General features: G+C 64.2%; 52 protein-coding genes, 1 tRNA gene and 1 riboswitch (2 of these 54 only partly in view). Of the genes, 28 read left to right on the forward strand and 25 right to left on the reverse strand.

All coding sequences use genetic code 11. From position 1 onward, the window contains the following. The 4 genes from AB4136_RS08220 to AB4136_RS08235 form a co-directional block, all read right to left on the reverse strand. On the reverse strand, positions 1-60 hold the 5' end (the start) of the coding sequence (locus AB4136_RS08220) for a response regulator (protein ID WP_024924608.1). 618 nt of this gene lie to the left of the window's left edge; only the first 60 of its 678 coding nucleotides appear in the window; its start codon is at positions 58-60; the stop codon falls past the left edge of the window. Between the two features lie 586 nt (positions 61-646). Continuing rightward, positions 647-937: a hypothetical protein gene (locus AB4136_RS08225; protein ID WP_441931028.1), complete on the reverse strand. Its 291-nt coding sequence runs from the start codon at positions 935-937 to the stop codon at positions 647-649. Between the two features lie 365 nt (positions 938-1302). Next, positions 1303-1512, reverse strand: coding sequence for a hypothetical protein (locus tag AB4136_RS08230; protein WP_137900533.1), 210 nt, complete (start codon positions 1510-1512; stop codon positions 1303-1305). A 4-nt stretch (positions 1513-1516) separates the two neighbouring features. Further along, positions 1517-1675 (reverse strand): hypothetical protein, encoded by a 159-nt coding sequence (locus tag AB4136_RS08235; protein WP_441931030.1) that lies wholly within the window; start codon positions 1673-1675, stop codon positions 1517-1519. On the opposite strand from AB4136_RS08235, the gene AB4136_RS08240 reads away from it, so the two are divergent. The 7 genes from AB4136_RS08240 (at position 1664) to AB4136_RS08270 (ending at position 6530) form a co-directional block, all read left to right on the forward strand. Beyond that, entirely contained in the window at positions 1664-1813 is a 150-nt protein-coding gene (locus AB4136_RS08240) for a hypothetical protein (RefSeq protein WP_441931032.1), read from the forward strand. The genes AB4136_RS08235 and AB4136_RS08240 overlap by 12 nt on opposite strands. 262 nt (positions 1814-2075) lie before the next feature. Further along, on the forward strand, positions 2076-2294 hold the full coding sequence (locus AB4136_RS08245; protein WP_137900534.1) for a hypothetical protein: 219 nt from the start codon (positions 2076-2078) through the stop codon (positions 2292-2294). Continuing rightward, complete coding sequence (locus AB4136_RS08250; protein ID WP_137900535.1) at positions 2291-3739, forward strand: TolC family protein; 1449 nt, start codon at positions 2291-2293, stop codon at positions 3737-3739. The genes AB4136_RS08245 and AB4136_RS08250 overlap by 4 nt, the downstream gene beginning before the upstream one ends. Positions 3740-3758: 19 nt before the next feature. Further along, positions 3759-5168 (forward strand): copper oxidase, encoded by a 1410-nt coding sequence (locus AB4136_RS08255; RefSeq protein WP_137900536.1) that lies wholly within the window; start codon positions 3759-3761, stop codon positions 5166-5168. 13 nt (positions 5169-5181) lie between these two features. Further along, the gene (locus tag AB4136_RS08260; protein ID WP_024924613.1) at positions 5182-5646 is read left to right on the forward strand and encodes a cupredoxin domain-containing protein; all 465 of its coding nucleotides are present in this window, start codon (positions 5182-5184) and stop codon (positions 5644-5646) included. Positions 5647-5691: 45 nt separating this feature from the next. Continuing rightward, positions 5692-5973 (forward strand): copper-binding protein, encoded by a 282-nt coding sequence (locus tag AB4136_RS08265; RefSeq protein WP_024924614.1) that lies wholly within the window; start codon positions 5692-5694, stop codon positions 5971-5973. Positions 5974-6089: 116 nt separating this feature from the next. After that, entirely contained in the window at positions 6090-6530 is a 441-nt protein-coding gene (locus AB4136_RS08270) for a DUF411 domain-containing protein (RefSeq protein ID WP_137900537.1), read from the forward strand. 67 nt (positions 6531-6597) lie between these two features. Here the strand turns inward: AB4136_RS08270 and AB4136_RS08275 are convergent, their stop codons facing one another. Then, positions 6598-7446 carry a hypothetical protein gene (locus AB4136_RS08275; protein ID WP_161773041.1) on the reverse strand — a complete coding sequence of 283 codons (849 nt, stop codon included), beginning with the start codon at positions 7444-7446 and terminating at the stop codon, positions 6598-6600. Positions 7447-7582: 136 nt separating this feature from the next. Here AB4136_RS08275 and AB4136_RS08280 point away from each other — a divergent pair, with 136 nt between their 5' ends. Genes AB4136_RS08280 through AB4136_RS08290 form a run of 3 tightly spaced genes read left to right on the forward strand, consistent with a single transcriptional unit; the run spans position 7583 to position 12593 of the window. Then, positions 7583-7990, forward strand: a complete 408-nt coding sequence (locus AB4136_RS08280; protein ID WP_024924616.1) for a FixH family protein — start codon at positions 7583-7585, stop codon at positions 7988-7990. Beyond that, complete coding sequence (locus AB4136_RS08285; RefSeq protein ID WP_024924617.1) at positions 7987-9426, forward strand: efflux RND transporter periplasmic adaptor subunit; 1440 nt, start codon at positions 7987-7989, stop codon at positions 9424-9426. The genes AB4136_RS08280 and AB4136_RS08285 overlap by 4 nt, the downstream gene beginning before the upstream one ends. Continuing rightward, on the forward strand, positions 9423-12593 hold the full coding sequence (locus AB4136_RS08290) for an efflux RND transporter permease subunit (protein ID WP_024924618.1): 3171 nt from the start codon (positions 9423-9425) through the stop codon (positions 12591-12593). The genes AB4136_RS08285 and AB4136_RS08290 overlap by 4 nt, the downstream gene beginning before the upstream one ends. Before the next feature lie 379 nt (positions 12594-12972). On the opposite strand, the gene AB4136_RS08295 is transcribed toward AB4136_RS08290, so the two are convergent. The 3 genes from AB4136_RS08295 to phaC all read right to left on the reverse strand — a co-directional run bounded on the left by AB4136_RS08295 (position 12973) and on the right by phaC (position 16881). After that, a tRNA-Glu gene (locus tag AB4136_RS08295) sits at positions 12973-13047 on the reverse strand. A gap of 492 nt (positions 13048-13539) precedes the next feature. Next, positions 13540-14826, reverse strand: a complete 1287-nt coding sequence (locus AB4136_RS08300) for a D-Ala-D-Ala carboxypeptidase family metallohydrolase (protein WP_036255055.1) — start codon at positions 14824-14826, stop codon at positions 13540-13542. 222 nt (positions 14827-15048) lie between these two features. Continuing rightward, on the reverse strand, positions 15049-16881 hold the full coding sequence (gene phaC / locus AB4136_RS08305; RefSeq protein WP_137900538.1) for a class I poly(R)-hydroxyalkanoic acid synthase: 1833 nt from the start codon (positions 16879-16881) through the stop codon (positions 15049-15051). 129 nt (positions 16882-17010) lie between these two features. On the opposite strand from phaC, the gene AB4136_RS08310 reads away from it, so the two are divergent. From AB4136_RS08310 to AB4136_RS08320, 3 genes are read left to right on the forward strand one after another with little or no spacing between them, the layout of a single operon-like run. Then, on the forward strand, positions 17011-17409 hold the full coding sequence (locus AB4136_RS08310; RefSeq protein WP_137900539.1) for a hypothetical protein: 399 nt from the start codon (positions 17011-17013) through the stop codon (positions 17407-17409). 46 nt (positions 17410-17455) lie between these two features. Further along, positions 17456-18673 (forward strand): LL-diaminopimelate aminotransferase, encoded by a 1218-nt coding sequence (locus AB4136_RS08315; RefSeq protein WP_137900540.1) that lies wholly within the window; start codon positions 17456-17458, stop codon positions 18671-18673. A 51-nt stretch (positions 18674-18724) separates the two neighbouring features. Further along, positions 18725-20038, forward strand: coding sequence for a homoserine dehydrogenase (locus AB4136_RS08320; protein WP_137900541.1), 1314 nt, complete (start codon positions 18725-18727; stop codon positions 20036-20038). 181 nt (positions 20039-20219) lie between these two features. On the opposite strand, the gene AB4136_RS08325 is transcribed toward AB4136_RS08320, so the two are convergent. After that, positions 20220-20693: a methyltransferase family protein gene (locus AB4136_RS08325; RefSeq protein WP_137900542.1), complete on the reverse strand. Its 474-nt coding sequence runs from the start codon at positions 20691-20693 to the stop codon at positions 20220-20222. Beyond that, positions 20690-21676, reverse strand: coding sequence for a DUF1624 domain-containing protein (locus AB4136_RS08330; RefSeq protein ID WP_137900543.1), 987 nt, complete (start codon positions 21674-21676; stop codon positions 20690-20692). The genes AB4136_RS08325 and AB4136_RS08330 overlap by 4 nt, the downstream gene beginning before the upstream one ends. 291 nt (positions 21677-21967) lie before the next feature. On the opposite strand from AB4136_RS08330, the gene AB4136_RS08335 reads away from it, so the two are divergent. The 5 genes from AB4136_RS08335 (at position 21968) to cobO (ending at position 25607) form a co-directional block, all read left to right on the forward strand. Continuing rightward, positions 21968-23167: an MFS transporter gene (locus AB4136_RS08335; protein WP_024924627.1), complete on the forward strand. Its 1200-nt coding sequence runs from the start codon at positions 21968-21970 to the stop codon at positions 23165-23167. A 114-nt stretch (positions 23168-23281) separates the two neighbouring features. Beyond that, a riboswitch (cobalamin riboswitch) is annotated at positions 23282-23479 on the forward strand. Between the two features lie 34 nt (positions 23480-23513). Continuing rightward, the gene (locus AB4136_RS08340) at positions 23514-23693 is read left to right on the forward strand and encodes a CbtB domain-containing protein (RefSeq protein WP_024924628.1); all 180 of its coding nucleotides are present in this window, start codon (positions 23514-23516) and stop codon (positions 23691-23693) included. A gap of 16 nt (positions 23694-23709) precedes the next feature. Then, positions 23710-24483 (forward strand): CbtA family protein, encoded by a 774-nt coding sequence (locus AB4136_RS08345; protein WP_024924629.1) that lies wholly within the window; start codon positions 23710-23712, stop codon positions 24481-24483. Further along, positions 24476-24991, forward strand: coding sequence for a bifunctional adenosylcobinamide kinase/adenosylcobinamide-phosphate guanylyltransferase (gene cobU / locus AB4136_RS08350; protein ID WP_065998066.1), 516 nt, complete (start codon positions 24476-24478; stop codon positions 24989-24991). Before AB4136_RS08345 ends, cobU begins: the two co-directional genes overlap by 8 nt. Position 24992: 1 nt before the next feature. Continuing rightward, positions 24993-25607 (forward strand): cob(I)yrinic acid a,c-diamide adenosyltransferase, encoded by a 615-nt coding sequence (cobO, locus tag AB4136_RS08355; RefSeq protein ID WP_024927117.1) that lies wholly within the window; start codon positions 24993-24995, stop codon positions 25605-25607. Between the two features lie 219 nt (positions 25608-25826). Here cobO and cbiB read toward each other — a convergent pair whose 3' ends face one another. Then, entirely contained in the window at positions 25827-26789 is a 963-nt protein-coding gene (cbiB, locus tag AB4136_RS08360; RefSeq protein WP_137900544.1) for an adenosylcobinamide-phosphate synthase CbiB, read from the reverse strand. On the opposite strand from cbiB, the gene cobD reads away from it, so the two are divergent. Both cobD and AB4136_RS08370 read left to right on the forward strand, forming a co-directional pair. Further along, a complete protein-coding gene (gene cobD / locus AB4136_RS08365; RefSeq protein ID WP_024927115.1) occupies positions 26788-27843 on the forward strand; it encodes a threonine-phosphate decarboxylase CobD in 1056 nt (351 codons plus the stop codon). The two genes, cbiB and cobD, sit on opposite strands and share 2 nt — an antisense overlap. Then, positions 27840-28349 (forward strand): tyrosine phosphatase family protein, encoded by a 510-nt coding sequence (locus AB4136_RS08370; RefSeq protein WP_137900545.1) that lies wholly within the window; start codon positions 27840-27842, stop codon positions 28347-28349. Before cobD ends, AB4136_RS08370 begins: the two co-directional genes overlap by 4 nt. Positions 28350-28463: 114 nt before the next feature. Here the strand turns inward: AB4136_RS08370 and AB4136_RS08375 are convergent, their stop codons facing one another. The 3 genes from AB4136_RS08375 to AB4136_RS08385 all read right to left on the reverse strand — a co-directional run bounded on the left by AB4136_RS08375 (position 28464) and on the right by AB4136_RS08385 (position 30371). Beyond that, entirely contained in the window at positions 28464-28817 is a 354-nt protein-coding gene (locus AB4136_RS08375) for an endonuclease domain-containing protein (protein ID WP_024927229.1), read from the reverse strand. A 116-nt stretch (positions 28818-28933) separates the two neighbouring features. Continuing rightward, entirely contained in the window at positions 28934-29731 is a 798-nt protein-coding gene (locus AB4136_RS08380; RefSeq protein WP_024926780.1) for a creatininase family protein, read from the reverse strand. 256 nt (positions 29732-29987) lie between these two features. Next, complete coding sequence (locus tag AB4136_RS08385; protein WP_024926781.1) at positions 29988-30371, reverse strand: RidA family protein; 384 nt, start codon at positions 30369-30371, stop codon at positions 29988-29990. 335 nt (positions 30372-30706) lie between these two features. Here AB4136_RS08385 and AB4136_RS08390 point away from each other — a divergent pair, with 335 nt between their 5' ends. The 6 genes from AB4136_RS08390 to AB4136_RS08415 all read left to right on the forward strand — a co-directional run bounded on the left by AB4136_RS08390 (position 30707) and on the right by AB4136_RS08415 (position 37117). Further along, positions 30707-31714 (forward strand): ABC transporter substrate-binding protein, encoded by a 1008-nt coding sequence (locus AB4136_RS08390; RefSeq protein WP_024926782.1) that lies wholly within the window; start codon positions 30707-30709, stop codon positions 31712-31714. Positions 31715-31951: 237 nt separating this feature from the next. Continuing rightward, positions 31952-32761 carry an ABC transporter ATP-binding protein gene (locus AB4136_RS08395; RefSeq protein WP_024926783.1) on the forward strand — a complete coding sequence of 270 codons (810 nt, stop codon included), beginning with the start codon at positions 31952-31954 and terminating at the stop codon, positions 32759-32761. Continuing rightward, the gene (locus tag AB4136_RS08400) at positions 32758-33609 is read left to right on the forward strand and encodes an ABC transporter permease (protein WP_024926784.1); all 852 of its coding nucleotides are present in this window, start codon (positions 32758-32760) and stop codon (positions 33607-33609) included. The genes AB4136_RS08395 and AB4136_RS08400 overlap by 4 nt, the downstream gene beginning before the upstream one ends. Positions 33610-33819: 210 nt before the next feature. Beyond that, positions 33820-35130, forward strand: coding sequence for a cytosine deaminase (locus AB4136_RS08405; protein WP_036254704.1), 1311 nt, complete (start codon positions 33820-33822; stop codon positions 35128-35130). Beyond that, complete coding sequence (locus AB4136_RS08410; protein ID WP_024926786.1) at positions 35130-36530, forward strand: FAD-binding oxidoreductase; 1401 nt, start codon at positions 35130-35132, stop codon at positions 36528-36530. The genes AB4136_RS08405 and AB4136_RS08410 overlap by 1 nt, the downstream gene beginning before the upstream one ends. 2 nt (positions 36531-36532) lie before the next feature. After that, on the forward strand, positions 36533-37117 hold the full coding sequence (locus tag AB4136_RS08415) for an NAD(P)H-dependent oxidoreductase (protein ID WP_024926787.1): 585 nt from the start codon (positions 36533-36535) through the stop codon (positions 37115-37117). Positions 37118-37261: 144 nt separating this feature from the next. On the opposite strand, the gene AB4136_RS08420 is transcribed toward AB4136_RS08415, so the two are convergent. The 5 genes from AB4136_RS08420 to AB4136_RS08440 form a co-directional block, all read right to left on the reverse strand. Continuing rightward, positions 37262-39706 (reverse strand): GcvT family protein, encoded by a 2445-nt coding sequence (locus AB4136_RS08420; protein WP_024926788.1) that lies wholly within the window; start codon positions 39704-39706, stop codon positions 37262-37264. Next, entirely contained in the window at positions 39703-40884 is a 1182-nt protein-coding gene (locus AB4136_RS08425) for a pyridoxal phosphate-dependent aminotransferase (RefSeq protein ID WP_024926789.1), read from the reverse strand. The genes AB4136_RS08420 and AB4136_RS08425 overlap by 4 nt, the downstream gene beginning before the upstream one ends. 1 nt (position 40885) lies before the next feature. After that, positions 40886-41581, reverse strand: coding sequence for an HAD-IA family hydrolase (locus tag AB4136_RS08430; protein WP_024926790.1), 696 nt, complete (start codon positions 41579-41581; stop codon positions 40886-40888). Continuing rightward, the gene (locus AB4136_RS08435; protein WP_137900547.1) at positions 41578-44031 is read right to left on the reverse strand and encodes an FAD-dependent oxidoreductase; all 2454 of its coding nucleotides are present in this window, start codon (positions 44029-44031) and stop codon (positions 41578-41580) included. Before AB4136_RS08435 ends, AB4136_RS08430 begins: the two co-directional genes overlap by 4 nt. A 126-nt stretch (positions 44032-44157) precedes the next feature. Beyond that, positions 44158-44745 (reverse strand): helix-turn-helix domain-containing protein, encoded by a 588-nt coding sequence (locus tag AB4136_RS08440; protein WP_051504891.1) that lies wholly within the window; start codon positions 44743-44745, stop codon positions 44158-44160. A 188-nt stretch (positions 44746-44933) separates the two neighbouring features. Between AB4136_RS08440 and AB4136_RS08445 the strand changes: the two genes are divergently transcribed. Beyond that, on the forward strand, positions 44934-45644 hold the full coding sequence (locus tag AB4136_RS08445) for a nitroreductase (protein WP_024926793.1): 711 nt from the start codon (positions 44934-44936) through the stop codon (positions 45642-45644). A gap of 103 nt (positions 45645-45747) precedes the next feature. On the opposite strand, the gene AB4136_RS08450 is transcribed toward AB4136_RS08445, so the two are convergent. The 6 genes from AB4136_RS08450 to AB4136_RS08475 form a co-directional block, all read right to left on the reverse strand. Further along, complete coding sequence (locus tag AB4136_RS08450; protein ID WP_024926794.1) at positions 45748-47190, reverse strand: MFS transporter; 1443 nt, start codon at positions 47188-47190, stop codon at positions 45748-45750. Positions 47191-47349: 159 nt separating this feature from the next. Then, positions 47350-47736 carry a RidA family protein gene (locus AB4136_RS08455; protein ID WP_024926795.1) on the reverse strand — a complete coding sequence of 129 codons (387 nt, stop codon included), beginning with the start codon at positions 47734-47736 and terminating at the stop codon, positions 47350-47352. Positions 47737-47762: 26 nt separating this feature from the next. Next, positions 47763-48350, reverse strand: coding sequence for a sarcosine oxidase subunit gamma family protein (gene soxG / locus AB4136_RS08460; RefSeq protein ID WP_024926796.1), 588 nt, complete (start codon positions 48348-48350; stop codon positions 47763-47765). Next, positions 48343-51336 carry a sarcosine oxidase subunit alpha family protein gene (locus AB4136_RS08465; RefSeq protein WP_137900548.1) on the reverse strand — a complete coding sequence of 998 codons (2994 nt, stop codon included), beginning with the start codon at positions 51334-51336 and terminating at the stop codon, positions 48343-48345. Before AB4136_RS08465 ends, soxG begins: the two co-directional genes overlap by 8 nt. Then, positions 51333-51635 carry a sarcosine oxidase subunit delta family protein gene (locus AB4136_RS08470; protein ID WP_024926798.1) on the reverse strand — a complete coding sequence of 101 codons (303 nt, stop codon included), beginning with the start codon at positions 51633-51635 and terminating at the stop codon, positions 51333-51335. The genes AB4136_RS08465 and AB4136_RS08470 overlap by 4 nt, the downstream gene beginning before the upstream one ends. Before the next feature lie 18 nt (positions 51636-51653). Beyond that, the gene (locus AB4136_RS08475) at positions 51654-52913 is read right to left on the reverse strand and encodes a sarcosine oxidase subunit beta family protein (RefSeq protein WP_024926799.1); all 1260 of its coding nucleotides are present in this window, start codon (positions 52911-52913) and stop codon (positions 51654-51656) included. 213 nt (positions 52914-53126) lie between these two features. On the opposite strand from AB4136_RS08475, the gene AB4136_RS08480 reads away from it, so the two are divergent. Next, on the forward strand, positions 53127-55699 hold the 5' portion of the coding sequence (locus tag AB4136_RS08480; protein ID WP_024926800.1) for a mechanosensitive ion channel family protein. 97 nt of this gene lie beyond the right edge of the window; the window shows 2573 of its 2670 coding nt (coding positions 1-2573); the start codon lies at positions 53127-53129; its stop codon lies off the right edge, out of view.

Raw genomic sequence — 55699 nt, forward strand, 5'->3', positions numbered from 1 at the left:
TAGGCCATTTTCAATATACTGGCTGATCTGCTCATCATCTTCGACTAGGAGAATTCTCATTGCAAAGGCTCTCATCTGGCCTGGGTTACCCGGGCGTGGATGACCTCGAAATTAGGTGGGCTGCCGGCGGAGCCAGAACAGCCCTGTCTCAATGAAACCTTGGACCGGCGGGTGTTCCCGCTCGACGCCGTCTGCGGTGGCGCTGCCGTGCCGGCGTTGGCGCCGGGGCTGTATTCCCGGCTAGAAACGCCGAGAACCAACGGCACGAACTTTCGCCGAGTGTTCGGAGACGGATTTCGTCATGTTCTGCATTTCCTACGCATCTGCCACATTTGCGTCATCGCGGGTCTTCGCCCGGGAGGCGATTCCGATGACGGCCCCCGGCTTCCGGGATAACTGTGTTCAATCTGGGTCGCCAGATTGGCGGATTCTGGTTTGCGATCACGGATTGGTGACGGCCGTTTGATGTGGCCTGCATCAGCGGGCGACCTCCGGTGGAGGGTGATATCAACAGGAACGTCGCGGGCATTCCGCGATTTCCAATGAACGACATTCGGGAGCAATCCGCCGGCTGGCCGCCTGCGGATTGCTCCCATGCGTTGGAACGGCGCCGTGGGAGGATACGGGCCGAATGTCACGGCGACCGTTATCGGCCCGCCCAACTGTCGCGCTGGCGCGGGCTCATGCCGAGCCACCAGGACGGCTTGGTGATCTCGACACGATTGTACCGGCTGTTGGCCTTTTCGATGTCGCCATTGGCGAGAACCCTGTAGGAAACATCGGGATTGGAGGTCGACTTCGCCGTGTCGCCGCTCGATCCATGACCTTGCAGTATCTTGTCGACGCCATTGCTTGTGGGGTTCGATCCGCTGTTGGCAAGCGCGCTCGAGGTCATCGCAGCCGCGATAAGCAGCGCATATACGACGGTGGTTTTCATGGTCAGTCCTCTTTTCGAAGGCGGGCGTCTTGGGAGCCCGACGATCAGAGGCTAGGCGTGCGACCTCACAGTCCCTTTCCGCCCGACTTACAATTTTGTGATTCTCGTTTCGGCGAATTGCCGGAGTTTGTTTGGCGTCATTCCTGACGGGCAGTCTTGCGCTTGACGCGCCGACGGATCGTCTCCAAAAGTCGCGCCATATCCGGCTTGACTGCGATTCGTGCGAGACCCGCACGTATGGAAAACCAGCGGATGATTTCTGCCAGCATGAGACCTATACAAAAATGTATAAAGAAACTTGTTGGCCCGCACCGGACCAGGCCTGTACTTTTTGTTCCGCGGCCTTGTACGCCGATGTCCGTACCTCAGTGTTGAGGTGAGAAGTCGGGATCGCTGGAACCACGCCTGATGACAGTTCGCCAAGCCATTGTGAGCGTCTCGCGTTGCCTTTTTCCCTTGATGGCAAGGGCGGGCAGGGCGTTGGCGATTGCGCTCATGGTGGTGGCGGTTGCCGTGACCAGCACGGGCTGGAGTGCCGCCGCCGGGCTGCCGACGACTGGCGGGATAGCAGCCACGCAATCATCCGCTGGTGATCACCACGCAGCAGGTGCGCATGATCATGGCGCTGGCCAACAGGCCGCTGACCGCGATGCCTGCCAGGACGGTGCGCAAGGCTGTGGCGGTTCGCATCACCAGCCGCAGGATCTGGCGCAGACCTGCTGTGCCATGGCCTGTCATACCGCGATCCTTTCCTTTGCATGCGTCGAGCCGGTCAGTTTTGCGACCTGGCAGGTCGAGCATCGCCAGCCGACCGACGAGCTGGAAGGTGCCGCCACCGTGCGGCTCGAACGCCCACCCCGGCTGGCCCGCGCCTGAGGCGTCGGCGCAGAACCGGGTCATCGCGCACTAGGCGGACATTTCCCCGCATCTAGAGCCATTCCCTGATTTCTCATCGACCTTGACGAGCGTCCCAACGACGCTCGCGCAGGATCGCGCGCCGATTTGCTGCGGCCTGTTCGGTGTTCTCACGGCACCGGACCCGTTGCAGCGCCTCCTGTCGATCGGTGCATGGCCACGTCGGACTTCTGGTCCGCGGGGCCGGCGCGAACCCATTCATCTTCGTTGTTGAGGAAAATTCATGAGGTCTCTCTTCATGATGGCGCCTGCCATCATCCTGTCAGCCTGCACGGCCTTGCCCGAGGTCGGCGCTGGAGCGTCGCCTGCTGACGCCGGCGTCCCCGTGCCGCCCGTGCGCTATACGCCGGTGCTTGCCGGCACCACCGACTACCGGCCGGTCTCCCCGAAATCCTGGGCCGGCAGCAACCGACAGGTCGCCCCCAAGGAGAAAGGCAAATGACCGTGCCCATCTCCCTTGTCGCTTCCAATCCGCCCGCAGGCCAACGTATTTCGTGGCAATTCGCCAGGCTGGGCGGTATCAGCCTGCTTGCTCTGACACTCGCTGGCTGCGCTTCCTTCACCAAGGATGGTGGCATGTCGCCGGTCGGCGCGCAGGTGTCGTCGGCACTCGGCGCCAACGCAGTGAAGATCGCTTCGAAGGCCGACGCCCAGGCGGCCAACGCTCGCGTCAAGGCACTTCTGGCCAAGCCGTTGTCAGCCGACAGCGCCGTCCAGGTGGCTCTGCTCGGCAACAGAAACCTGCAAGCCGAATACAATACGCTCGGCATATCCGAAGCGGCCTTCGTCGAAGCCAGCCTGCCGCCCAATCCGAGCATTTCGCTCGGTGGCACGCTGCGGGAAGGATCGCTCGAAATCGAACGGCGCGTTGTCGGCTCGCTGCTGTCCTTGCTCACCCTGCCGGCGCGCAAGGCGATCGCCGAGAAGGAATTCGAGGCGGCGCGTTACCGCGCGGTCGAAGCGACGTTCCGCCAGGCCGCCAATGCCCGCAAGGCTTACTACAAGGCCGTCGCCGCCCGACATCGCGTTGCCTATCTCGAGCGCGCGCGCGCTTCAGCCGATGCGGCGGCGGACCTCACCCGCAAACTGGGCGAGACCGGTGCCGCCACCAAGCTCGACCAGGCGCGGGCAGGGGCCTTCAACGCGGAGACGTCGAGCCAGCTTGCTACGGCCAGGCTGGAAGCAGGCGTCACGCGCGAAGCGCTGACGCGTGAACTCGGCCTGTGGGGCGCCGATGCGGCCTACAAGATCCCGGACAGGCTACCTGGCCTGCCGAAGAAACTGCAGACATCCGATCAGGCCGAGACGGAGGCGATCCGCAAGCGTGTCGATCTGATCGCGGCGCGGTTGGAGCTGGATGCGCTGGCCCGCCAGCTGAAACTCGACAACGCGACGCGATACGTCTCGGCCTTCCAGCTCGCCGGCTTCGCCAATTTCGAGCGCACGAAGAACGATCACGGCGAGGTCGAGAAGGATTATCCGAAGGGTGGGGTGCTCGACCTCGAACTGGAGATCCCGATCTTCGATCTGGGCGAGACCACCAGGCGGCGCAATGCCGAGACCTACATGCAAGCGGTCAACCGCTTCGCGGCAAAGGCCGTGAACATCCGGTCCGAGGCGCGCGCGGCACTTCTTGCCTATCGCGCCGCCAACGATATCGCCCGCCAATACCGCGGCAGCATCATTCCGCTGCGCAAGGTGATCTCGGAAGAGGCCCAGCTTCAATACAACGGCATGCTGATCGACGTGTTCGAGCTTTTGACGACCACGCGCGAGGGCATCGAGACCAATGTCGCGGCCATCGAGGCGCAACGCGACGCCTTGCTCGCCGGCGTCGACTACCAGAGCGCCATCATCGGCGGCGGTTCGGGAGGCGGCGATGAGTGACCCCAAGGAGAAAAGAGACATGACGGTGTCCCGTCGCAACTTCCTCGGCGCCACCGGTGCCATGACCCTGCTTGGCGCCGGCGCTGTCTCGGGGCGTACTGCTTTCGCCTCGGTGCCCGAAGCGCCGACCATGACGGAGGCCGTCATGCAGCCGCCGCTCGTGCCGAAAACCGGGCCGGACTACAACCCCGTCGTCACTCTGAACGGCTGGACGTTGCCCTGGCGCATGAACGGCGATTGGAAGGAGTTCCATCTCGTCGCCGAGCCGGTGGTGCGTGAGTTTTCGCCCGGTATGGTCGGTCATCTGTGGGGCTACAACGGCCAGTCGCCGGGACCGACCATTGAGGCGGTCGAAGGCGACAAGGTGCGCATCTTCGTCACCAACAAACTGCCGGAACACACCACCATCCATTGGCACGGCCAGTTGCTGCCCAGCGGCATGGATGGCGTCGGCGGTCTCACCCAGCCGCACATCCCGGTCGGCAAGACCTTCGTCTACGAGTTCCAGCTGCAGAAGAGCGGTACCTTCATGTACCACCCGCATGCCGACGAGATGGTGCAGATGGCGATGGGCATGATGGGCTTCTTCGTCGTGCATCCGAAGGACCCGGCCTTCCGCCGCGTCGACCGCGACTTCGTCTTCCTGATGTCGTCCTATGACATCGAGCCGGGCGCCTATGTGCCGCGCGTGGCGGAGATGACCGACTTCAACATGTGGACCTGGAACAGCCGTGTCTTTCCGGGCATCGACCCGCTCGTGGTCGGCAAGGGTGACAAGGTGCGCGTGCGCTTCGGCAATCTCACCATGACCAACCATCCGATCCACATGCACGGCTACGATTTCAAGGTCTCGTGCACGGATGGCGGCTGGGTGCCGGAAGCGGCGGCCTGGCCGGAAGTGACCATCGACTGCGCGGTCGGCCAGATGCGGGCCTTCGACTTCGTGGCTGACAACCCGGGCGACTGGGCCATTCATTGCCACAAGTCGCACCACACCATGAACGCCATGGGGCATGAGCTCGCCACCTTCATCGGTGTCGACAAGAAGGAGGTGGCCAAGAAGATCAAGCGCCTGGTGCCCGACTATATGCCGATGGGCACCGCCGGCATGGCCGACATGGGCGAAATGGAAATGCCGCTGCCCGAAAACACGCTGCCGATGATGACCGGTTTCGGTCCGTTCGGCCCGATCGAGATGGGTGGCATGTTCTCGGTGGTCAAGGTTCGCGAAGGGCTGGCCGCCGGGGATTACAAGGACCCCGGCTGGTATCAGCACCCGTCGGGTACGGTCTCCTATGAGTGGACCGGACAGACCCAACAGGCGGCGCGTCAGGAAACGCCCGCCTTCGACAGGTCAAAAACCGCCGAAGTCACCGTGGTGAAGCCCGGCGGGCAATCCTCCCCCAAGAACGCCCACAACAATCGCTAAGGATAGACACGACATGAAATCCCGAACCCTCATTGCCGTCCTGGCTATGTTGGCGTGGCCTGCGGCCGCCATCGCGGACCCCGGCCACGACGGCGAACGCGCCTATGGCGAGCCCGGTAACCCGAAGAAGCCGGCGCGCGTGGTGCAGGTCGTCATGCGCGAAGCTGACGGCAAGATGGAATTCCTGCCCAACCGCGTCGAGATCAAGAAGGGCGAGCAGGTGAAGTTCATGCTGCGCAACAATGGCGAGCTCGACCACGAGCTGGTGCTCGGCACGCTTGCCGAAAACCTCAAGCATGGCGAGCAGATGCAGAAGAACCCCGACATGGAACATGACGATCCGAACGCCAAGCGTCTGGCGCCGAAGAAAAGCGGCGAGATCGTCTGGAAGTTCACCAAGGCGGGTGAGTTCGACTTCTCCTGCCTCATCCCCGGCCACCGCGAAGCCGGCATGACCGGCACCATCGTCGTCAAGTGAAGACGACACAATCCGACTACCCAACGCAACTGAAGGAGAAACCCAATGCGTAAGATCGTAACCACCGCGGCTTTTGTTCTGGCCCTCGCCACTTCCGCTTTCGCCGCGCCCGTGGACGGCCAGATAACCAAGATCGACACGGCCCAGAACAAGGTCACGCTGAAGCATGGCCCGATCACCAATCTGGAGATGGATGCCATGACGATGGTGTTCGTGGTCGCTGATCCGGCCGCGCTCAAGGCCGTCAAGGTCGGCGACAAGGTCAAGTTCGAGGCCGATCGCGTCAACGGCCGCCTGACCGTGACCAAGATCGAAAAAGCCAAGTAAGCTATACTGAAAACTGAAAAGCCTTCGCGGGGCTCGCTTGCTGAGCCCCGCGAAGGCGACTGAATTTTTGGGCCGGCCCGATGCAGGCAGCCTGCGAAAAGGCACAGGAGACGACGATGAACCGCAGACTATTTCTTTTCGCGACGACTGCGATGCTGGCTGCCTCACAGGCAAGGGCGACCACGCGGCCTTTGGTCACCGTCCATAAGGATCCTTCCTGCGGATGCTGCGGAGCCTGGGCCGACCACATCCGCAAGGCCGGCTTCCCGGTCAAGATCGTGGAGGACACCGCCCTTGAAAAGCTCAAGACGCAGATGGGAATCCCCGAAGCGCTGCAATCCTGCCACACCGCGCTTGTCGACGGCTATGTGCTCGAAGGCCATGTTCCAGCCGAAGCACTGCGCCGATTGCTCACCGAGCGGCCCGCTATCAAGGGCCTTGCCGTCGCCGGCATGCCAGCCGGTTCTCCGGGCATGGAGATGCCGGGCGTGCAGCCTGAACCTTTCGAGGTGATGACGTTTGGAGCAACGAGTTCCGTCTTCATGAAGTTTGGTTGACGAGGCCGGAGCTGACCTTCGGTTTTTCGTGCGACGGAACTGCCCGGCGAACGTAAGCTCGCGTCGCCTAGGGCGAAATGTCGCTGGCAACCATGAGGCCAAGTCCGATGGCGATGGCCGCTGTTCCCAGGGCGCGCCGGTAAGAGGAGGCTTTTTCCCGAAGTACAAGGCGCGAGAGCGCGTAGACCAAAACCTGGGTCAGTGCCATCGAAGAGAAAACGATGCTTACATCGTGGTGTCGCAAAAGATACATGTATATCGAAATGGAAACTGCGAAACACAAGGCGGCGACGAAAAGTAAACTTAAATCTATGTTCGTATTTAATGTAAGAATTTTGTATGAATTTTTGTATTTACTTGAAACTGATTTTTTAAGTAATAGCTGAGACGCGGCGTTGGCGCAGCTTGCCGCGACGATGAGGGATCCGAAAATGAAGAGGGACACCATAAGTCTTTCTGTTCGAACAGCGCGTCGCCATTCGAGCAAGGGACCCTCAACCTGCGTTGTCGCGGAGCTTACTTTTCCGACAATCGCCGCCGGCATGACCGGATTTGCGAACGAAGACCTTTTTTCACGCCGAGCGAAGTGAAAGAATGGCCAAGTGCAGTTCTTGAACACCTTCTCCCGCCTGCTTTGGGTTTTCGCTGTCGTCGGCCTCATCCTTGCGCCGATGGCGAGCCCGTCGGCGGCGATGGGTGGGATGGCGGAAATGTCAGGCATGTCCGACGGCATGCCGTGCTGCCCCGACCAGAAAGCGCCGGTTCCCGATTGCCAGAAGTCGTGCCCGCTGGCGGCAATTTGCGTGGCCAAGTGTTTTGCCAATGCATCCTTACTGACTGATTTCGGCGGCACCCGTCTGGAAATGGTGGATCTGCTTGTTCGATGGGATGACGCCGCTTTGGCGGTGACGGCCATTTCGCCACCCCATCCACCACCCCGATCCTGACGTTCGCCATCGGCTCTTCTAAGGCCGAGTTTCGCGGGCCGTGATTGCCTCACGGCGCGCGTCGCCGCGCATTTGCGCGTTCAACGAACGTTATGAGATATCCAAATGACAACTTCAGTGAACAAATACATCGCTGCCGCGATGACGATCGGCCTTGTCTGGACGCAGTCGACGACAGCGGCCCATGCCGCCGTCACCGACTACGAATTCCAGCTCATCCAGAAAAGCGTGAAACAGGGGCAAAAGGTCGAGGTCGCGGTCCGGCTGGTCGACAAACGAAACGGCTCGCCTGTTCCGGATGCCGTGGTCTTCGCGCAGCGGATCGACATGGCGCCCGACGGCATGGAGATGATGGCGGCGCCCATCAAGCCGCTGCCATCGGCCGAGCCTGGAACCTACAAGTTCGAGGCGGCCCTGAGCATGGAAGGCAGATGGCGTCTGTCACTCGTCGCGAAAGTGCAGGGCGAGACCGGCACGCTTGAAAACAAGCTCGTCGTCGAGGTCCTGCCATGAAGCGGGCACTCGCGATGAGCCTCGTCCCGGCTGCCGTTCTGGCGGCCGGGATCGGTGGTTATGAAGCAGGCCGTCGCGATCTCGCGCTGCCTGGCTGGGCCCGGTTGGTTTCCGAGATGGAGCCAGCCAATGCATCGCCGGAAGCAGGCGGTGCAGCAAAGACCGGACGCGTGATCTACTACCGTGATCCGGACGGGCGGCCATTCTATTCGGCCGCTCCACGCAAGACAGCCGACGGCCGCGAATTTCTCGCGGTCTATGCCGGCGAGGACGTCAGCCTCGACACCGGCGCTCCAGTGAAGGAGGCAGCTTCGGCAACTCCCGGCGCGGACAAAGGCCGCGTCCTTTACTACCGCAACCCCATGGGGCTGCCGGACACGTCGCCCACCCCGAAGAAGGATTCGATGGGGATGGACTACATCCCTGTCTATGAGAGCGAGGGGGCGGGCGGCTCGTCGATCAAGGTCGCCGTGGGTAGGCTCCAGCAGACGGGCGTGCGCACCGCGACAGCGGTCGACAAGGCCATTGTCGCCAGCGTGCGCGTGCCGGGGACCATCCAGCTCGACGAGCGGCGCGTTACCGTTGTCAGCACGCGTGCGGACGCCTTCGTCAACAAGGTCGCCGAGGTCACGACCGGCGATCGGGTCACCAAGGGGCAGGCGCTGCTCCAGCTCTATGCGCCCGAAATCGCGGCGGCTGGTGCGCAGTTCCTCAACGATCTCGGCGCCGCCACGCACAACAGCACTTTGGGCGGTGCGCGCCAGCGGCTTGAAAATCTCGGCGTTCCGCCCGATGCGATCGCCGAAATCGAGCAGACGCGAAAAGTACCGCTCTCCATCACCTGGCGGGCTTCGCGCGACGGTATCGTGCTTCAACGAAACGCCGTCGAGGGCATGAAGGCAGCGTCGGGCGACGTGCTGTTCCGCATCGCGGACATTTCGACGATCTGGATTGTCGCCGATGTTCCCGAATATCAGCTCGGCGCCGTCAAGGTCGGGGCCGCGGCCACGGTGCGGCTGCGCAGCCTGCCTGGCCGGACATTCGGCGGCCGCGTCACCTTGATCTATCCGCAGGTCGCGACAGCGACCCGCACGACCAAGGTGCGGATCGAGCTCGCCAATCCCGATGGCGTGCTGTTGCCGGACATGTATGCCGATGTCGAGATCGCCAGCGGTTCCGACGACCGCGTCGTTGCCGTTCCCGACAGCGCCGTGATCAGCACGGGAACCCGGCAGGTCGTCATCGTCGACAAGGGCGAGGGGCGCTTCGAACCGCGCGCGGTGGAGGTTGGCCGGCAAGGCGGCGGCTTCACCGAAATCCGCGCCGGCGTTGCATCCGGCGACAAGGTGGTGGTTGCCGCGAATTTCCTGATCGACGCCGAAAGCAATCTGAAAGCCGCGTTGAGTGGCATGACCGGCGAGGAGGTCAAGCCATGATCGCCAAGCTTATCGCATGGTCGGCCCGCAATCTCGTCCTGATCTTCGTCGGCACCCTGTTTGCGGTCGCCGCCGGGTTCTATGCGCTGAAGACGCTGCCTCTCGACGCTATTCCCGATCTCTCCGATGTTCAGGTCATCGTCTATACGGACTACGCCGGCCAGGCACCGCAGGTCGTCGAGGATCAGGTCACCTATCCGCTCACCACGGCCATGCTCACCGTTCCGAAGTCCAAGGTGGTGCGCGGCTTTTCCTTCTTCGGCGTCTCCTTCGTCTATGTGATCTTCGAGGACGGCACCGATCCCTATTGGGCGCGCAGCCGGGTGCTTGAATATCTGAATGCCGCTGCCCAGCGTTTGCCCCCGGGTGTCACGCCCAGCCTGGGGCCGGATGCCACCGGGGTCGGCTGGGTCTATCAATACGCCGTCGTCGCCAAGGAAATGACGCTCGCCGAACTGCGCGCGCTGCAGGATTGGAGCGTGCGTTATGTCGCTTCGAAGGCTGAAGGCGTTGCCGAGGTCGCCAGTGTCGGTGGTTTCGTCAAGCAGTACAACATTGTCGTCGATCCGCTGCGGTTGCGCGCCCAGGGGCTCTCGCTGGCGGCGGTGCGCGATGCCGTTCGCGCCAGCAATCGTGACGTCGGCGGACGCACGCTCGAACTTTCCGAATTCGAGTTCATGGTGCGCGGGCGCGGCTACATAAAGTCGCCGGCCGATATCGAGGATATCGTCCTGAAGACCGATCAGGGCGTGCCGCTGCGCTTGCGCGACGTCGCCCGCGTCGAGATCGGCCCGGACGAACGGCGCGGCATTACCGAACTGAATGGGGAAGGGGAGGTCGCCTCCGGCATCGTCATGCAGCGCTTCGGCGCCAATGCGCTGAACGTCATCGAGAACGTCAAGCAGCGCCTCGCCGATGCGGCATCAAGCCTGCCCAAGGGCGTCGAGATCATCCCCGTCTATGATCGCTCGCACCTTATCGAGGCAGCGATCGAGACGCTGAAGGGGACGCTGATCGAGGAAAGCATCATCGTTGCGCTGGTCTGCGTGGTCTTCCTGCTTCACCTGAGAAGCGCGCTCGTGGCCATCCTGATGCTTCCGGTCGGCATCCTCATCGCCTTCGCCGGCATGAAGGCCATTGGGCTTGGCTCCAACATCATGAGCCTCGGCGGTATAGCCATCGCCGTGGGCGCCATGATCGATGCCGCCATCGTCATGATCGAGAATGCCCACAAGCATCTGGAGCGGGCCGAACCTGGCAAGCCGCGCGTGCAGGTCCTGATCGATGCCGCAAGCGAGGTCGGGCCGGCACTGTTCTTCAGTCTGCTCATCATCACCGTCTCCTTCCTGCCGATCTTCACGCTGGAATCGCAGGAAGGCCGGCTCTTCGGTCCGCTCGCCTTCACCAAGACGTTTGCCATGGCTGCGGCAGCGCTGCTGTCGGTCACGCTGGTGCCGGCCTTGATGGTGGTTTTCGTGCGCGGCCGCATCATTCCCGAGCACAGGAACCCCATCAACCGCCTGCTGATCTGGCTTTACCGGCCGGTGATCCGTCTTGTCCTGCGCGCGAAATTGCCGACCATCCTGCTCGCCCTGTTGGTGCTCGCCGTCTCGGTTTGGCCGGCGCGCCAGCTCGGTTCCGAATTCATGCCGAGCCTTGATGAAGGCACGCTGATGTACATGCCGACGACGCTGCCCGGTCTGTCGGTGACCAAGGCGGCCGAGCTCCTGCAGATGCAGAACCGCATCATCAAATCCTTCCCGGAGGTGGACACGGTCTACGGCAAGGCCGGGCGGGCTGCGACCGCGACCGACCCGGCGCCGACGGAGATGTTCGAGACCATCATCAATCTCAAACCCAAGGATCAGTGGCGCGCCGGTGTGACGATCGACAGCCTGAAAGCCGAGATGGACGCTGCGTTGCAGTTCCCCGGCGTGTCCAACGCCTGGACCATGCCGATCCGCGCCCGTATCGACATGCTTTCCACGGGCATCCGCACGCCGGTCGGCGTCAAGGTGTTCGGTCCCGATCTTGCCGGGATGGAAAAGGTTGCGCGCGAGATCGAACGCGTCCTGAAAGCTGTTGCGGGCACGTCGAGCGCCTATGCCGAGCGCGTCGTCGGCGGTTATTATCTCGACATCGTCCCGGACCGGCAGGTGCTCGGCCGTTACGGGCTGTCGGTCGGCGACGTGCAGGATGTGATCGCGACGGCGCTCGGTGGCGAAACCGTGACCACCACGGTGGAAGGTCGCGAGCGCTACGGTGTCAACATCCGCTATCCGCGGGACATGAGGTCGAACCCGGTCGCGATCGAGACCGACGTGCAGGTGCCGCTGCCGGGTGGTGGCGCCGTGCCGCTTGGTGAGGTGGCGAAGGTGGAGCTCAAGCGCGGAGCCACGTCGATCCGCACCGAGAACGGCCAGCTCGCCACCTACATCTTCGTCGACATCATCGGACGAGACCTTGGCGGCTATGTCGCCGATGCGCAGAAGGCGGTCGCGGCCGAGGTGCGGCTGCCACCCGGCTACAGCATCGGCTGGAGCGGTCAGTTCGAATATCTGGAGCGCGCCGAGGCACGCATGAAGATCGTCGTTCCGGTAACGCTGCTGATCATCTTCCTGCTGCTCTACATCAACTTCCAGGCGTTGACGGAGACGCTGATCGTCATGGCCTCGTTGCCATTCGCGCTCGTCGGCGGGGTCTGGCTGATGTGGTGGCTGGGCTTCAACATGTCGGTGGCGGTCGCCGTCGGCTTCATCGCGCTTGCCGGTGTCGCCGCCGAGACCGGCGTGGTCATGCTCATTTATCTGGAACAGGCCGTGACCGAGCTGAAGCAGGAATGCGCCGAGGAAAAGCGGCCGTTCACACGCGCCGATCTTCACCAGGCAATCATGCTGGGTGCGGTGGAGCGCGTGAGGCCCAAGATCATGACGGTCGTCGCCATCATGGCCGGGCTGGTTCCCATCCTGTGGAGCACGGGGACGGGTTCCGAGGTGATGCAGCGCATCGCCGTGCCGATGATCGGCGGCATGATATCGTCAACCGTCCTGACGCTGATCGTCATTCCCGCCATCTACGGTTTGGTGAAAGCTCGATTGATTGGGGCCGAAGCATCGATTGACCGGAAAGGAGAGCCGACAGCGGGAAGGGAACCAGTTGGATCATAGGTTTGGCATTCAACAAGCCGTTGTTGACCGAAATCGTCAGAGGTAGCCCGGTTTCCAACTAACACGGGGCTGTATGGGGCGGCCGAGATCTCGGGCGCAAAGCCAGTTTGCGCCTTGCACTGGGTCGTAGGCCATGCGCTCTATCAATGCCAACAACGTGCCTTCGATAGACCCGGAAAATCGACAGGCGATCGCATCTGCCTTCCGACAAACTCCGCAACGGCCTGCCTGAGTTCAGCAGGCCGTTGCCCGCCTCATCGTTCAGCAAGTGACTGTGAAGGATAAGGAAGTCCGGCTCCGGGACACCAAAGCCGTGTTGGTGCGCCGCTTTAAACGACCTAAACGATAGGTCGCTGAAGGTTTCATCTTGTGAGGAAATTGGTACGCCCAAGGGGAATCGAACCCCTGTTACCGCCGTGAAAGGGCGGTGTCCTAACCGCTAGACGATGGGCGCAGCCAAGGCGGCTTATAGTGGCGATGCGGGCGGCGGGCAACCCGTCAAAACCGGCTTTCTGCATTTTTTTGATGCTTTGCGGAGAAAGCCTCGCCTGCCGAGCCTAAACCCCGGTGTTTGCAGGGTAATCCGTCCCCAATGGATGCCGCAAACGAGCTTTTGGGCCCATGAAACCCGTGCAGGCGGCATGCTCGGGCGAAAATCGTGGCTGGCAAGGCCCGGAGATTCGGCTGCTAGGGCGGGGCAAGGCCACGCGCTTTTGCCTGCGTGGGCGCCGGTTACCCTAGCCGGCAGGTGTCCGGTTGCGATCGGCGACCGAGGTTTGCGAATCGCGCTGCGTTCCTCGGCCCGTTCGAATGGGCGTATGCCGCCAAGATCGGAATCGATTTCGAGAAAGGGTCATGCGCCAGGGCAAAGTGCTGGAGTGTGCCTTGCCGCGTCCGAAGGGGCGCGCTGAACTCTCATGCCTGTCGGTTGTGTCTTATATCCGGCTCAGCCGCGGCGGCGGCAGCGCCAGTTCCAGTCGCGCTCGGGGCCGACGTCAACATGCACCGAATCGGTGTGGCAATAGGTGCCGACGCCGCCGCGGCCGGGCAGCGAGCGCACATAGGTCGCCAAATCCCATTTGGTGACACCGGGAACCTGGATGTCGGCGGCGGCGCAATACATGTGCAGCGAGTTCTTGGCGCCGCGTGCCTGCCGGTTGCGGTCCTCATTGCGATAGCCGGAGGTGACCACCATCTTGCGGCCGTAATGGCCCTCGATCTGCTTCAAAACGCGCACCAGCGAGGGCTTGAGGCAAGCGACATCGACGCTCTCGGTCTGCTTCAAGAGGCCGTTGGGTGCCAGCCGGGCCATGCCGGCGGCCGAAGCCACCTGATAGGCGCCGCTATCGTTTTCGTTCAGGTCGACGTCGCTCTCGTCATAGGTGCCGGAGCGGCGGGTGATCTCGAACAGAGCGGTCTTGCGCACGCCGGGCAGGCCGTTGAAGGCGGAGGCGCCGTCGACGGAGGCGAGCATCGCCTGCTTCTGTCCGGCAGTGGCCGAGGCCAGCGTGATGATCGGCTTGGCCGACTTCTGCTCGGGGATGAGCGCCTGCGCCGGCTGCGCGGCCGGCGTCACGGGCTGCGCCTTGGCGGCTGCCGGTGCGGCCTTGGCCGGCGACGAGCCGAACAGCGAGGCGAGGAAGCCCTTCTTCTCGGACTTGGCCGGCGCTGCCGGCATTTCACCGGCGGTGACGTAGACCGGATGGTTCATCTCAGGCGTCTGGCCTTGGGCGGCCTGCGCCGTCTGGCTTGCCGGTTTCTGGGCCAGCACGGCGGCGCTGCCGGCGGCCACCTTGGCGGCGGCATCGGCGGTCTGCTCTTCGGTCTGCGCGGGCGCGACGAGCTGCTGCGGCGTGTTGCCGGCGATTGTCTGCGCGTCGGCGGGAACCGTCAGCGGGAAGGGGTGGGTGCCAGGCTTGGCGGTGGGCAGATAAGCGACCTGGTCGGGCAGCATGGTGTCGCCGGTCGATGCCATCAGCGGCTGCGGGGCCGTTTGCTGGCCCGCCGCGACCTGCGGGCCCGTGGCGGCAAGAGCGGGGCCGGCGGCGGTCTCGACGGTTGCAGCCCCTGGCGCGGTCGTGGGGCCGGCATGGGCGGTGTTGTTGTAGGCAGGGGAGGCGACGTTGAGCACCGGTTCGCCAGTGGAGGTGCACGAGGCCAGCAGCAGCGAGCACAATGCCGCCGCAATAGCGCGGCGTTCTCCCTTCGCGAGGCGCGGCTTGTCTGTGCTCAAATCCGAATTCCCCCTCGCTAACCGATCCGAACCGTCATTTTACCGACGCGCGGGGCGTCGCCGAATGATCGAGTTTCCGCGATCGGAAACGAGACCTGTGACAAATCCGCAAGCGTTTTTATGAAATCGTGCTGGCCTGCGTGATTTGCGTCAACTTTGTGATTGACGTGCTCATTTCGCCCGCTTTGACGCGCGGGTCAACTCACCACACATTACAGATTGTTACACTCGGACTTTGACATAGCTGCCGGGCGCGTCGCCCAGCGGTTCCAAGGTCTTGCCGGGGATGCGGGCGGGCACCCTGTCGTCGGTCATCGCCTCGATCCAGCGCTGCCAGTGGGGCCACCAGGAGCCCGGGTTCTCGGTGGCGGCGGCCAGCCAGTCCTCGAATCGCCCAACCGGCTTGTCGCCGGTCCAATGCTGGTATTTCTTCAGCGCCGGCGGGTTGACGACGCCGGCGATATGGCCGGAGCCGGCCATCACATACTCGACCGGGCCGCCGAAATACTGGCAGCCGAGGAAGACCGAGCGGGCCGGCGCGATGTGGTCTTCCTTGGAGGCGAGGTTGTAGACCGGAATTGTGATGTCTGAGAGCGAGACGGTGCGCCCGGCAAGCTCCATGCGGCCCTGCGAGAGATTGTTCTCCAGATAGCAGTTGCGCAGGTAGAAGGAGTGGTTGGCCGCCGCCATGCGGGTCGAATCGGCGTTCCAGTACAACAGGTCGAAGGGCAGGGGCTCCTTGCCGCGCATGTAGTTGTTGACCACATAGGGCCAGATCAGGTCGCCCGAGCGCAGCATGTTGAAGGCGGTCGCCATCTTGGTGCCGTCGAGGAAACCCTTGCCGCGCATCGCCTGTTCCAGCGCGGCCACCTGCTCCTCGTCGACGAACACTTTGAGGTCGCCGGCATAGGTGAAGTCGACCTGGGTGGTGAAGAAGGTGACCGAGCGGATGCGGTCGTCGCCTTCCTGGGCAAGCAGCGCAAGTGCCGCCGCCAACAGCGTGCCGCCGACGCAATAGCCGATGGCGTTGACCTCCCTCTCGCCGGTCGTCTTCTCGACGATGTCGAGGCCATATTGCAGGCCTTCGCGGATATAGGCCTCCCAGTTCTTGGTGCCGTGGCGCTCGTCGGGGTTGATCCACGAGATGACGAAGACGGTGTGGCCCTGCTCGACCGCCCAGCGGATGAAGGATTTTTCCGGGTTGAGGTCGAGGATGTAGAATTTGTTGATCCATGGCGGGCAGATCAGCAGCGGCCGCTTCAGCACCGTCTCGGTCGAGGGGCTGTACTGGATGATCTCGGCGACGTCGGAACGGCCGACCACCTTGCCCGGCGTCACCGCGATGTTGCGGCCGATCTCGAACTGCGAATAGTCGGCCTGGCGCAGCTTCAGGTCGCCCTTGCCGGCGGCGATGTCCTCGGCGAACATCCTCATGCCGCGCACCAGGTTCTCGCCATGCGAGGACACCGTCTCGCGGAACAGCTCCGGATTGGTCAGGATGAAGTTGGAAGGCGAGATGGCGTTGGACACCTGCTTCACATAGAAGCCGGCCTTGTGGCGGGTGTGTTCGTCCAGCCCCTCGGCGTGCTCGACCAGGTCGTTCGCCCAGCGCGATGTCACCAGATAGGCCTGTTTCAGGAAGTCGAAGAAGGCGTTCTTGCCCCATTCGGGGTCCTGGAAGCGCTTGTCGCCGCGCTCGGGCTTGACGCCAGCAGCCTCGTCCTCGACGCCGCCGACGCGCTGAATGGCGTTGGCCCAGACGCTCATGTAACCCGCGAACAGCCGGGTCTGCGCTTCCAGCGCGCGTTTCGGGTCGGCCAGCCAATATTCGGTGAGCTTGGAGAAGGTCTTGACCATGTCGGCCATCGGCTCGGCAACGCTGTCGCGCACCTCGCCCTTTTCGCGCGGCTCGGCCCAGGCGGAAGCCGCCTTGCCGGCCTGCTCGATCATGCGGGCCATGTTGAGCGCGAAGCGCTCGGGGTCCTTTACCAGATACTGCTCGACGGAAGCGCCATCACCAGTGTCCGTCTTGCCTGCATCGGGTCTGTCGGCCATGACTTAAGCAGCTCCTCCCGAAAGCGTTTTCTTGACATAGTATCATGCAAGGTCGAATAGGAGCCAATAGGCAATAGGGTCGGAATCTATCAAATGGATGACCTTGGCCGGCCATTGCGGGAAGGTGAAATGACGGATCGTGTTGGTCAGGTTCTTGGCGCCGCCGGTCGGCTGGCGCTCGCGGCCGCTATTTTCGGCAGCCTTGCCGTTGCCGGCTGCTCCAGCACGCGCAACCAGAATGCCGTGGCGCTGTCGGACGGCCCGGTGACCGGGCCGAAGGACACCGGTTCCTTCCCCAACCTCAACCTCAGGCCGCAGAACGCGGCGACCCAGTTCACCGAGGACGAGAAGAACGCCAAGCTGGCGCAGCTCACCGCCGCCAAGTCGACGGCGCAGGCGAACCCCGGCGACACGACCGCGGCAGCGGACGCGGCACAGCTCGATTCGCTGAAGGCCAATCACGCCAAGGATGCGCTGAAGCAGATCGGCGCCAAGTGCGACCCCGCCCTCGACCCGAATTGCAAATGAGTATATAGGGCGCCGCCAAGCGCGCCCCTCGATCGCTGGAACTGACATGGAAGAATTTCACAAGGTCCGCCGTCTTCCGCCCTACGTCTTCGAGCAGGTGAATCGCCTGAAGGCCAGCGCGCGCTCCCGTGGCGCCGACATCATCGATCTCGGCATGGGCAATCCCGACCTTCCCACCCCGAAGGCCATCGTCGACAAGCTGTGCGAAGTGGTGCGCGATCCGCGCACGCATCGCTATTCCTCCTCGCGCGGCATTCCGGGCCTGCGCCGCGCCCAGGCCAGTTATTATGCCCGCCGTTTCGGCGTGAAGCTCAATCCCGATACCCAGGTTGTCGCCACGCTCGGTTCCAAGGAAGGCTTCGCCAACATGGCGCAGGCCATCACCGCACCGGGCGACGTGGTCCTGTGCCCCGATCCGACCTATCCGATCCACGCCTTCGGCTTCATCATGTCGGGCGGCGTCATCCGTTCGCTGCAGGCCAAGCCCGATGACAGCTTCATTCCGGCGCTGGAGCGCGGCGTGCGCCATTCGATCCCGAAGCCGCTGGCGCTGATCCTCAACTATCCGTCCAACCCGACGGCCTATGTCGCGACGCTCGACTTCTACAAGGATGTCGTCGCCTTCGCGAAGAAGAACGACATCATCATCCTGTCGGATCTCGCCTATTCGGAGATCTATTTCGACGGCAATCCGCCGCCCTCGGTGCTGCAGGTGCCGGGCGCCATCGACTGCACGGTCGAGTTCACCTCGATGTCGAAGACCTTCTCCATGCCCGGCTGGCGCATGGGTTTTGCCGTCGGCAACGAGCGCCTGATTGCCGCGCTGACCCGGGTGAAGTCCTATCTCGACTACGGTGCCTTCACGCCGATCCAGGTGGCGGCGACCGCCGCGCTCAACGGTGACGGAACCGACATCGAGGAAGTGCGCGACGTTTATCACAAGCGCCGCGACGTGATGGTCGACGCTTTCGGCCGCGCCGGCTGGGACATTCCGGCACCGGCGGCGACGATGTTCGCCTGGGCGCCGATCCCCGAGCCGTTCAAGCATCTCGGCTCGCTGGAGTTCTCCAAGCTGCTGATCGAGCACGCCGACGTGGCGGTGGCGCCGGGCATCGGCTTTGGCGAGCACGGCGACGACTATGTGCGCCTGGCGCTGGTCGAGAACGAGCATCGCATCCGGCAAGCGGCCCGCAACATCAAGAAGTTCCTGGCGACCGTCGCCAAGCAGCCCAACAATGTGGTGCCGCTGGCGGCGCATCGCTGAGCTGCCTGCCGCCAATCATCCTGAAAGATCGAGAAAGAGGGGCCGTCCATCATGGCTGAATCCTTGCGTGTTGGAATTGCCGGCCTCGGCACCGTCGGCGCGTCTGTGGTGCGCGTGCTCACCGAAAAGGCGGCCGAGCTCACCCGCCAGTGCGGCCGTACCATCACCGTCACCGCCGTCTCGGCGCGCGACCGCAAGAAGGACCGCGGCGTCGACCTTTCCACCGTCTCGTGGTTCGAAAATCCGGTCGATCTCGCCCGCTCGAATGAGATCGACGTCTTTATCGAATTGATCGGCGGCGACGAGGGCGCCGCGCGTGAGAGCGTCAAGGCCGCGCTCGAGGCCGGCCGCCATGTGGTCACCGCCAACAAGGCTCTGCTCGCCAAGCATGGCGTGGCGCTGGCCGAGATCGCCGAGAAGAAGGGCGTGCTGCTCAACTACGAGGCGGCGGTGGCCGGCGGCATCCCGGTCATCAAGACCATGCGCGAGGCGATGGCCGGCAATTCGGTCACCAGGGTGTTCGGCATCCTCAACGGCACCTGCAACTACATCCTGACCCGCATGGAAGCCGAGGGCCTGACCTTCGAGGAATGCCTGAAGGACGCCCAGCGTCTGGGTTATGCCGAAGCCGACCCGACCTTCGACATCGAGGGCAACGACACCGCCCACAAGCTGGCGATCCTGACCAGCTTGGCCTTCGGCAACAAGATCGCGGCCGACGACATCTATCTGGAGGGCATCTCCAACATCAGCCAGGCCGACATCCGCGCCGCCGCCGAACTCGGCTACCGCATCAAGCTCTTGGGCGTGGCCCAGCGCACCGAAAGCGGCATCGAGCAGCGCGTGCACCCGACCATGGTGCCGACCGCCTCGGTGATCGCGCAGGTGCACGGCGTCACCAATGCGGTGGCGATCGAGACCGACATTCTGGGCGAATTGCTGCTTTCCGGCCCCGGCGCCGGCGGCAATGCCACGGCGTCCGCGGTGGTCGGCGACCTTGCCGACATCGCCAAGAGCCGCCCGGGCTTCCAGCACGGACCGGTGTTCGGCCGCCCGGCCAAGGAGCTCAAGACCTACAAGAAGGCGCAGATGCGCAGCCACGCCGGCGGCTATTTCATCCGCCTCACCGTGCACGACCGCGTCGGCGTCTTCGCGGCGGTGGCCAAGCGCATGGCCGACAACGACATTTCGCTGGAATCGATCGTGCAGCACGCGGTCGGGCCGGAAGCGGCCGAGAAGAAGACCGTCATCCTCGTCACCCATGAAACCACGGAAGCGGCGGTGCGTAAGGCGGTCGAGGGCATCACCAAGGACGGCCACCTCACCGACAAGCCGCAGGTCATCCGCATCGAACGGGCTGGCTGATCCCGGAGCCACCTGATTTCGGGCAGCCGGCCGAGATTTCCGTCATTCCCGACACTCTCCGGTCGCTTCGCTCCCTCACGAGGTCGGGAATGACGGCGCGACAGGTTGCGGCTGCCTAATATGCTCCGCGCTTGAATAGTGTGAGTTGTGAGTGACTAGCCACACGGGCGTAGTCGCCAGCTCATATCCAGCGGCGTACGCGCTTAGAGTAGTCGTGATACTTCTTGCCGAATTTGCCGGCGAGCGTCTTTTCCTCGCGTTCGATCACAGCTTTCTGGGTGACGAAGCCGGCGATGAAGGCGAGCGGTATCAGCCAGGGATTGCCGGTAATCAGGGCGATGCCGATGGTGAGTGTGGCCAGCGACAGATAGATCGGGTTGCGGCTGATGCCGAACGGACCGCCGGTCAACAGCTGGGTGGGCATGGCGACCGGGTTCAGCGGGGTCTTGGCCCGAAACATCATGCGGATGGCGGTGAACCACAAAGCCACCGCGCCGAGCGCCGCCAGCCAGCCGAAGCCGAACAGGATGTCGCCCAGAACGTCGCCGAACCAGGGCAGCGGGTAGACGATGTCCAGCCCGATGCCGACAATCAGCGCGACCAGGAAGATGACCGGCGGCAGCGGAAACGGCAGGCGTGCGGCGGTGTCGGTCATTGCGGCTCTCCCGTACTCATAGCGTCATCGGTCTGGGCGGTGCAGGTGCTGGCCAGGTCGCCGATGCGGGCTCTGGTCGAGGCCGACGGGTCGCCCTTCATGATGCCGGCCAGCAAGCCGTCCTTCTCGACCGCGGTCAGCATGCAGCCACAATAGCGCACGCAGAAGGCGGCGTCGCGGCTTTCGAGACAGGAGGCCTGGCAGGCTTTGGGGAAGCCGATCTTCGGGTCCTGCGCCGGTGCCGGCCAGATTTGTGCGAACAGCCACACTGAGGCGATCAGAACCGGCTGGTGGAGGAGGTAGAAGGCGAGGCTATGCCGGCCGATGAAGGAGAGCGGGTTCAGCGCCTGGCCGGTGGAGACGCGCGCCAGCCGCTCGAACAGGCCGGCGGCCTTGGCAAGCTTGGCTATGCCGATACCGGCCAGCACCGCGCCGAACCAGGGAAACAGCGGCACATAGTCGTTCGAGCGCGGATCGGCCGTGGACAGCCCGACCCACAACAGCGCCGGATGGTCGAAGACGGGCGAGCGCAGATAGAAGGGGGCGGCGATCGCCAGCGCCGCCGCCGCCAGCGTCACCAGCGCCGGCAGGCGCAGGAAGAGAAGGCCGAGCAGGCTGGCGAGCGCGATCTGATGCAGGATGCCGAAGAAGATGAAGCTTCCCGGCGTGGCGAAATAGGTCACCAGCGTGATCGCGGCCGCCGCCGCCGCCACCATGGCCAGCCGCTTCCAGAAACCCGGCCAGCGGATGCGCTGGCCATGCGCGAGAAGCAGCGATACGCCGACCAGGAACAGGAAGGTCGAGGCGATGCAGCGCGCATAGATCTTCCACGGGCCGTGCGCGGTCAGCCCAAGGCTCGCATAGCCGAAGAATTCGAGATCCCAGGTGAAGTGGTAGCTGGCCATCGCCAGCAAGGCCACGCCGCGCAGGACGTCGATCAGCGGAATGCGACGGGAGGGGGAGGTCGAGGTTTCGAGGCTCATGCGGCGGGATTCTGAAATTGCGACTGGGCCATGCCTAGCATGGATGCGGGTGAAACAAGAATGGCGAGGCGAGGGCTTTCCCTTCTCCTCCTCGCGGGAGAAGGTGGCTCGGCGCAGCGCCGAGACGGGTGAGTGGGCTGCAAGGAACGAGGCGGTGCAAGACCTCATTGTGCCAAATCGCGCAAACCCGTTGGCCGGCTTCGCAATCGGGCACGAGTGCGTCGGTTTCCTGCTACTGGCCTGAGCGTCGCCGACGCAGATTTCCTTCACGAGTCGCGAATTCGAGAATTCATGTCCACGCATGTCCGCCATCCCATCTGGCTACCGGCCGTACCGCCGGCGGATGCGCGCACCTTCGCTTCGCTCTATTCGATCGAATCCTGCGCCCGGGCGACGATCGCCTCGGTCATTCCCATCCAGGCCTACGAGATCCTGAAGAACGAGCAGACGGTGTCGATCCTCTACACCATCGTCTCGTTGCTCGGCCTGTCGGCGACGCTGTTCATGCCGATGCTGATCCACCGCTTCGCGCGCCGCTGGGTCTACACCGCCGGCGCGCTTTTGCTCGCCATCGGCTCGCTGTTTTTCGTCACCCATTCCTTGCCGGGGCAGATCTTCGGCATGCTGTGCCGGGTGATGGGGGCGAGCGCGCTGTCGATCACGCTCAACCTCTACATCATGGATCATATCCGCAAGGCGGACCTGATGCAGGCCGAGTCGCTGCGCATGGCGTGGTCGATGATCGCCTGGACCACCGGTCCGACGCTCGGCATTTTCCTCTACACGCATTACGGCATCTATGCCGCGCATGGCGCGGTCGCGGTGTTCGCGCTCTGCCTGCTGGCGCTGTTCTGGTACTACCGGCTGGGCGACAACCCGATGATCGTGCCGGGCAAGAGCCGACCCATCAATCCGCTCGCCAATATCGGCCGCTTCGTGCGCCAGCCCCGGCTGAGGCTCGCCTGGCTGATCGCCTTCGGCCGCTCCTGCTACTGGACCACCTTCTTCGTCTACGGTCCCTTGTTCATGGTCATCACCGGCCAGGGCAAGCTGGCTGGCGGTCTGCTGGTTTCGGCCGGCAACGCGATGCTGTTCCTGGCGATCTTCTGGGGCAGGGCGGGCAAACGCTACGGCGCCCGCAACGTGATGACGCTCGCCTTTGCCGGGATGGCGATATCGCTTTGGCTGGCCGGCGCCATCGGCGAACTCGTGCCGCTCGCCACTGCCGGCCTGTTGCTGGTCGGCGCCCTGTTCACCATCGCATTGGATGCCATCGGTTCCACCGCCTTCATGCGCTCGGTGCGCACCTATGAGCGTCCGCAGATGGCGGCCGTCTACCGCACCTATCTCGACTTTTCGGAGCTGACGCCGCCGCTGGTCTATTCCGTGGTGCTGGCCTTTTTCGGGCTGGGCTCGGTCTTCGCCACGCTTGGCTGCCTCGCCGCCGTCTGCGGCCTTGTCACCTGGCGCTACCTGCCGAAGTCGATGTAGCGAGCGCCTTTCCTTCTCCCGCAAGGGGAGAAGGGATGGCGCCCGGTCCGCACGATGACGCTTCTGCATCCACCGATGGCGGAATTTGGTTTGCCGGGCGGCGCAATTCTCCCTATAGTCCACGATGTCGTCGGTCCCTTCGGGACCAAGAGGGAATACGGTGGGGAGGGAAGAAAATGTCCGTCCGAAACCGTGGCTGCCCCCGCAACTGTGAGCGGTAGTCCTCTCCAATGCCACTGAGGTTCGCCTCGGGAAGGTGGAGAAGGGCGCAGATCCGCAAGCCAGGAGACCTGCCGGCGACAGCAATGATGGCAATGCCCTCGGGTGGAGGGCGAAAGGACAGACCATGAATACCGCAACCATTTCCCTCGGCGCCTCGACCTCCTCGCAGTCGCGCTTCCTGCAACTGGCGCTGGCCGGCCTGCTCGGCATTTTCATCGTCGGCTTCACTGGCTTCTCGCATATCGAGGCCGTGCACAACGCCGCCCACGATGCACGCCACTCGATGGCGTTCCCCTGCCACTAACCAGGGGGAACCCACCATGTCTGTTTTTCGCAACGTCGTGTTCGTCGCGGCGATCGCTGGGCTATTGGCCGGCATCGTGCTCGCCTGCCTGCAGGCCTATGCCACCGTTCCGCTGATCCTGAAGGCCGAGGTCTATGAACAGGCCGGCGGCGGTCACGAGCATCCGGCGCCGGCTGCTCCCGCGGCTGATGCCGGCGCGGCCACCACCGCCATGAGCACGCCGGCCCCGGCCGCCGCCGCTCCGGCCGAAGAGGAAGGCTGGGCGCCCGCCGATGGCGCCGAGCGCTTCTCCTTCAACGTGGTCTCCAATATCGTCACCGGCATCGGCTTCGCGCTGATCCTTGTCGCCTTCTCGGAATTCGCCGGCGGCATCGGCAACTGGCGCCAGGGCGTGTTCTGGGGTCTGGCCGGCTTTGCCGTCTTCACGCTGGCGCCGGGCCTCGGCCTGCCGCCGGAACTGCCGGCCATGCCCGCCGCCGACCTTCTGCCCCGGCAGATCTGGTGGGTGGCAACGGTGGTGGCAACGGCGATCGGCCTGGCGCTGATCGCCTTCCGCCGCTCGCTGCCGCTGACGATCCTGGCGGTCGCGCTGATCGTCGCGCCGCACATCGTCGGCGCGCCGCAGCCGGCAAGCTACGACACGCCGATCCCGGAAGGCCTGCACCACCAGTTCGTGGTGGCGGTCACCATCACCAATCTGGTGTTCTGGCTGGTGCTCGGCGCCGTCGTCGGCATCGTGCGCGGTCGCTTCACCGGGCAGGCGTCGAACCTTCGCGACAGCTTTGCCTGATCGGCAAAGCGTTTGCTTCATCATCGGCGGTGCGCGCTCGGGCAAGAGCGCGCATGCCGAAAAACTCATTACAGCGCTGCCGGCGCCGTGGACCTACATTGCCACCGCACAAGCCTATGACGAGGAGATGCGCGAGCGCATCGCCCATCACCGCGCCCGCCGTGGCGAAGGGTGGGAAACGCTCGATGCGCCGCTCGACCTTGTCGGCGCGCTCACGAGTTTGCCGTCGGGGCGGCCGGTGCTGGTCGATTGCCTGACGCTCTGGCTCACCAACCACATGCTGGCCGAACACGATGTCGAGGCCGAATGCGCGCGCCTTGTCGCCACGCTCGCCAAACCGCGCGGCCCATGGTTCGTGGTTTCCAACGAGGTGGGCCTGGGCATCGTGCCCGACAATGCGCTGGCCCGCCGTTTTCGCGACGCCGCCGGGCGTCTCAACCAGCAGGTCGCCTCGGTCGCCAGTGAAGTGGTGCTGACGGTTGCCGGCCTGCCGCTCAAGGTGAAATGACATGACCGGGATCGACGAGGCGGAAGCCGAGCGCCATCGCGCCAAGATGGCCAAGCGCAAGGCCGTGCAGGACGCCGAGGTGGCGGCAAAGACAATCGAAAAAGGCCTGCTGATCGTCAACACGGGGCCCGGCAAGGGCAAGACCACCGCCGCCTTCGGCCTGGCGCTGCGCATGCTGGGTTACGGCCGGCGCGTCGGCGTTGTGCAGTTCATCAAGGGCAAATGGCACACCGGCGAGCGCGAGGCCTTCGCGGCTTTCGGCGAGCGCGTCGTGTGGCATTCGATGGGCGAGGGTTTTACCTGGGAAACGCAGGACCTGAAGCGCGACGTCGCGGCGGCGCAAGCCGCCTGGGTCAAGGTCGAGGAACTGATGGTCGACCCGTCGATCAGCCTCTTGGTGCTGGACGAATTGAACATCGCGCTGCGCTACGATTATCTCGACCTCGACCGTGTCGTGGCGGCGCTGAAGGGCCGGCGCGAGGGGCTGCATGTCGTCGTCACCGGCCGCAACGCCAAGCCGTCGCTGGTCGAAGCCGCCGACCTCGTCACCGAAATGGGCGCCACCAAGCACCACTTTTCCGCCGGCGTGAAGGCGCAGCAGGGCATCGAGTTTTAGGCACCTTTACTTCCCTTCTCCCCCTGAGGGAGAAGGTGGATCGGCGCGTAGCGCCGAGACGGATGAGGGGTGTTGGAAGAAACGAGACGGCGCGAGAATAGAATTGCTTCGGCGCTATCCTGGTTTGGGTAAGTTGCGCTCCGGCCAACACCCCTCATCCGACCTCGCCTTCGGCTCGGCCACCTTCTCCCACAAGGGGAGAAGGAAGACCGCCGTCGCCTACCACAGCACCAGCGCCACCACCCCGAACAGCGCGATCAGCAGCATGTCGGCCGCCCAATAGAGCCGGAGCGCTTGGCGGATGTCAGCGCTGGTGACGGCGGTGCGGCCGCCTTCGCCCATATGGCGGCCTTCGACCAGCACGCCGCCATAGGAGCGTGGACCGGCGAGCGCCAGACCCAGCGCACCTGCCATCGCGGCTTCCGGCCAGCCGGCATTGGGCGAGCGGTGAAAGCGCGCGTCGCGCCACATGGCGCGCCAGGCCTCGGCCGAGTCGGCACCCCTGACGAAGAAGGCGGCAGCGACGATCAAAAGGCCGGTCAGGCGCGAGGCGGGCAAATTGATCAGATCGTCGAAGCGCGCCGCCGCCCAGCCAAAGGCCTCGTGGCGCTCGCTGCGGTGGCCGATCATGGAATCGGCGGTGTTGGCGGCCTTGTAGGCGACGCCGCCGGCCAGCCCGCCGATGCCCAGCCAGAAGGCGGGCGCGACGATGCCGTCGGAGAAATTCTCGGCCAGGCTTTCGATCGCCGCGCGGCCGACCGCCGCCTCGTCGAGTTTTTCAGGGTCGCGGCCGACGATCATGGAGACCGCCTTGCGGCCGGCCGCCAGCCCGCCCGAGTCCAGCGCGTCCGCCACCGCCTCGACATGGGCAGCCAGGCTCTTCTGCGACAGCAGCGAACTCGCCAGCAGCGCCACCGCGACAATGCCGAGCGGCAGCGCCAAAAGCGCCGTCTCGGCCAGGCGGGCGATGGTTGCCGGCACCATGACGATGACCAGCAGCGAAAAGACGCCGGCCATGCGACGCGCGGCGTCGCTGTCGGCGGCGCGGTTGAGCCCGCGGTCGAGACAGGATATCAGGGCGCCGATCCAGGTCACCGGATGGCCGACGGCACGGAACAGCCGGTCGGGATAGCCGAGCCGAGATTCGATCAGCAGCGACAGAAAGGCGGTCAGGGCGAACATGCGGCTTCCAGGCGAGGCGATTGCAGCGGTGGATCACGGCGGAAGCCTCGGCCGGGCGCGGGCGCTGTTTCCTGGCGCACCGGAACCGTTCGTCGATCTCTCGACCGGGATCAATCCGCACTCCTATCCGCTTTTCGAGCCGCCCGCCACCGCCTTCACCAGACTGCCGGAGGCGGCGAGGTCGGCCGAGCTGGCGACTGTCGCCGCCACCGCCTATGGCGCCCCGGCGCGGGCCAATGTGGTGGCAGCACCTGGCACCCAGATCCTGTTGCCGCGTGTCGCCTCGCTGGTGGCGCCCGGTCGCGCGCTGGTGTTGTCGCCGACCTATGCCGAACACGCGCGCGCCGCCGCCGTCGCCGGTCATAAGGTGGCCGAAGTGACAAATTTCGCGGCGCTTGCCGAGGCTGATCTGGCCATACTGGTCAATCCCAACAATCCCGACGGCCGCGTCGTCGCGCGCGACGATCTGCTGGCGCTCGCCGCCCGGATGAAAGCCAAAGGCGGGTTATTGGTGGTCGACGAAGCCTTCATGGATGTCGGCCCGCGCGAGGACAGCCTCGCCGGCGACATTGGGCGGGGCGGGCTGGTGGTACTGCGCTCCTTCGGCAAATTCTTCGGCCTCGCCGGCGTGCGGCTGGGCTTCGCGCTCGCCGACACGGCGACGGCCGCACTACTCGACAGCCAGCTTGGGCCATGGGCGGTGGCAGGCCCGACGCTGGAATACGGTATCGCGGCGCTCGGCGATATTGCCTGGCAGCAGGCGATGCGGCAGCGGCTGGCTGAGGATGCCGCGCGGCTCGATGCGCTGTTTGCCCACCATGGCGTTACGGTCGCCGGCGGCACGACGCTGTTCCGCTATCTCGATTTCGCCGGCGCGCCCGGCCTGTTCGAAGCGCTCGGCCGGCAAGGCATCCTTTTGCGCCATTTCGCGCAGCGCCCGCATGCGCTGCGGTCCGGCTTGCCCGGCAACGAGGACGAGTGGCGCCGCCTCGAAGCCGCCCTTGCCGGTTGGGCCGCGACGGGCGAAGCTCGCCAAAACAGGATCCGCGCATGATCATCGTCTGCCCGCTCTCCAAGGTCGAGGCCACCGTCAACCGCGCCGGCGCCGAGCGGCTGTTGTCGCTGCTTGCCGCCGGCACCGACATGTTGCGCCCCGCCGCGATCCGGCCGGAAAACCATCTGCATCTGGTCATGCACGACATCGCCGAGGCGCAGGAGGGCATGACGCTGCCCGGCGAGGAGCATGTGCGCGCGCTGCTTGCCTTCGCCGAGGGCTGGAACCGCGCGCGGCCGCTGGTGGTGAACTGTTATGCCGGCATCAGCCGCTCGACGGCTTCCGCCTATATCATCGCCGCGGCACTGGCGCCGAAGCGCGACGAGCTGGAACTGGCCAGGACGCTGCGCTTTCTCTCTCCCTCCGCGACGCCCAATCCGCGCCTCGTCGCCGTGGCCGACCACATTCTTGGCCGCGACGGCCGCATGGTCGCCGCCATCGCCTCGATCGGCCGCGGCGCCGATGCCTTCGAGGGCGTGCCGTTCGAGCTGGAGATTGAAGGGTAGGGTGCTGGCGCCTCTATCTCCCCCTTGCGGGGGAGAAAGCGATTTCAGCATCTTAGCGAGCACGCCCGTAGGGCGGCGCAGTCTAAGTGCTAGAAATCGCAAGAGAGGGGATATTCAGCCGCGACCGTCGGCGGCCTGCAAGATCGCCCCGCAGACCGCGTCGAGGTTCCTCTCCACCTCCTCGTTCCAGAAACGCAAGATGCCGAATCCCCGCGTCTCGAAATGTCGATCGCGGACTGTATCCCGCTGCAGTTCCGCGTGCTGACTGCCGTCAACCTCGATGATCAGCCTGGCCTCGAAACAGGCGAAGTCGAGAATGTAGCCATCGAGCGGCACCTGTCGCTTGAACTTCAGGCCGTTGAGTTGGCGGTTGCGCAGGGCCTGCCAAAGCATGTTCTCGGCCTTGGTCGCATCAGTGCGCATAGAGCGGGCAAAACCACGATGTAACGGTCTGACCGGTTGACGCATTGCCGGCAAATCCCCTCTCTTGCGATTTCTAGCACTTAGCTGCGCCGCCCTGCGGGCGTGCTCGCTAAGATGCTGAAATCGCTTTCTCCCCCGCAAGGGGGGAGATAAGGCGCCTCTTACTTCACCCACTCATCCAACCTCGCCTTGCGCACATCCTTCAGCAGCGTGATGAAGCCGTCGGCCTGGTGTTCGGCGGTCTGCCGGCCCTTGTCGGCGGTTGCCTTGGCGGCCTCGCCGACCACGCCATGCGGGTTGAGGTCCTGCGACATCCAGGCGAAGGCATGGGTGCCGGTGTGGCGCAGCAGCGAAAACGTCTTCTCGGCCTCGACCACCTTCGAGACGAAATTCTCGGCCTTGCCCATGTCGACCAGCTCGGGCCGGAAATGCAGCATCATGGAGGTCTCGTAGTCGCCGCCATGGATGCCCCAGCGGTCTTCCGCCTCGCTGTAGAGCCCGGCCGGGCGGCCGAAGCGCGACCAGCTCGTCTTCACCGCCAACATCCTTTCGCGCACCCGCAGCTCGCGCGTGACGATACCCATGATCTCTTCATTGCCGCCATGCGAGTTGACGATGACGAGCTTCCTCACCCCGGCGCGGGCGATGGAGAGGCCGAGCTCGGTCCAGGCGTCGATCAGCGTCGCCGGCGGCAAGGTCAGCGTGCCCGGCGCTTCGAGATGCTCGTTGGATTTGCCGACCGCCTGCACCGGCAGGATGCGGATGTCGAGATCGGCCGGCAGGCGCGCGATCACCGTCTCCAGCATGCCGTTCATGATCGAGGTGTCGGTCGACACCGGCAGATGCGGCCCATGCTGCTCGATCGCCGCCACCGGCAGCACCGCGATCGTCGTTTCCGGGTCGATCGAGGCATATTCGGTGGTCCTGTAGTCGCCCCACCACACGCGTCTTTTCGTCATAATGTCAGTCTCCGCATCGTTGCTGGGGTGGTGCATTTCCCTTCTCCCCTTGTGGGAGAAGGTGGATCGGCGCGTTGCGCCGAGACGGATGAGGGGTGCTGGAAGAAACGAGGCATTTCAATTCCATATCTCTCACCCCATTTCATCCTACCATGGCGTTCCGTCCAGCACCCCTCATCCGACCTCGCCAATGGCGGCTACGCCGCCCGGCTCGGCCACCTTCTCCCGCAAGGGGAGAAGGGGAAGGTTCCGTTTCTCACCCGGCCGCGATCACTTCCACCTCGACCTTGAATTCGGGCCTGGCGAAACCGGTGACGATCATCAGCGTCGAGGCCGGCGCCGGGTCCGAAAATGTCCGGTCGCGCACCGCCATATAGGGTTTCAGATAGGCGCGGTCGGTGACATAGGCATTGATGCGCACCACGTCGTTCAGGCCAAGGCCGGCCTCGGCCAGCACCGCGGCGATGTTCTTGAAGCAGAGTTCGGCCTGTTCCTCGACGCCTTCGGGAATTTGGTCGTCGGCGGTGATCGCCACCTGGCCCGCGCACAGGATGAGCCGCTTGCCGGCCGGCACTTCGACGCCGTGGCTGTAGCGCGCGAATGGCGGCTTGATCGTCTTCGGCATCAGATATCGGAACATGGCGGTCTCCTTTTGGGGACGCGTTGAGACCCGGGCGAGGTCGGCCGACCAGCTCTAATCTCGACGCATCCGAGGCGGCGAAACTAGAGCCGGGCGGGGGCTTGGTTCAAGCACTGCTTTTGCACTGCCGGCATTACTTTCAACACGAAGCGCTGATGGACAGCTGCCCGGAAAATGGGCACGATGGCGACAGGAGCTGCAGGTCACGGGTTCACGTCACGGGTCGAAGGCTGGCACCGTCGGCGCAATGCCGCCACCGGTTGGGTGGCATGTGTCTTGCGTGATCGATCGACGGTGTCTTTGTGCCCGTTGCGGGCGGATGGAAGGGGAAATCGATGACACGGGTATTGGCAGGAACAATGGTGGCCGCGGCGGCGCTGCTTGGCGGCTGGATGTCGACGGCGGCGGCGAACGAGAAGGTAATCTTCGCCACCAACTGGCTGGCCCAGGCCGAACATGGCGGCTACTACCAGGCTGTGGCCGACGGCTCCTATGCCGCCTGCGGGCTGGACGTCACCATCCAGCAAGGCGGGCCGCAAGGCAGCGGCCGGCCGCTGCTGTTGGCCGGCAAGGTCGATTTCTACATGGGTGGCAACATGCTGCAGGCCTTCGACGCGGTGCAGCAGGGCATTCCGCTGCGCGTCGTCGCCGCCTCCTTCCAGAAGGAGCCGCAGGTCATCATGGCGCATCCGGGCCAGGGCCTGGACAAGTGGGAGGACCTGCCGAAGGCCGACCAGTACATTATCGGCGACGAGGGGGCGACCTCCTTCTTCCTGTGGATGGTCTCCGAGTTCGGCTTCGATCCCGCCAAGCGCGCCGTCTACACCTTCAACCCGGCTGCCTTCATCGCCAACAAGAAGTCGGTCCAGCAGGGTTACGTCACCTCCGAGCCGCATGCGGTGGCCAAGGAGGGCGGCTTCCAGCCCAACCTCTTCCTGCTCGCCGACTACGGCTTCAACACCTACGCCACCACCATCGAGGCCATGCAGACCACGATCGACAAGCGGCCGGAGGTGGTGCAGTGCTTCGTCGATGGCTCGGCCAAGGGCTGGTACAACTACCTCTACGGCGACAACAAGGCCGCCAACGCCGCCATCAAGAAGGACAATCCCGACATCAACGACGAGCAGATCGCCTTCTCCATCGAGATGATGAAGAAGTACGGCATCGTCGATTCCGGCGAGAGCGAGAAGCTCGGCATCGGCGCCATGACCGACGAACGCATGCAGAGTTTCTACGACAAGATGGTCAAGGCCAAGGTTCTGCCCGCCGGCATCGACATCAAGAAGGCCTATACGCTGCAGTTCGTGAACAAGGGCGTCGGGCTCAATCTGAAGAAGTGAGTGCGGCTTCACCTTCTCCCCTTGCGGGAGAAGGTGGCCCGGCGCGCAGTGCCGGGACGGATGAGGGGTGTTGGAAGAAACGATGCACTTCAAAATCCTGCCGTCCTGTTCGGTCGCCCGCCTAGGCGTGGCAAGTTCGCACTCCGTCCGGCCCACCTCATCCGACTTCGCTTTCGGCTCGGCCACCTTCTCCCGCAAGGGGAGAAGGGATGAGCATTTATCCACGGAAAGGCACTGATGTTGCAGCAGACGGTTATGCGCGGGGAGGGCATCGACAGCGGCACGCCGCTGCTTCACCTGCGCGGCGTCGGCAAGGTGTTCTCCAACGGGGTCACCGCGCTCGACAATGTCAATCTCACCATCAGCCAGGGTGATTTCGTCAGCCTGCTCGGGCCTTCCGGCTGTGGCAAGTCGACCGCGCTCAGGCTGATCGCCGGGCTGTCGACGCCGACGTCCGGCGCGCTGGAATGGCAAAAGGCGCTGGGCGACGATTGCGTCGGCTTCGTCTTCCAGGAGCCGACCCTGCTGCCCTGGGCGAGCGTCTTCGACAATGTCTGGCTGCCGTTGCGGCTGCGCGGCGTGTCGCGGCTCAAGGCCACGTCGGCGGTGATGGAGATGCTGGCGCGCGTCCATCTGGAAAACTTCGCCGACGCGGTGCCGCGCGAGCTTTCCGGCGGCATGAAGATGCGTGTCTCCATCGCGCGCGCCATGGTCACCAAGCCGCGCGTTCTGTTGATGGACGAGCCATTCGCGGCGCTCGACGAGATCACCCGCTTCAAGCTCAACAACGACCTTCTGGAACTGTGGCAGCAGGAGCGGTTCACCGCCATCTTCGTCACCCACAGCGTGTTCGAAAGCGTGTTTCTCTCCAACCGCATCGTGGTGATGGCGGCGCAGCCGGGCCGTGTCTTCCGCGACATGGCGGTGGAGGCGCATTACCCGCGCGACGAGGCCTTCCGCACCTCGCCGGCCTATGCCGCTCTGTGCCGGCAGGCATCGGAGGTGCTGGGCGCGGCGATGAGCGCCAAGGCGGAGGCGCGGCGATGACGACGCTCGAGGTGCGGCCGGTGGCGCTCGACCCGGAAGAAGCGCGGCGCGTGCGCCAGCAACGGCTGGAGAAGATCGGCGGCTGGGTGCTGCCGCTCGCCATCATGGTGGTCTCGGTCTGGCTGTGGGACCGGCTGTGCGTGTGGAACGACATTCCGAAATACATCCTGCCGAGGCCGGGCGTGGTGCTGCAGACCCTGCAGGACGATGCGCCGCTGCTGTTCTCCTCACTGTGGGTGACGCTCAAGATCACCTTCCTGAGCCTCGCGCTCGCCATCGTCGGCGGGGTGGGGCTGGCGGTGCTGTTTGCCCAGTCGAAATGGGTGGAGATGTCGTTCTTCCCGTTCGCCGTCATTTTGCAGGTCACGCCGATCGTGGCGATCTTCCCGCTCATCAACATCTATGTCGACAACCAGACCGCCAAGCTTCTGCTCTGCGCCTGGATCGTCGCCTTCTTCCCGATCCTGTCCAACACGACGCTGGGTCTGAATTCGGTCGACCGCAATCTGCGCGACCTGTTCCGGCTGAACGGCGCCTCGCGCTGGCAGGAGCTGTGGCACCTGCGCCTGCCGGCCGCCATGCCCTATTTCCTCGGCGGCCTGAAGATCGCCGGCGGCCTGTCCTTGATCGGCGCGGTGGTGGCCGAATTCGTCGCCGGCACGTCGGGCCAGGCGTCGGGTCTCGCCTCGCGTATCATCGAGGCGGGCTACCGGCTGAACGCGCCGCGCCTGTTCGCGGCGCTGATCCTGATTTCGGTGACCGGCATCGTCATTTTCCTGGTGTTGTCGCTGCTGTCGCATCTCGTCCTGCGTCGCTGGCACGAGAGCGCCTTGAAGCAGGAGGCGTGATGGCGGACAGATGCCGCGTTTTGGCGGGAACTTGCATCAATTCAGGCGGATTCTGCACCATCAAGGGGGCAGGTGAACAAATCCCGACCGCCATCGACAGCCCTTTCGCGATAAAGCCATGACAAACAAGCGCAAAACTTTTTCACCGCGTCGCGAAATCCGGTTTCTCTCCACATCCAAGCGCTGGCCGAAGGTCGGCGGAGCGGCGACATGAGCAGGCTGCCGATCCCACAATCTGGCAGTTATGTGCTTGAAAACGCCCGCCTTCACCTGTCGCTGACGGCCGAGCTGGACGGTCCAGCGGACGCGGACGGCTTCGTGCGCGCCGATATCACGGTTGCCGACGGCCGCATCGCGTCGATCGCGGCCCATCGGCCGTCGCCTTCGCCGGGCGCCATCGACCTCAAGGGCCGCATCGTTCTACCCTGTTTCGTCGATTGCCACACCCATCTCGACAAGGGTCATATCTGGCCGCGCAGCCCCAATCCGGACGGTTCCTTTGCGGGCGCATTGCATGCGACAAATGCCGACAGAACGACGCGCTGGAGCGCAAAAGACGTGTCGGCGCGCATGGATTTTGCATTGCGGACGGCTTTCGCGCACGGAACCAAAGCCATCCGCACGCATCTCGACAGCGCAGCACCCCAGGATGCGATCTCCTGGCCGGTGTTTGAGGCAACGCGGGAAAAATGGCGCGGAATCATGGACTTGCAGGCCGTCTGCCTGGTCGGTATCGAGGAAACCCGCGACGCGGCCTGGTTTGCCGGCCTGGCCCGGCGTGTGGCGTCGGCCCGCGGTATGCTGGGCGCCGTCACCTATATGGTACCCGACCTCGACCTGCTGCTCGACCGGATGTTCCAACTCGCGATCGAGCATGATCTCGACCTCGACTTCCATGCCGACGAGACCGACGCGGTCGACGCTATCTCCTTGAAAAGAATAGCGGAAGCCGCACTTCGACATCGCTTCCAGGGCAAGATCCTGGTTGGCCACTGCTGCTCGCTGGCGCGCCAACCGGACAGCGATGTTCTCGACACCCTGGACAAGGTGGCGCAAGCCGGGATCGCCGTCGTCTCGCTGCCGATGTGCAATCTTTATCTCCAGGACCGCCGGCTGGATGGCACGACACCGCGCTGGCGCGGGGTGACGCTGCTGCATGAAATGAAGGCGCGCGGCATTCCGGTCGCGGTCGCCTCCGACAACACGCGCGATCCGTTCTACGCCTATGGCGATCTCGACATGCTGGAAGTCTACCGCATGGCGACACGCATTCTGCATCTCGACCACCCGGTCGGCGACTGGCCGAAGGCGGTGACGGCGACGCCGGCGGCGATGATGCGCTTGGACAGCGCGGGCACTTTGGCCGCCGGCGGCCCGGCCGATCTTATTGTTTTCAAAGGAAGAAGCTGGACCGAGTTGTTGTCGCGGCCGGAGTCCGACCGCGTCGTCATCCGAGCGGGAAAACCGGTTGACGCTGCCTTGCCCGACTATGCCGAACTCGACGAACTGATGGTGGAATGATGGATCTTGCGGCGCTGAAACGCGATCTCGATGGGTTGAAGATCGAGGACAACGAGAAGATCGTCCAGCAGAAGAGCCGCGATTTCTACTGGTACAGCCCGGTTCTGAAGCGGCAGCTCGACCATGTCAGCGGCGATCTGGTGGTGACGCCGAAAACGCAGGCCGAGGTCATCCGCGTGCTCGCCGCTTGCCACCGCCTTGGCGTCCCGGTCACGCCGCGCGGCACCGGCACCGGCAATTACGGGCAGGCGATGCCGCTGTCTGGTGGCGTCGTGCTCAATCTCGCCGAACTCGATGAAATCGTTGCGATTTCTCCGGGTCGTGTGGTGTGCGGACCGGGCGCCATCCTGGCCGATATCGACCGCGCGACGCGTGCCCATTCGGCGCAGGAATTGCGCCTGCACCCTTCCACCTACAACACCGCTTCGATCGGCGGCTTCATCGCCGGCGGCTCGGGTGGCGTCGGATCGATCAATTTCGGCGGCTTGCGCGACTTCGGCAACATCATCCGGCTGCGTGTCGTCACCATGGAGGCGGAACCCAAGGTGCTGGAACTGACCGGCGAGGATCTGCACAAGGTGACCCACGCCTACGGCACCAACGGTATCATCACCGAGGTCGAGATGCCGCTGACGGCCGCCTATGACTGGGTGGACGTGCTGGTCGGCTTTGACAGCTTCATGGGCGCGGCGCGCTACGGCAACGCGCTCGCCTGCCAGGACGGGCTGTTGACCAAGTTGATCACGCCGATCGCCGCACCCGTGCCGCAACTCTATTTCAAGCGGCACCAGAAATTCCTGCGTGAGGGGCAAAGCATCTGCGCGGTGATGGTCGCGCCGCATGCGCTCGATGCTTTCCTGGCCTTCACCCGCCGCGAGGGCGGCGAAATCGCCTACAATGCGGCGACGGCAAGAGACGAGGACAAGAAGGGCCTGCCGCCGGCCTATGAGCTTGCCTGGAACCACACGACGCTGAGGGCTTTGCGGGTCGACCCGTCGATCACCTATCTGCAGTCGCTCTACCCGTTCCCCAACCAGTTGGCACTGGTTGAAAAGATGGATGCGATGTTCCCGGGAGAGGTCTTTTCGCACCTCGAATTCGTGCGTCTCGACGGCAACATCACCTGTTTCGGGCTCAATCTCGTGCGCTTCACCACGGAGGAACGGCTGGACGAGATCGTGCGGCTGTTCGAGGAGAATGGCTGCCCGATCTTCAACCCGCACCGCTACACGCTGGAGGAGGGCGGCATGAAACAGACTGATGCCATCCAGCTTGCCTTCAAGCGGCAAGCCGACCCGCAGGGGTTGCTCAATCCCGGCAAGATGATCGCGTGGGAAAATCCAGATTACGACTATCGCTCGGGAAAGACGTTTCTGTTCAAAGGCTTGGCGGCGAGGTAGGCATGCGGGTACTCGTCGTCTATTGCCATCCGGTGCCGGAGAGCTTCTGCGCTGCCGTGCGCGATGCCGCACTTGAAGGCATCGCCGGGAAAGGGTGCGAGGCACGGCTGGTCGACCTCTATGCCGAGAATTTCGACCCGGTGATGCGCGATGGCGAGCGGCGCGACTACAATGAACGCGCCCCGGTCGATCCGGCACTCGCCGCCCATATCGCGCATCTGAACTGGGCCGAAGCGATCGTGTTCATCTATCCGACCTGGTGGTATGGGCTGCCGGCGATGCTGAAGGGCTGGCTCGACCGCGTCTGGGCAAAGGACGTGGCCTTTTCGCTCGACGCGGGCGGACGGATCACGCCGCTGATGGGCCATGTCCAGAAGATCGCGGTGGTGACGACTTGCGGCGCACCGCGCTGGTGGTCGCACGTGGTTGGCCATCCTGGCCGCAAGACCATTCTGCGCGGCATTCGCGCGCTTTGCGCGAAGCGTTGCAAGACGCTGTTCCTGGCGCACTACCTGATGGACGCCTCGACGCCGGAGAGCCGCGCGGCTTTCCTTGGCCAGGTGCGCCAGAAATTGCAGGCGTTTTGAAATTAGCTTTCCTCTCCCTGTTTACGGGGAGAGGATGCCGGCAGGCAGGTGAGGGGCAGCGCCGGATTCCCCGAGGCTAGCGCTGCCCCTCATCCGACCCTTCGGGTCACCTTCTCCCCGTGAACGGGGAGAAGGAAGGGGCGCCTACATCCGCACCCGCTCGGCCTTTGGATCGTATATCGGCTTCAATGAAGCCTCGGCGGCAAAACGCTCGCCGGCGATTTCGATCTCGTAGGATGACGCCAGCACATCCGCTTCCGTTTCACCCTGGCAAGGCACGTAGCCGAGCCCGATGGCGCCGCCGAGATGATGGCCGTAATTGCCGGAAGTGACGGTTCCGACGATCTTGCCGTCACGAACGATCGCCTCGTTATGGAACAGCAAGGGTTCGGGATCGGTGAGGCGGAATTGCACCAAACGGCGGTCGAGGCCGGCATCCTTCCTGCGCAGCACCGCGTCGCGGCCGAGGAAATCGCCCTTGCCGGTTTTCACGGCGAAGCCGAGACCGGCCTCCAGAACGTGGTCCTCGTCGGTGATGTCATGCCCGAAATGGCGAAACGCCTTTTCGATGCGGCAGGAATCCAATGTGTGCAGGCCGCAGAGTTTCAAACCGAAGTCCTGGCCGGCTTCTTCGATGGCTTCGAACACATGCGCGGTCTGGTCGGTCGGCACATAAAGCTCCCAGCCGAGCTCGCCGACATAGGTGACGCGGTGGGCGCGGGCGAGGCCCATGCCAATCTCGATTTCCTGCCAGGTGCCGAACGGATTTCTGTCGTTCGAGAAATCGTTCGGGCTCACCTTTTGAATCAAATCCCGCGCGTAAGGCCCCATCAGGCAAAGCACACTTTCGGCCGACGTGACGTCGGTGATGACGACGAATTCGTCGGTGAGATGCTTGCGCAGCCAGGCAAGATCGCGCTGCAAGGTGGCGCCTGGAACGACGGCGAGGAAGGCCATCTCGGAAAGCCGCGACACGGTGAGATCGCTCTCGATGCCACCCTTGCCATTCAGCATCTGTGTGTAGACGATTTTGCCAGGCGCCACGTCCATGTCGTTGGCGCAGAGGCGTTGCAGGAAGGTCAACGCGTCGCGGCCTTCTATCCTGATTTTGCCGAACGAGGTCATGTCGAACAGGCCGACGCCGTTGCGGACGGCGAGATGTTCGTCGCGCTGGTTGCCGAACCAGTTCTGCCGCTTCCAGGAATAGCGGTACTCGCGCTCCTGGCCCTCCCTGGCGAACCAGTTGGCGCGCTCCCAGCCGGCGACTTCGCCGAACACGGCGCCGCGCGCCTTCAGGTGTTCGTGCAGGGGCGAGCGCCTGATGTTACGGGACGTCGCCATCTGTCGGTACGGAAAATGGTCGGCGTAGAGCAGGCCGAGTGTTTCGGAAACGCGTTCCTTCAGATAGCGGCGGTTCTTCTGGAAGGGCTGGGTGCGACGGATGTCGACCTCCCAAAGGTCGAACGGGGCTTCACCGTCATTGATCCATTGCGCCAGCGCCATGCCGGCGCCGCCCGACGAGACGATGCCGATCGAATTGTAGCCGGTGGCCATCCAGTAGCCAGATAGTTCCGGCGCTTCGCCGAGATAATAGCGATCGTCGGGGGTAAAGCTTTCCGGCCCGTTGAAGAAGGTGTGGATGCCGGCGGTGGCCAGCATCGGCATGCGGTTGACGCCCATTTCGAGGATCGGTTCGAAATGGTCCATGTCCTCGGGCAACTGGTCGAAGCAGAAATCCTCGCGGATGCCGTCCATGCCCCAGGGCTTGGCGACCGGCTCGAAGGCGCCGAGCATCATCTTGCCGGCGTCTTCCTTGTAGTAGGCGCATTCGTCAGGCACGCGCAGGACTGGCAGGCGGCCAAGGCCGGGAATCGCCTCGGTGACGAGGTAAAAGTGTTCGCAGGCGTGCAGCGGGATGGTGACGCCGTTCTGCGCACCCAGTTCGCGGGCCCACATGCCGGCGCAATTGATGACGATGTCGGTTTCGATCGTGCCTTGTTCGTCACCTTGCGCCCAGGAGACGCCGGAAACGCGGCCATCCCTGCTATGAACCTTCGTCACCTTGACGTTCTCGACGATTTTTGCGCCGCGCTGCCGCGCGCCCTTGGCCAGAGCCATGGCGATGTTGGCCGGGTCGCATTGGCCGTCGAGCGGCAGGTGCACGGCGCCGACCACGTCGGACACATTGAGATGCGGATACATCTCCTTGACCTCGCTGGGCGAAATCTCGCGGACATCGACGTTGAAGGCACGGGCCAGCGATGCCTGCCGGTAGATCTCGTGCTTGCGCTCCTCGGTGAGCGCGACGGTGATGGAGCCGACCTGACGCATGCCGGTGGCGACCTCGGTCTCGGCTTCCAGCTTGACGTAGAGGTCGGCCGAATATTTGGCGAGCCGCGTCATGTTCTGCGAGGCGCGCAGCTGGCCGATCAGGCCGGCGGCGTGCCAGGTGGTGCCCGACGTCAACTGCTTGCGCTCCAGGAGCACGATGTCGGTCCAGCCCAGTTTCGCGAGATGGTAGGCGACTGAGCAGCCGGATACGCCGCCGCCGATGATAACGGCGCGGGCTTTCTGGGGAAGTGCGGTCATGCGGCCTCGCGTCGATAGGCTGAAACGAAGCGGCGCAGCCTCTCGGCCGCTTCGAGCAGAACGGGTTCGGGCTGGCACAGGCTGATGCGGATGTGGCCGGCCGCGGCATCGCCGAAGGAAGAGCCGGGCATGACGCCGACATTCTCGTTTTCGAGAAACGCCCAGGCGAATTTTTCGTCGTCCGGTTCGACCGCGCTGATATCGAGCATGGCATACATGCCGCCCTCGGAACCGCGCACGGTGACATCGTTCATGCCGTGCACGGCGTTGAGGAAGAGCTTGCGCCGCCGCGCATAGAGCGCCGCGATCTGGTCGACGCCGTAGTCGTTGTTCAGCGCCTCGATCGCCGCGCGGCTGACGAAATCGGTCAGCCCGTAGGTCGTCACGAGATTGAGGCTGATCAGCAGGGCGACCAGTTCCTCCGGCCCGGTCAGCCAGCCAAGGCGCCAGCCGGTCATGCCGTGGCTCTTCGACATGGAGTTGATGACCAGCGTGCGCTCGGCCATGCCGGGCAGGGCACGCGGCGACAAATGTTCGCCACCGCCGAGCGTCCAGTAGACCTCGTCGGACAACAGCCACAGATCGTGCCGGCGGCAGACATCGGCGATGCCTTCCAGCGATTTCCTCGAATAGACGGCGCCGGTCGGGTTGTTCGGGGTGTTGATCAGCATGGCGCGGGTGTTCGGCCGCACCGCGGCCTCGATCGTCTTTGCATCCGGCTGGAAGCCGTCGGTGGCGCGGGTTTCGACCACGGTGAAATCGGCGCCGGCGGCACGGAAGGTGCCGGGATAGGTGGCATAGTAGGGCGCAACGACGATGGCGTGGTCGCCTGGGTCAAGCACGCCTTGCACGGCGGCATAGAGGGAGGCCTGGCCGCCCGGCGTGGCGATGATTTGTTCGGCGCTTGTTTCAACGCCCGTGCAGCGCGTCGAAATCCGCGCCATCGCTTCGCGCAAGGCGGGAATGCCGGGAAGCTGGGTGTAGTGATGATGACCGGCGCGCAGGGCGGCGACGCCGGCCTCGACGGTTTCGGCGGGCGTATGGAAGTCGTGGTCGCCGACCGAGAGCATGATGATGTCCTCGCCGGCTTCCTTGCGCTGCCAGGCGGCGAAATGCACCTCCCAGCCGTCCTTGCCGGAAGGGGTGATGCCGGAAATGCGGGAAGAGGGTTTGGGCATGTCAAACGCTCGCGTCTTGGAAAGAAGTTCGATGGGTTGCTGCAAGCGTGAGCCTGCCGGTGGTGTCCAGCAGCGGCGTCAGCGCCCCATATCCGGGGATCGTTGGGTGCGGTGTCCTGGCGACATGTGTATGCGTGGCCGTTATCACCATGACCTTGGCACCGGCCGCCTCCGCCGCCTGGATGCCGGCGGGTGCGTCCTCGAAAACAAGGCAGTCCTGCGGCTTCTGGCCAAGGCGTTCGGCGGCGAGCAGGAAGCAGTCCGGCGCCGGCTTGCCGTTGACGACATCTTCCGCGGTGATCATCAGCCGGGGCAAAGGCAGGCCGGTGGCCTCCAGCCTGCGCAGCGCCAGGCGTCGCGGCGAGGAGGTGACGATGGCCCAACGCTCAGGCGGCAATGCGCCGAGGAAGGCGGCGGCGCCCGCAATGGCCTCGACGCCGTCGACATCGTCCAGCTCGGCCTGGGTCAACGCCTCAACCTCTGCCATCACGTCGACGCCGGGCAGGTTCAGATTGCGAACCGTCTCGACCGCGCGCACGCCGTGAATGGTCGGCAGGAAGGTTTCGACATCCAGCCCATGTTTCAGCGCCCACGCCGCCCACACCCGCTCGGCGGAAGCGATCGAACTCAGGATCGTGCCGTCCATGTCGAACAGGAAAGCGCCGAAGGCGTGGTCTGGGAAGGGCAGGGTCGTCAAGCGCGTAGCCTTTCGTTTTCAGAGTCCCACAAGGGCTTGTCTTCCTGGACCGCGGCCTTGAAGCGCTCGCCGAAAATCTCGACTTCGACAACAGTGCCCGGCACGGCCAGATCGGCGCGCACCATGCCAAGCGCGATGGATTTGTCCACCCTGTAGCCCCAGCCGCCCGAGGTGGTTTCGCCGACGATGGTCCCGCCATGCCAGAGCGTCGACATATAGGGCGCGTCGCAATCGCCGGGATTCTCAACGACGAGCGTGACGAAACGTTTCTTCACGCCCTGCTGCTTTTCGTTGAGCAGGGCGGCCTTGCCGCGGAATTCCGGCTTGTCCCATTTCACGAAGCGGTCGAGCCCGCCCTGCAGCACGGTGTAGTCGGTGGAAAGATCGCCCTTCCAGGCGCGGTAGCCCTTTTCGAGGCGCAGACTGTCGAGCGCGTACATGCCGAAGGGTTTCAGCCCGTGCTTTTGGCCTGCGACCCAGACGGCATCGAAGATGGCCGCCGTATCCTCGATCTTGGTGTGAATTTCCCATCCGAGTTCGCCAGCGAACGAGACCCGGACGAGCTGACACCAGCGGCCAGCGATCTGGCAGGACTGGTGCGACAGCCAGGGCAAGGACAGGTCGGCGTCAGCAACCGCAGCCAGGATGGCCCGTGAATTCGGCCCGGAGAGGATTTGGCAGGAAAATGCTTCCGTCATGTCTTGCAGCGCAATTTCCGTGGCTTCGGGAAGCTGCTTCGACAGCCACTCGAAATCATGCAGTTGCGCCACGGCGGCGGTGATCAGGAAGAAGGTATCTTCCTCCAGCGCCATGATCGACATCTCGGTGACGATACGACCATTGTCGTCGGCGAAATAGCCGAGACCGATGCGACCAGATTTGGGCACCACGCCGGTGATCAGGGTGGAAAGCCAGGCACGAGCGCCAGCGCCCTTGAGGCGGAAGCGGCTGAAACCCGGCAGATCCAGAATGCCGGCGGCGTCGCGCACGGCCAGGCATTCCTCGCGGATGCGCGGTTCCCACGGTCCGGAACGTGCGAAGGTCTGTGTCGAGTCCTCCGACGTGTCGTCGCCCGGCCGGGCGTACCAGGTGGCACGTTCCCAGCCATTATAGGCGCTGAACTGCGCGCCCATCGCCTTCAGGCGTTCGTGCAACGGCGAAAGCTTGCGGTCGCGCACTGCCGGCCAGACATGGCGCGGGAACTGGATGGCATATTCGTGCCCATACACTTCCATGCCCTTGGCGACGGCGTAGTCTGGCGCCGATCCAAAGGCGGTGAAGCGGCGCGGGTCACAAGACCACATGTCCCACTCGGTCTGCCCTTCGGTCACCCATTCGGCCAGCACCTTGCCGGCGCCGCCGGCCTGGGCGATGCCGAAGGTGAACACGCAAGCCTCGAACGCGTTGGGCACGCCGGGCATGGGCCCGAGCAGCGGATTGCCGTCCGGCGCGTAGGGGATCGGGCCATTGATGACCTTCGAAAGGCCTGCAGTGCCCAGGATTGGTACGCGTTCGATGGCATCGTTCAGGTACCATTCCAGCCGCTCAAGATCGTCGGGGAAAAGCTGGAACGAGAAGTCGGCCGGCATCGGATCGGTGGGTGTGGCCCAATGCGCGTGGCAGTTGCGCTCATACGGGCCGAGGTTCATGCCGTTCTTTTCCTGGCGCAGATAGTAGGAAGAATCGACATCGCGCAGCAACGGCAATTTGTGTCCTGCTTCCCTCGACCAGGCGGCAAGCTCGGGAATTTCCTCGAAGAGGATGTATTGATGGCTCATCACCATCATGGGCACATCGCGGCCGAACATCTTGCCGACTTCGGCTGCGCGGTAGCCGGCGGCGTTGACGACATATTCGCAGCGGATTTCGCCTTGTTCGGTCGCCACGACCCATTCGTCGCGATCGCGGCGCACGCCCGTCACCGGGCAAAAGCGGATGATTTTGGCACCCTTGTCGCGCGCGCCCTTGGCCAGCGCCTGGGTGAGCTGGGCGGGGTCGATGTCGCCGTCATTGGGGTCGCAGAGCGCGCCTTTCAGCTCGTGCGTCTCGATGAAAGGATAGCGTGCCTTGATATCGTCGGTGCCGATGACCTCGATCGCCATGCCCTGGTAGCGGCCCATGCCTTTGGCGCGCTGGAACTCCTGCATGCGCTCCTTGCTGTGCGCCAGCCGGATCGAGCCGGTGACGTGATAGTTCATCGGATAATCGACCTCGGACGCCAGCCCCCGGTAGAGCTCGGTCGAATAGCGCTGCATGTTCATCAGCGACCAGGAGGACGAGAAGGTCGGCACGTTGCCGGCCGCGTGCCAGGTCGAACCGGAGGTCAGCTCGTTCTTTTCGAGCAGGACGCAGTCCGTCCAGCCGGCCTTGGCCAGATGGTAGAGGGCCGACACGCCCACCGCGCCACCGCCGATGATGACCACGCGCGCGGTCGTCGGAATTCCGGCCATTTTATCCCTCCCCAATTTCCTAGCGCATCGTGCTTACCGAAAATCGGAATCGATTTTCGGTAAGCACGATGCGCAACTACAAAGTGCTAGAGCGTCCTTTGCGCGTCCGAATGGACGCGCGGCGCTCTAGTAGACCGGCGGCGAAACGACCCAGATCACCACGGCAGGTACCGTTCCGGGGTTCTTCCAGCGGAACGGCTTGCCGGCAAAGCGGAAACTGTCGCCTTCGCCAAGCCTGTGCCAGGTGCCGTCAATCTCGATCTCGAATGTGCCGGCCACCACGTAGCCGGCTTCCTCGGTCGGCCTGAGCGCGGCCTTCTTCAATTCCGCGCCAGGCGCGAATTCCGAACGCAGCATCTCGAAACTGCCGCCGAGATCGGGCGACAGCAGCTCTTCCACCAATCCCGAATCGCTGGTACCGAGCGAACGGCGACGTCCGGCGCGCACGACCACGCCGCGTTCGTTCTCTTCCGGCACGTCATGGCTGAAGAACAGGCTGAGCGGCACGTCGAACAGGTCCGCCATGGCGCGCAGATCGCCGAGCGAAGGAACCGAAAGGCCGCGCTCAACCTGGCTGACCCAACCGACCGAGCGGCCGAGTTTCAGGGCGATCTCGGTCAGGGTCAGACCTCGCGTCTTGCGCAGCGCGCGGATGTCGGCCGCGAGGAAACGCTCGCCGGTTTGCGCGTCGGATTGGGCAGCGGGTTCGGTCACGTCTTGCGGGTCCGTGAAAAAATCAAGCAGAATTTCATGTGATGCCAAGCCCGTGAAAAGATCAAGGGTGATCTCATGGTCCAGACAAAATTGCTTGCGGTATTTTTGCGGTTCATGCAAAGGCACCGCAAACAAGCGGCGTGGAATTGGGGGACGCGCCGCCGAAATCCTGCGTCGAAGAGATTGCCATGCTGGCACCGGAAAGCAGAACCCCGAAGTTGGACGAAACCGCGCTCGTGGACGAGGCGATCGTTTCGCGCCGGTCCGTGCGCGCTTTCCTGCCCGACCCTGTCGACGATGCGGTCGTCCGCGACATCCTGTCGGTGGCCTCGCGCGCGCCCTCAGGCACCAATATGCAGCCGTGGAAGGTCTATGTCGCCAAGGGCGACGTGAAGCAGCGGCTGAGCGACGCGATCCTCAATTCAGGCATTCGCGCCGAAAAGGCGGAATGGGACGAATATCGCTATTATCCCGACCAGTTCTTCGAGCCTTACCTGACGCGACGCCGCGCCAACGGCTTCGGCCTCTATGGTGTGCTCGGCATCGGTCGGCGCGAGGTCGACAAGATGCGCGCCCAGCACGACCGCAACTTCGTCTTCTTCGACGCGCCGGTCGGCATGATCTTCACCATCGACCGGCGGTTGAACCAGGGTTCCTGGATCGACTACGGCATGTTCCTGGAGAACATCATGATCGCAGCGCGGGCGAGGGGATTGCACACCTGCCCGCAGGCGGCCTTCGCGCCTTACCACCGGCAGATCCGGCCGGTGCTCGACATCTCCGAGGAGGAGATCGTCGTCTGCGGCATGGCGCTTGGTCATGAGGACACGTCCAAGCCCGAAAGCACCTTCCGCACCGACCGCGCCCCGCTCGAGGAGTGGGTGAAGTTCGTGGAGTGAGGCAGTCGGCAATAGGCAGTCGGCAGCTGTGTGTTTCGGCGACAGTTCTTGCACTGTCTAAGTTCTGAGATTTTCCGACTGCCGACTGCCGACTGCCGACTGCCTACTCATTACTCACCGACCCATGCCCGCTGACATGGGCGCCGTCTTTCGGCGTCAGATGGCGGTAGGCGAGCAGGGCGCACAGTGTCACCAGGCCTTCGATGACGAAAAGCACGCGGAAATCATTCACCGAGGCGTGGCCTTCGCTGCCGGCCAGCAATGACAGCAAGGCGGCGGCCGCGCCGACGCTGATTGCCACGGCAAGCTGCCACAGGATGTAATAGAGCGCGCTGAAACGGGCGAGCTGTTCGGGCTCGATGTCGGCATAGGAGAGATTGCCGGTCGATGCCCATTGCGCCGAGCGGAACACGCCGAAGATGAAGATATAGGCGAGCACGATCCACACTGGTGTCGTGACCTGGATCAGCGCGAAGCCGGCGACCAGTGCCGCCACGATCGGCGTGTTGAAGACCAGCACGCGGCGGAAGCCGAAACGCTTCAACACGGCCGGCATGACGAAGCGGGTCAGCAGCGAGCCGACGGCAGCGATGAAGGTCAGGGAACCGGCCTGCACCGCGCTCATGCCGAAGCCGAGCTGGAACATCAGCGGCAGGAGGAACACGACCGAGCTCAGGCCGATCGTGTCGAGGCCGCCACCGGTGAGGAACGAGATGCGGAAGGTGCGGATGCGCAGCAGTCTCAGGTCGAGTACCGGGTTGCGCGCCCGCAGCAGATAGAAGATGGCGAGGCCGAGCAGTGCGACGGCGAGCAGGACTTGCCCGGCGATCAGACCGGCCGCCATATCCTTGGCGGCAAGCGAATCCATGCCGAGCACCAGAAGCACCATGCCGGCTCCCACCAGCATGAAGCCGGGGAAATCGAATGGCGTTCGGATCGGTTTCCGGGATGCCGGGAACAAGGCAGCCGCCAGCACCAGCGCGGCGAGCGCCAGTGGCACGTTGATGAAGAAGATCCAGCGCCAGGAAATGTAGGTGGTGAGCGCGCCGCCGACGAGCGGTCCGACCAAGGGCCCCGACTGACCGGCCAGCGAGATATACATGTTGATCTTCAGCGTGCGGTTGCGCGGAAAGCTCTGCAGCACGACGATCTGGCCGAGCGTACCCATCAGCGCGCCGCCAAAACCCTGCAAGGCGCGCGCGCCGACCAGCGTCCACATTTCGTTGGCGATGCCGCACAGCGCGGAGGCCACGCCAAAAATGACGAGGGCGAAGCAATAGGCATTGCGCAGCCCAAAGCGGTCGGCCGCCCATGCCCCCACCGGCATCATGATGATCAGACTGGCGACATAGGCGGTGACCAGAAGGCCGAGCTGGCTTGGCGGCCGGGCCAGCGTTTCGCCAATACCGGGAAGGGCGGTGACCACGACATTCTGGTCGAGGCTGGTCATGAAGACGCCACAGGCAACAGTGACCGGAATGAGCGACGAGACGCTGTCCGGTGGGGCGACGCGGCCGGTTGCGGTCGCGGAAGGCTGTGCATCCATGGGTAAAAGAAGTCGACGTATCGGCCGTTTTCAGTCAATCGACGGCGGCCGAAACCATCGATTCTCTCGGGCGACTATCGAGCCAGCCCCCATTTGCCTCAAGCAGCAGGACCGGCTCTTCGTAAGGCCAGTTTAGGGTCGTCCGAGGCGGTTTTAAGGCTATCGCCGCGGCATATGGGCCATGCATTCAAGTTCGAGCCGAGCGCCGAGCGCGAGACCGTTGGCACCGAAGGCCGAGCGCGCCGGAAGCCTGTCCGGGTCGAAATATTCGAGATAGACCCGGTTGAAGGCAGCCCATTGCGACATGTCGGCCAGCATGACCGTGCATTTGAAGATGTCGGCGAAGGTGAGGCCGTTTTCCTTGAGCACGGTCTCGATGTTCGCCATCGTCTGGCGTGTTTCGGCCTCGATACCGCCCGGCACCAGTTCCAGCTTGCCCGGCACATTGCCGAGCGCGCCCGACAGATAAAGCACGTCGCCGACGCGCACGGCCTGGCTGAAAGGCAGCCTGGCGGCCTTGGCGGCCGGTGAATTGATGAATTCCATCACGTGCCTCCCCTTCGACGGTCGGTTCAGGCTACCTCGTAACCGACTTCCTCGGCCGCATGGCCGAGCGCTTTCCAGAAGGAGCGCGCGAAGGAGCGGAAGACATAGAGGTCGAACCTGTCGCCGCCAGTCCGCTGGATCTGGGCGAAGATGTCGTGATGGGTGGTCGAGCGCGCCGCGCCGACCGGGAAGGCTGGCAAGGCGAAATCGAGCGCGAAGAATTTTGCCAGCACCCATTCGGCCTCGGGGCCTTCGATGCGGATGGCGGTGCGGCCATGCGACAGATCGGTCACGGTGCCGATCGCCGGGGTCATCGCCTTGGCGAAAGCGGCGGCGAGGCCTTCTTCCTCGTCAACCACGGTAAATTTGCCCGGCGCAAAGCCGAAGACCGCCTTGGCGCCGTTGACGACACCGCCGCCGGCGCCATCCGGCAAGGCGAGGCCGGTCACCTTGCGGATGGCGGCGATGGCTTGCCGTTCCTCGCCCGGCCAGGCGGCTATCTGCACGATGGAGCCCGGCCGCGTCTCGGAAAGGATGACGCCGACGCCATCCTCGAAACGGCCGTGCGAACCCAGTCGATAGGCCGGTTCCAGCGGTGAAAGGCGCTCAACCATGCATGCGGCTCCCTTCCGGGTCGAAGAAGTGGTGGCTGACGATCTCGACCGGTCCGAACCGCTTGCGCAGCGGGTCGGAGACGAAGGCGCGCATGCCATGGCGGCTCTTGCCGCCCTGGACGAGCGCCAGGGCGATGTATTTGCCGAGCGCCGGTGCGTAACAGCAGGCGGTGATATGGCCGATCGAGCCGTGCGGGTTGTTTTCGTCCAGTGCTTCCACGATGTGGCCGCCGCCATTGAGCGGTCGGTTGTCTAGCGCGACGATGCCGACAAGCTGCAGCCTGTCGGCGGCAACCAGACCCTCGCGTTCCATCGTGGCGGAGCCGATGAAGGGTTTCTTCTTCGACAGCATCCAGCCGAGATGCAGGTCGCGTGCGGTGGTGCGGCCGTCGATCTCGGCACCGGTGACATGGCCTTTTTCGATGCGCAGCGTGCCCAGTGCCTCGAGCCCGTAGGAGACGAGGCCGAAAGGCTTGCCGGCCTCGATCAGCGCTTCCCAGACGTGAGTGCCGTGGCCGGCGCCGCAATAGACCTCGAAGGCCATCTCGCCGGAGAAGGAGAGGCGGCAGATCATCACCGGAACATCGGCGATCTCGCCATGGACGATGCCCATGAAGGGCAGGGCGGCGTTGTCCACCGCCGTACCCTTGACGCAGGCGGCGAGAATGTCGCGCGCCTTTGGTCCGCCGATCGCCGCGCCCGCCCATTCGTCGGTGACGGAGGTGACGGTGACCTTAAGATCCGGCCAGACCACGTCGAGGAAATATTCCAGATGCTGCATCACCTTGCCGGCATTGGCCGTGGTGGTGGTCATCAGGAAATTGTCGTCGCCGAGGCGCCAGGTGGTGCCGTCGTCGAAGGCGACACCATCATCACGCAGCATCAGCCCGTAGCGGGCCTTGCCGACCGGCAGAGTAGAAAAGATGTTGGTGTAGACCCGGTCGAGGAGCTCGGCGGCGTCCGGTCCCTGGACGGCGATCTTGCCCAGCGTCGAGACATCGACGATGCCGGCCGTTTCGCGCACGGCCTTGGCCTCGCGCACATAGGCCTGTTCGACCGTCTCGCCGGCCAGACCATAGATCATCGGCCGGAACCAGAGGCCGGCGGAATACATGGTCGCGCCGTGGGCGAGGTGCCAGTCGTGCATCGGCGTCAGCCGCTCGGGCCTCAGGTCGCCATATCGCTCGGCCGCCAGCGAACCGATCGAGACCGCGGTGTAAGGCGGACGGAAGCGCGTCGTGCCGACTTCCGGGATCGGTTTGCCCAGTGGCTCGGCCATGATGGCGAGGCCCGGCACGTTCGAACTCTTGCCCTGGTCGGTCGCCATGCCGAGCGTGGTGTAGCGCTTGAGGTGCTCGACCGAGATGAAGCCTTCGCGATGCGCCAGGCGCACGTCATCGGCGGTCACGTCATGCTGGAAGTCAACGAAGCTCTTGCCCTCGGCCTTGATCTCGAAAACCGGCGCCGGCTGCGGAGCGACGGACGACGGCTCGACGGCCGGTACCTCGATGGCCGATGCCGCCGCGCCCGCGGCGGCAAGACCGGTCAGATGGCCTTCGACAATCGCTTCCGCCGTCGCGAAGCGGCCGGTACAAGCGCCGGCGCCTGCCCAGTTCTGTGTCGGCTTGGGCGGCAGGAAGGCTTGCAGCCTGTCATCCCATTCGGGTTTCGCGCCGGCCTGGCTGGCGAGATGGAGAACGGGCGACCAGCCGCCGGACATCAGCAGGCCGTCGACATGGATGCTGCGCGCATCGCCGGTCACCGTACCGCTTGCCTGGTCGAAGCGCTGGATCTTGATGTCGGTCAGCGCGCGCCCGCCTTCGGTGGCGACGACCGCGTGCCCGGCCAGCACTTCCGCGCCGCAAGAAGCGGCCAGCCCGCGTGCCTCGTCCGAAATGCCGGAGCGCACGTCGATGATCGCGGTCACGTTCGCGCCGGCCTTGCCGAGCGCGGCAGCGGCCGCGTAGGCCGTGTCGTTGTTGGTGAATAGCGCTATCTTTTCGCCCGGCAACACGCCGAACTGATTGGCGTAGCGCTGTGCCGCACTGGCCAGCATGACGCCCGGCCGGTCGTTGCCTGGGAAGACCAGCGGCCGCTCCAGCGCGCCGGTCGCCAGAACGACCGACTTGGCCCGGATGGTCCAATGGCGGTGACGCGGCTCACCGCGCGCCGCCGTTTCCTTGTGGTCGGACACGCGTTCCAGCGCGGCCATGGTATTGCCGTCGTAATAACCCCAGACGGTGGTGCGCGGCAGCAGTCGCACATTGTTGCGGCCCTTGAGGCCGTTCACAATGTCGTTGGCCCAGTCGGCAGCGCGGGTGCCGTCGATTGTCTCCCCGGACCAGTTGGCGGAACCGCCGAAGCGGGGATCGAGTTCGGCCAGAATGACACGCGCGCCACGGTCGGCGGCCGCCTTGGCGGCCATCAGGCCGGCGGGGCCGGAACCGACCACCAGCACGTCGCAGAAGGCGTTCATGCGTTCGTAGCGGGTGTCGTCGGCGACCGTGCCGGCGCGGCCGAGGCCAGCGGCGCGGCGAATGAAATGCTCGCAGAACATCCAGAAGCGGGTGCCCTTCAGCGGCCCGACCACCGGACCCATGAAGGTCTTGTAGTAGAAGCCGGCGCCGAGCACCTTGCCGGCCAGCTGGTTGAGCGCGCCGACATCCCAATTGAGCGACGGGAAGCGGTTCTGGCTTTCGGCGCGCAGGCCGTCATGGATCTCGATGGCGGTCGCCGGAATGTTGGGTTCGCGCGCGGCTCCGCGCAGCACGGTCACCAGCGCGTTCGGCTCGTCCACGCCGGCACTCAGCACACCGCGCGGCCGGTGGTATTTGAAGGACCGCCCCATCAGCGAGACGCCGTTGGCGAGCAGGGCCGAGGCCAGTGTGTCGCCGGCATGGCCGGTAAAGGGGGCCCCATCGAAGGTGAAGCGGACGGTTTTCAGCCTGTCGATCTGGCCGCCGGCCGTGGTGCGGCGCGGGCTCATGCCTTGGCTCCCGACTTGCGCCGTTCGGTCGAACGATGATGGGCGTCGCCACGCACCGGCACGGCGCTGGAGACATTATGGGTCAGCGTGTTGCGCACCACGCGGATATGGCTGCGGCAGCCGCCGGAATGCTGCCATATCTCGTTGTGGTCGCCGGCCGGGTTCAGCCGGTCGTAGACATATTCATTCCAGGCCTGCATGTCCTGCGAATTGGGGGCGGGGCGCTGGCGGTTGCCATCGCCTTGATAGGTGAATTCGGACACGTCGCGCGGGCCGCAATAGGGGCAAGTGAGAAGCATGGTTTTTCCTGGCGGCCTCTAATGCAGTCGCGGCGTGGCGCCTTGACCCTTCTCGTCGATGAGAATGCCGCGATGGAAGCGGTCGAGGGTGAAGGCGGCGTTGAGTTCGTGCGGTTCGTCGCGTGCGATGGTGTGGGCGAAGCAGAAGCCGGACGCAGGCGTGGCCTTGAAGCCGCCGTAACACCAGCCGCAGTTGAGATACATGCCTGGCAGGGGCCCCGTGGTGATGATCGGCGTACCGTCCATCGACATGTCGCAGACGCCGGCCCAGGAGCGCAGCATGCGCGCGCTGGCGAGGCTCGGGAACAGCGCCAGCATTTCCGACATCACCTCTTCGACGATCGGCAGGTTGCCGCGCTGGGCGTAGGAATTGTAGCCGTCGAGGTCGCCGCCATAAATCAGGCCGCCCTTGTCGGACTGGCCCATGTAGAAATGGCCCATGCCGAAGGTGACGACCGTATCGATGAACGGCTTGAGCGATTCGGAGACAAAGGCCTGCAGCACATGGCTTTCGATCGGCAGCCTGTCGATGCCGGCCAGCTGCATGACGCGGCCGGTGCTGCCGGCGGCTGTGACCGCGACTTTCTTGGCGCGGATTTCGCCGCGCGTGGTGACAACACCGGTGATGCGGTCGCCGTCGCGCAGGAAACCAGTGACTTCACAGTTCTCGAGGATATCGACACCGCGCCGGTCGGCGCCGCGCGCATAACCCCAGGCGACCGCGTCATGGCGGGCGGTGCCGGCGCGCGGCTGCATCAGGCCGCCGACGATGGGGAAGCGGGCGTTTGCCGATATGTCGATCGCTGGCATCAGCCGCTTGATCTCGGCCACCGACATCAGTTCGGCATCGACGTCGAGATGGCGCATGGCGTTGCCCTTGCGGGCGAGGTCGTCGAACTGCGCTGGCGTATGGGCAAGGTTGAGCACGCCGCGCTGCGAGAACATGACGTTGTAGTTGAGGTCGTGGGAGAGGTTCTCCCACAGCTTCATCGAATGTTCGTAGAAACGCGTGTTCTGCGGCAGCAGGTAGTTGGAGCGCACGGCCGTGGTGTTACGCCCGACATTGCCGGAGCCGAGATAGCCTTTTTCGACCACGGCGACGTTGGTGATGCCGTGTTCCTTGGCCAGATAGTAGGCTGTCGACAGGCCGTGGCCGCCGCCGCCGATGATAATGACATCATAAGAGGCCTTGGGTTCCGGCTTGCGCCAGGCCGGCTTCCAGTCCTTGTTGCCAGACAGCGCATTGCGCAGCAGCGAGAAAGCCGAATATTCCGCCATACCAACTCCACCCCCAAACCGCGCGCGGATTCGGGCACCCTATTTTGCAGTAGACTATAGAGCAGGGCGCACGGCCAAAGCCAAGATTGCGCCATGGCTTTTCGACTGGCCGACTCCGGTTGAAATGCCGGTCATGCTTGCCCCGCCCCATTGCCGTCTCTATCAAGGGCGAGATTTCGCAGCCTTGAACGCTGCTTCGCGGGTTGCCGACTTATGCTTTTTCGATTCGTACGCCTTTTCCTGATTGTCTTCCTGACCGTCGCGACATCGGTCGCCGCGTTGGCGCAGGCCGAGATTCCGGCGCTGAACGATAGCCCGCCCAAGGCTGTGCCGGCCCCGCAAGCGGCCCCCGCTCAGCAGCAGCCGGTGACACAACAGGCCACACCGCCGGCCGCGAATGTCCAGCCGGCGCAGGCGGCCCCCGCATCGCAGCCGGGCCCGGCAACGCCTGCCCAGGCGGCGCCTGCCGCTCCAGCTCAGGCTGCACCCGCGCCGCCGCCGGGCGGTCTGGTCGTCGAGCAGCAGAAGGCGTTGAAGTCGCTGGTGACCAAGACCGATGGTCTCGCCAAGCAGATCGAGCAGAATTCCGACGACGATGGCGCGCTTGTCGACATCCGCCTGCAACTCGAAGACCTCGCCCGACAGGCGCTGAATACGGCGACCGTGTTTCGCCCGCGTCTCACCGAGATCGGCAGCAAGCTTGACCAGTTGGGCCCGCCGCCGGCGCAGGGCCAGCCGGCCGAGCCGGAAATCGTTGCCAATGAGCGCAAGGCGCTGAACAACGAAAAGGCCGAGATCAATGCGGTGATCGCGGGCGCGCAGACGCTTTCGTTGCGCATCACGACGATGGTCGACAACATCTCGACGCTGCGTTCGAAGCTGTTCCGCAATCTTCTGACCAAGCGTTACGCGCTGGACAAGGTGGTCAGCAGCGAACTGGTTTCGGACGCCAATTCCGAATTCACCAATCTCTACGCAGCCGTGTCGTCCTGGTTCGGCTTTGTCCTGAAGTTCAAGTATCAGGCGGCCTTGGTGGCGACGATCATGGCGCTGGTGGCGGCGGCCGTGTTGCTGATTGGCGGGCGGCGTCTGTACGGACGGGTGTTCGAGTTCAATTCGAACATCGAGGAGCCCTCCTATCTTTCCAGGCTCTCGCTGGCGTTCTGGTCGACCCTTCTGCCGACATTGGCACTCGGCGTCTTCTTCTTCTCGACCTATTTCTTCTTCGACTACTATGGCGTGCTGCGCGGCGACATCGGCGTGTTCCTGCGCGCGCTGATGTCGGCTATCGGCGTGGCATTCTGCGTCAACCGGCTGACCAATGCGGCGCTGTCGCCGCGCATGCCCAAGTGGCGGCTGATTCCGGTGGAGTCCGGTCCGGCCCGCTGGCTGGTTCGCCTTTCGACGGCCATGGCGGTGGTGCTTGGCATCAACAGTTTCCTCTCCGTCGTCAACGAGCAGATGGGTTCGCCACTGTCGCTAACGGTCGGGCGCAGCTTCATCGCCACGATCATCATCGGGTTGATCCTGATCCTGATGGGGCTGGTGCGGCCCTTCCGCACTCACACCGGCGAATGGCGACCGTGGCCGGTATGGCTCCGGTATCTTGCCTATGCGCTTGGCCTGTTCACCATCATCGCCGCGCTGCTCGGCTTCATCGGCCTTGCGATCTTCCTGTCGATCCAGATCGTTGTCACCGGCACGATCCTGATCACCGCCTATATCGGCTTCCTGTCGGCCCGGGCCATCGGCGCGGAGGGCGGTTTCGCCGAATCCTCGGTCGGCCGCTGGTTTGCCGCCCAAACCAATCTGGAAGACGGCACGCTCGACCAGTTCGGGCTCGCCACCAGCATCGCCATCAACCTCTTGATCGTGCTGGTGTTCCTGCCGCTGATCCTGTTGTTGTGGGGCTTCCAGCCAGGTGACATCCAGGCCTGGGCCTACAGACTGGCCACCGGGGTCAAAATCGGCTCGGTAACGATTTCATTCACCGGCATCCTTACCGGCATTGTCGTCTTCGTCGTCGGTTATTTCGTGACACGCTGGTTCCAGGCGTGGCTCGACGATTCGGTCATGGCGCGAGGGCGTGTCGACACCGGCGTGCGCAATTCGATCCGCCTTATCGTCGGTTATGCCGGCATGGCGCTGGCGGCGCTGATCGGTGTCTCGGCCGCCGGGATAGATCTGTCGAACCTGGCGCTGATCGCCGGCGGTCTCTCGCTCGGCCTTGGTTTCGGCCTGCAGAACGTCGTCTCCAATTTCGTGTCGGGCCTCATCCTCCTTGCCGAGCGTCCGTTCAAGGTCGGCGACTGGATTGTCGCTGGCGATGTCAGCGGTACGGTCAAGAAGATCAGCGTGCGCGCCACCGAGATCGAGACCTTCCAGCGCCAGTCGGTGATCCTGCCGAATTCCAACCTCATCAACAGCGCAGTCGGCAACTGGACCCATCGCAACAAGCTCGGTCGCGTCGAGATCAAGGTCGGTGTCGCCTATGGCTCGGATGTGCGCCGCGTCCACGAGATATTGCTGGAGATCGCGCGCGGCCATCCTCTGGTGCTGAAGAACCCGGAGCCGTTCGTGCAATTCGTCAATTTCGGTCCGAATGCGCTGGACTTCGAAATCCGCATCTTCCTCGCCGACATCATGAATGGTGGCAGCGCGCAAAACGATATCCGCTTCGCCGTCATCGAGGCGTTCACCCGCGAAGGCATCGAGATTCCGTCGGCTCCGCGGCAGGCACAACCCCATATCCACCACGAACCGTGGCCGGTCGACGACGACAAGAC

The organism is Mesorhizobium sp. 2RAF21 (assembly GCF_052115345.1).
GTDB classification, from domain to species: Bacteria; Pseudomonadota; Alphaproteobacteria; order Rhizobiales; family Rhizobiaceae; genus Mesorhizobium; species Mesorhizobium terrae.

Excerpts from the sequence above, each read along its gene's own strand:
- AB4136_RS08225 (WP_441931028.1), bottom strand. The coding sequence starts at position 937 with ATGAAAACCACCGTCGTATATGCGCTGCTTATCGCGGCTGCGATGACC.
- AB4136_RS08240 (WP_441931032.1), top strand. The coding sequence starts at position 1,664 with ATGGCCTGTCATACCGCGATCCTTTCCTTTGCATGCGTCGAGCCGGTC.
- AB4136_RS08235 (WP_441931030.1), bottom strand. The coding sequence starts at position 1,675 with ATGACAGGCCATGGCACAGCAGGTCTGCGCCAGATCCTGCGGCTGGTG.
- AB4136_RS08245 (WP_137900534.1), top strand. The coding sequence starts at position 2,076 with ATGAGGTCTCTCTTCATGATGGCGCCTGCCATCATCCTGTCAGCCTGC.
- AB4136_RS08250 (WP_137900535.1), top strand. The coding sequence starts at position 2,291 with ATGACCGTGCCCATCTCCCTTGTCGCTTCCAATCCGCCCGCAGGCCAA.
- AB4136_RS08255 (WP_137900536.1), top strand. The coding sequence starts at position 3,759 with ATGACGGTGTCCCGTCGCAACTTCCTCGGCGCCACCGGTGCCATGACC.
- AB4136_RS08260 (WP_024924613.1), top strand. The coding sequence starts at position 5,182 with ATGAAATCCCGAACCCTCATTGCCGTCCTGGCTATGTTGGCGTGGCCT.
- AB4136_RS08265 (WP_024924614.1), top strand. The coding sequence starts at position 5,692 with ATGCGTAAGATCGTAACCACCGCGGCTTTTGTTCTGGCCCTCGCCACT.
- AB4136_RS08270 (WP_137900537.1), top strand. The coding sequence starts at position 6,090 with ATGAACCGCAGACTATTTCTTTTCGCGACGACTGCGATGCTGGCTGCC.
- AB4136_RS08275 (WP_161773041.1), bottom strand. The coding sequence starts at position 7,446 with ATGGCCGTCACCGCCAAAGCGGCGTCATCCCATCGAACAAGCAGATCC.
- AB4136_RS08280 (WP_024924616.1), top strand. The coding sequence starts at position 7,583 with ATGACAACTTCAGTGAACAAATACATCGCTGCCGCGATGACGATCGGC.
- AB4136_RS08285 (WP_024924617.1), top strand. The coding sequence starts at position 7,987 with ATGAAGCGGGCACTCGCGATGAGCCTCGTCCCGGCTGCCGTTCTGGCG.
- AB4136_RS08290 (WP_024924618.1), top strand. The coding sequence starts at position 9,423 with ATGATCGCCAAGCTTATCGCATGGTCGGCCCGCAATCTCGTCCTGATC.
- phaC (WP_137900538.1), bottom strand. The coding sequence starts at position 16,881 with ATGGCCGACAGACCCGATGCAGGCAAGACGGACACTGGTGATGGCGCT.
- AB4136_RS08310 (WP_137900539.1), top strand. The coding sequence starts at position 17,011 with ATGACGGATCGTGTTGGTCAGGTTCTTGGCGCCGCCGGTCGGCTGGCG.
- AB4136_RS08315 (WP_137900540.1), top strand. The coding sequence starts at position 17,456 with ATGGAAGAATTTCACAAGGTCCGCCGTCTTCCGCCCTACGTCTTCGAG.
- AB4136_RS08320 (WP_137900541.1), top strand. The coding sequence starts at position 18,725 with ATGGCTGAATCCTTGCGTGTTGGAATTGCCGGCCTCGGCACCGTCGGC.
- AB4136_RS08325 (WP_137900542.1), bottom strand. The coding sequence starts at position 20,693 with ATGACCGACACCGCCGCACGCCTGCCGTTTCCGCTGCCGCCGGTCATC.
- AB4136_RS08330 (WP_137900543.1), bottom strand. The coding sequence starts at position 21,676 with ATGAGCCTCGAAACCTCGACCTCCCCCTCCCGTCGCATTCCGCTGATC.
- AB4136_RS08335 (WP_024924627.1), top strand. The coding sequence starts at position 21,968 with ATGTCCACGCATGTCCGCCATCCCATCTGGCTACCGGCCGTACCGCCG.
- AB4136_RS08340 (WP_024924628.1), top strand. The coding sequence starts at position 23,514 with ATGAATACCGCAACCATTTCCCTCGGCGCCTCGACCTCCTCGCAGTCG.
- AB4136_RS08345 (WP_024924629.1), top strand. The coding sequence starts at position 23,710 with ATGTCTGTTTTTCGCAACGTCGTGTTCGTCGCGGCGATCGCTGGGCTA.
- cobO (WP_024927117.1), top strand. The coding sequence starts at position 24,993 with ATGACCGGGATCGACGAGGCGGAAGCCGAGCGCCATCGCGCCAAGATG.
- cobD (WP_024927115.1), top strand. The coding sequence starts at position 26,788 with ATGCGGCTTCCAGGCGAGGCGATTGCAGCGGTGGATCACGGCGGAAGC.
- cbiB (WP_137900544.1), bottom strand. The coding sequence starts at position 26,789 with ATGTTCGCCCTGACCGCCTTTCTGTCGCTGCTGATCGAATCTCGGCTC.
- AB4136_RS08370 (WP_137900545.1), top strand. The coding sequence starts at position 27,840 with ATGATCATCGTCTGCCCGCTCTCCAAGGTCGAGGCCACCGTCAACCGC.
- AB4136_RS08375 (WP_024927229.1), bottom strand. The coding sequence starts at position 28,817 with ATGCGTCAACCGGTCAGACCGTTACATCGTGGTTTTGCCCGCTCTATG.
- AB4136_RS08380 (WP_024926780.1), bottom strand. The coding sequence starts at position 29,731 with ATGACGAAAAGACGCGTGTGGTGGGGCGACTACAGGACCACCGAATAT.
- AB4136_RS08385 (WP_024926781.1), bottom strand. The coding sequence starts at position 30,371 with ATGTTCCGATATCTGATGCCGAAGACGATCAAGCCGCCATTCGCGCGC.
- AB4136_RS08390 (WP_024926782.1), top strand. The coding sequence starts at position 30,707 with ATGACACGGGTATTGGCAGGAACAATGGTGGCCGCGGCGGCGCTGCTT.
- AB4136_RS08395 (WP_024926783.1), top strand. The coding sequence starts at position 31,952 with ATGTTGCAGCAGACGGTTATGCGCGGGGAGGGCATCGACAGCGGCACG.
- AB4136_RS08400 (WP_024926784.1), top strand. The coding sequence starts at position 32,758 with ATGACGACGCTCGAGGTGCGGCCGGTGGCGCTCGACCCGGAAGAAGCG.
- AB4136_RS08405 (WP_036254704.1), top strand. The coding sequence starts at position 33,820 with ATGAGCAGGCTGCCGATCCCACAATCTGGCAGTTATGTGCTTGAAAAC.
- AB4136_RS08410 (WP_024926786.1), top strand. The coding sequence starts at position 35,130 with ATGGATCTTGCGGCGCTGAAACGCGATCTCGATGGGTTGAAGATCGAG.
- AB4136_RS08415 (WP_024926787.1), top strand. The coding sequence starts at position 36,533 with ATGCGGGTACTCGTCGTCTATTGCCATCCGGTGCCGGAGAGCTTCTGC.
- AB4136_RS08420 (WP_024926788.1), bottom strand. The coding sequence starts at position 39,706 with ATGACCGCACTTCCCCAGAAAGCCCGCGCCGTTATCATCGGCGGCGGC.
- AB4136_RS08425 (WP_024926789.1), bottom strand. The coding sequence starts at position 40,884 with ATGCCCAAACCCTCTTCCCGCATTTCCGGCATCACCCCTTCCGGCAAG.
- AB4136_RS08435 (WP_137900547.1), bottom strand. The coding sequence starts at position 44,031 with ATGGCCGGAATTCCGACGACCGCGCGCGTGGTCATCATCGGCGGTGGC.
- AB4136_RS08445 (WP_024926793.1), top strand. The coding sequence starts at position 44,934 with ATGCTGGCACCGGAAAGCAGAACCCCGAAGTTGGACGAAACCGCGCTC.
- AB4136_RS08450 (WP_024926794.1), bottom strand. The coding sequence starts at position 47,190 with ATGGATGCACAGCCTTCCGCGACCGCAACCGGCCGCGTCGCCCCACCG.
- AB4136_RS08455 (WP_024926795.1), bottom strand. The coding sequence starts at position 47,736 with ATGGAATTCATCAATTCACCGGCCGCCAAGGCCGCCAGGCTGCCTTTC.
- soxG (WP_024926796.1), bottom strand. The coding sequence starts at position 48,350 with ATGGTTGAGCGCCTTTCACCGCTGGAACCGGCCTATCGACTGGGTTCG.
- AB4136_RS08465 (WP_137900548.1), bottom strand. The coding sequence starts at position 51,336 with ATGAGCCCGCGCCGCACCACGGCCGGCGGCCAGATCGACAGGCTGAAA.
- AB4136_RS08470 (WP_024926798.1), bottom strand. The coding sequence starts at position 51,635 with ATGCTTCTCACTTGCCCCTATTGCGGCCCGCGCGACGTGTCCGAATTC.
- AB4136_RS08475 (WP_024926799.1), bottom strand. The coding sequence starts at position 52,913 with ATGGCGGAATATTCGGCTTTCTCGCTGCTGCGCAATGCGCTGTCTGGC.